Origin of the sequence: Haemophilus sp. HMSC066D02 (genome assembly GCF_001810545.1) — a bacterium.
Taxonomy (GTDB): domain Bacteria; phylum Pseudomonadota; class Gammaproteobacteria; order Enterobacterales; family Pasteurellaceae; genus Haemophilus_D.
In genome coordinates this window covers 8,165-65,835 of record NZ_KV801824.1, presented here as the reverse complement: position 1 = coordinate 65,835, position 57,671 = coordinate 8,165, and the positions used below count along the sequence as shown (strand labels likewise).

50 protein-coding genes (1 of these 50 cut by a window edge) are annotated in these 57,671 nt (G+C 39.2%); 31 read left to right on the top strand and 19 right to left on the bottom strand.

From position 1 onward, the window contains the following. The 3 genes from hrpA to dcuC all read left to right on the top strand — a co-directional run. Positions 1 to 1,503, top strand: the end of a protein-coding gene (gene hrpA / locus HMPREF2750_RS07465) for an ATP-dependent RNA helicase HrpA (RefSeq protein ID WP_070583234.1). It extends 2,409 nt beyond the left edge of the window; only the last 1,503 of its 3,912 coding nucleotides appear in the window; the start codon falls outside the window, past its left edge; the stop codon is at positions 1,501 to 1,503. Between the two features lie 18 nt (positions 1,504 to 1,521). After that, a complete protein-coding gene (locus HMPREF2750_RS07460; RefSeq protein WP_222563177.1) occupies positions 1,522 to 3,000 on the top strand; it encodes a tetratricopeptide repeat protein in 1,479 nt (492 codons plus the stop codon). 285 nt (positions 3,001 to 3,285) lie between these two features. Further along, the gene (dcuC, locus tag HMPREF2750_RS07455) at positions 3,286 to 4,644 is read left to right on the top strand and encodes an anaerobic C4-dicarboxylate transporter DcuC (RefSeq protein WP_070583232.1); all 1,359 of its coding nucleotides are present in this window, start codon (positions 3,286 to 3,288) and stop codon (positions 4,642 to 4,644) included. A 54-nt stretch (positions 4,645 to 4,698) separates the two neighbouring features. Here the strand turns inward: dcuC and folK are convergent, their stop codons facing one another. The 3 genes from folK to dksA all read right to left on the bottom strand — a co-directional run bounded on the left by folK (position 4,699) and on the right by dksA (position 7,233). Then, positions 4,699 to 5,202, bottom strand: a complete 504-nt coding sequence (gene folK, locus HMPREF2750_RS07450) for a 2-amino-4-hydroxy-6-hydroxymethyldihydropteridine diphosphokinase (RefSeq protein ID WP_070583231.1) — start codon at positions 5,200 to 5,202, stop codon at positions 4,699 to 4,701. Further along, positions 5,202 to 6,560, bottom strand: a complete 1,359-nt coding sequence (gene pcnB / locus HMPREF2750_RS07445) for a polynucleotide adenylyltransferase PcnB (protein ID WP_083304591.1) — start codon at positions 6,558 to 6,560, stop codon at positions 5,202 to 5,204. The genes folK and pcnB overlap by 1 nt, the downstream gene beginning before the upstream one ends. A 235-nt stretch (positions 6,561 to 6,795) precedes the next feature. Further along, entirely contained in the window at positions 6,796 to 7,233 is a 438-nt protein-coding gene (dksA, locus tag HMPREF2750_RS07440) for an RNA polymerase-binding protein DksA (protein ID WP_049384440.1), read from the bottom strand. 262 nt (positions 7,234 to 7,495) lie between these two features. Between dksA and HMPREF2750_RS07435 the strand changes: the two genes are divergently transcribed. The 7 genes from HMPREF2750_RS07435 (at position 7,496) to HMPREF2750_RS07405 (ending at position 16,323) form a co-directional block, all read left to right on the top strand. Further along, positions 7,496 to 9,898, top strand: coding sequence for a DNA internalization-related competence protein ComEC/Rec2 (locus HMPREF2750_RS07435; RefSeq protein WP_070583229.1), 2,403 nt, complete (start codon positions 7,496 to 7,498; stop codon positions 9,896 to 9,898). A 37-nt stretch (positions 9,899 to 9,935) separates the two neighbouring features. Further along, positions 9,936 to 11,699: a lipid A ABC transporter ATP-binding protein/permease MsbA gene (msbA, locus tag HMPREF2750_RS07430; RefSeq protein WP_070583228.1), complete on the top strand. Its 1,764-nt coding sequence runs from the start codon at positions 9,936 to 9,938 to the stop codon at positions 11,697 to 11,699. A 53-nt stretch (positions 11,700 to 11,752) separates the two neighbouring features. After that, positions 11,753 to 12,733 (top strand): tetraacyldisaccharide 4'-kinase, encoded by a 981-nt coding sequence (gene lpxK, locus HMPREF2750_RS07425; protein ID WP_070583227.1) that lies wholly within the window; start codon positions 11,753 to 11,755, stop codon positions 12,731 to 12,733. Between the two features lie 17 nt (positions 12,734 to 12,750). Further along, positions 12,751 to 12,930 (top strand): Trm112 family protein, encoded by a 180-nt coding sequence (locus HMPREF2750_RS07420; protein WP_070583226.1) that lies wholly within the window; start codon positions 12,751 to 12,753, stop codon positions 12,928 to 12,930. Positions 12,931 to 12,939: 9 nt separating this feature from the next. Further along, positions 12,940 to 13,698 (top strand): 3-deoxy-manno-octulosonate cytidylyltransferase, encoded by a 759-nt coding sequence (gene kdsB, locus HMPREF2750_RS07415; protein ID WP_070583225.1) that lies wholly within the window; start codon positions 12,940 to 12,942, stop codon positions 13,696 to 13,698. A 9-nt stretch (positions 13,699 to 13,707) separates the two neighbouring features. Further along, a complete protein-coding gene (gene uvrC, locus HMPREF2750_RS07410) occupies positions 13,708 to 15,534 on the top strand; it encodes an excinuclease ABC subunit UvrC (protein ID WP_070583224.1) in 1,827 nt (608 codons plus the stop codon). Between the two features lie 69 nt (positions 15,535 to 15,603). After that, positions 15,604 to 16,323 (top strand): TerC family protein, encoded by a 720-nt coding sequence (locus HMPREF2750_RS07405; RefSeq protein ID WP_070583223.1) that lies wholly within the window; start codon positions 15,604 to 15,606, stop codon positions 16,321 to 16,323. A gap of 38 nt (positions 16,324 to 16,361) precedes the next feature. Here the strand turns inward: HMPREF2750_RS07405 and HMPREF2750_RS07400 are convergent, their stop codons facing one another. From HMPREF2750_RS07400 to HMPREF2750_RS07390, 3 genes are all read right to left on the bottom strand, one after another. Then, positions 16,362 to 17,414 carry an ABC transporter ATP-binding protein gene (locus HMPREF2750_RS07400; protein ID WP_049370160.1) on the bottom strand — a complete coding sequence of 351 codons (1,053 nt, stop codon included), beginning with the start codon at positions 17,412 to 17,414 and terminating at the stop codon, positions 16,362 to 16,364. 13 nt (positions 17,415 to 17,427) lie between these two features. Continuing rightward, positions 17,428 to 18,948: an ABC transporter permease gene (locus HMPREF2750_RS07395; RefSeq protein ID WP_049370161.1), complete on the bottom strand. Its 1,521-nt coding sequence runs from the start codon at positions 18,946 to 18,948 to the stop codon at positions 17,428 to 17,430. An 84-nt stretch (positions 18,949 to 19,032) separates the two neighbouring features. Beyond that, positions 19,033 to 20,031: an iron ABC transporter substrate-binding protein gene (locus HMPREF2750_RS07390; protein ID WP_049355936.1), complete on the bottom strand. Its 999-nt coding sequence runs from the start codon at positions 20,029 to 20,031 to the stop codon at positions 19,033 to 19,035. Positions 20,032 to 20,237: 206 nt separating this feature from the next. Here HMPREF2750_RS07390 and gshAB point away from each other — a divergent pair, with 206 nt between their 5' ends. From gshAB to HMPREF2750_RS07370, 4 genes are all read left to right on the top strand, one after another. Beyond that, a complete protein-coding gene (gene gshAB / locus HMPREF2750_RS07385; protein WP_070583222.1) occupies positions 20,238 to 22,511 on the top strand; it encodes a bifunctional glutamate--cysteine ligase GshA/glutathione synthetase GshB in 2,274 nt (757 codons plus the stop codon). A 98-nt stretch (positions 22,512 to 22,609) separates the two neighbouring features. Beyond that, positions 22,610 to 23,698 carry a PhoH family protein gene (locus tag HMPREF2750_RS07380; protein ID WP_070583221.1) on the top strand — a complete coding sequence of 363 codons (1,089 nt, stop codon included), beginning with the start codon at positions 22,610 to 22,612 and terminating at the stop codon, positions 23,696 to 23,698. A gap of 1 nt (position 23,699) precedes the next feature. Next, the gene (gene ybeY / locus HMPREF2750_RS07375) at positions 23,700 to 24,164 is read left to right on the top strand and encodes an rRNA maturation RNase YbeY (RefSeq protein WP_049374391.1); all 465 of its coding nucleotides are present in this window, start codon (positions 23,700 to 23,702) and stop codon (positions 24,162 to 24,164) included. An 18-nt stretch (positions 24,165 to 24,182) separates the two neighbouring features. Further along, complete coding sequence (locus HMPREF2750_RS07370; protein WP_070583220.1) at positions 24,183 to 24,968, top strand: Cof-type HAD-IIB family hydrolase; 786 nt, start codon at positions 24,183 to 24,185, stop codon at positions 24,966 to 24,968. 40 nt (positions 24,969 to 25,008) lie between these two features. On the opposite strand, the gene hisC is transcribed toward HMPREF2750_RS07370, so the two are convergent. Beyond that, the gene (hisC, locus tag HMPREF2750_RS07365; RefSeq protein ID WP_049372413.1) at positions 25,009 to 26,112 is read right to left on the bottom strand and encodes a histidinol-phosphate transaminase; all 1,104 of its coding nucleotides are present in this window, start codon (positions 26,110 to 26,112) and stop codon (positions 25,009 to 25,011) included. Positions 26,113 to 26,176: 64 nt separating this feature from the next. After that, entirely contained in the window at positions 26,177 to 27,259 is a 1,083-nt protein-coding gene (gene serC, locus HMPREF2750_RS07360; RefSeq protein ID WP_070583219.1) for a 3-phosphoserine/phosphohydroxythreonine transaminase, read from the bottom strand. 178 nt (positions 27,260 to 27,437) lie between these two features. On the opposite strand from serC, the gene HMPREF2750_RS07355 reads away from it, so the two are divergent. Further along, the gene (locus HMPREF2750_RS07355) at positions 27,438 to 27,788 is read left to right on the top strand and encodes a DUF496 family protein (protein WP_049362174.1); all 351 of its coding nucleotides are present in this window, start codon (positions 27,438 to 27,440) and stop codon (positions 27,786 to 27,788) included. 76 nt (positions 27,789 to 27,864) lie between these two features. On the opposite strand, the gene HMPREF2750_RS07350 is transcribed toward HMPREF2750_RS07355, so the two are convergent. Then, the gene (locus tag HMPREF2750_RS07350) at positions 27,865 to 28,362 is read right to left on the bottom strand and encodes a YbhB/YbcL family Raf kinase inhibitor-like protein (protein ID WP_049370169.1); all 498 of its coding nucleotides are present in this window, start codon (positions 28,360 to 28,362) and stop codon (positions 27,865 to 27,867) included. 10 nt (positions 28,363 to 28,372) lie between these two features. Next, a complete protein-coding gene (gene rsmC / locus HMPREF2750_RS07345; RefSeq protein ID WP_070583218.1) occupies positions 28,373 to 29,365 on the bottom strand; it encodes a 16S rRNA (guanine(1207)-N(2))-methyltransferase RsmC in 993 nt (330 codons plus the stop codon). Between the two features lie 87 nt (positions 29,366 to 29,452). On the opposite strand from rsmC, the gene HMPREF2750_RS07340 reads away from it, so the two are divergent. From HMPREF2750_RS07340 to rimI, 3 genes are read left to right on the top strand one after another with little or no spacing between them, the layout of a single operon-like run. Beyond that, complete coding sequence (locus HMPREF2750_RS07340; protein ID WP_070583217.1) at positions 29,453 to 30,043, top strand: hypothetical protein; 591 nt, start codon at positions 29,453 to 29,455, stop codon at positions 30,041 to 30,043. Positions 30,044 to 30,046: 3 nt separating this feature from the next. Continuing rightward, positions 30,047 to 30,451, top strand: a complete 405-nt coding sequence (locus HMPREF2750_RS07335) for a DNA polymerase III subunit psi (protein WP_070583216.1) — start codon at positions 30,047 to 30,049, stop codon at positions 30,449 to 30,451. Positions 30,452 to 30,456: 5 nt separating this feature from the next. Beyond that, on the top strand, positions 30,457 to 30,897 hold the full coding sequence (gene rimI / locus HMPREF2750_RS07330) for a ribosomal protein S18-alanine N-acetyltransferase (protein ID WP_070583420.1): 441 nt from the start codon (positions 30,457 to 30,459) through the stop codon (positions 30,895 to 30,897). A gap of 54 nt (positions 30,898 to 30,951) precedes the next feature. On the opposite strand, the gene fdhE is transcribed toward rimI, so the two are convergent. From fdhE to fdnG, 4 genes are read right to left on the bottom strand one after another with little or no spacing between them, the layout of a single operon-like run. Further along, complete coding sequence (gene fdhE, locus HMPREF2750_RS07325; RefSeq protein WP_049384057.1) at positions 30,952 to 31,860, bottom strand: formate dehydrogenase accessory protein FdhE; 909 nt, start codon at positions 31,858 to 31,860, stop codon at positions 30,952 to 30,954. 60 nt (positions 31,861 to 31,920) lie between these two features. Continuing rightward, the gene (locus HMPREF2750_RS07320) at positions 31,921 to 32,637 is read right to left on the bottom strand and encodes a formate dehydrogenase subunit gamma (RefSeq protein ID WP_049365400.1); all 717 of its coding nucleotides are present in this window, start codon (positions 32,635 to 32,637) and stop codon (positions 31,921 to 31,923) included. Continuing rightward, on the bottom strand, positions 32,630 to 33,565 hold the full coding sequence (fdxH, locus tag HMPREF2750_RS07315) for a formate dehydrogenase subunit beta (protein WP_049365401.1): 936 nt from the start codon (positions 33,563 to 33,565) through the stop codon (positions 32,630 to 32,632). Before fdxH ends, HMPREF2750_RS07320 begins: the two co-directional genes overlap by 8 nt. A 1-nt stretch (position 33,566) precedes the next feature. Next, positions 33,567 to 36,650, bottom strand: coding sequence for a formate dehydrogenase-N subunit alpha (gene fdnG, locus HMPREF2750_RS07310; protein ID WP_143422667.1), 3,084 nt, complete (start codon positions 36,648 to 36,650; stop codon positions 33,567 to 33,569). 275 nt (positions 36,651 to 36,925) lie between these two features. Here fdnG and fdhD point away from each other — a divergent pair, with 275 nt between their 5' ends. Continuing rightward, entirely contained in the window at positions 36,926 to 37,735 is an 810-nt protein-coding gene (gene fdhD / locus HMPREF2750_RS07300) for a formate dehydrogenase accessory sulfurtransferase FdhD (protein WP_049384059.1), read from the top strand. Positions 37,736 to 37,801: 66 nt separating this feature from the next. On the opposite strand, the gene HMPREF2750_RS07295 is transcribed toward fdhD, so the two are convergent. Further along, complete coding sequence (locus HMPREF2750_RS07295; RefSeq protein ID WP_005699559.1) at positions 37,802 to 38,848, bottom strand: ABC transporter substrate-binding protein; 1,047 nt, start codon at positions 38,846 to 38,848, stop codon at positions 37,802 to 37,804. 146 nt (positions 38,849 to 38,994) lie between these two features. On the opposite strand from HMPREF2750_RS07295, the gene uvrD reads away from it, so the two are divergent. The 5 genes from uvrD to HMPREF2750_RS07270 all read left to right on the top strand — a co-directional run bounded on the left by uvrD (position 38,995) and on the right by HMPREF2750_RS07270 (position 45,163). Continuing rightward, a complete protein-coding gene (gene uvrD, locus HMPREF2750_RS07290) occupies positions 38,995 to 41,172 on the top strand; it encodes a DNA helicase II (protein WP_070583214.1) in 2,178 nt (725 codons plus the stop codon). A 109-nt stretch (positions 41,173 to 41,281) separates the two neighbouring features. Then, positions 41,282 to 42,286 (top strand): ABC transporter permease subunit, encoded by a 1,005-nt coding sequence (locus HMPREF2750_RS07285; RefSeq protein ID WP_070583213.1) that lies wholly within the window; start codon positions 41,282 to 41,284, stop codon positions 42,284 to 42,286. Between the two features lie 12 nt (positions 42,287 to 42,298). Next, the gene (locus HMPREF2750_RS07280; protein ID WP_049370181.1) at positions 42,299 to 43,195 is read left to right on the top strand and encodes an ABC transporter permease subunit; all 897 of its coding nucleotides are present in this window, start codon (positions 42,299 to 42,301) and stop codon (positions 43,193 to 43,195) included. An 8-nt stretch (positions 43,196 to 43,203) separates the two neighbouring features. Continuing rightward, a complete protein-coding gene (dppD, locus tag HMPREF2750_RS07275) occupies positions 43,204 to 44,187 on the top strand; it encodes a dipeptide ABC transporter ATP-binding protein (protein WP_070583212.1) in 984 nt (327 codons plus the stop codon). Continuing rightward, entirely contained in the window at positions 44,180 to 45,163 is a 984-nt protein-coding gene (locus HMPREF2750_RS07270) for a peptide ABC transporter ATP-binding protein (protein ID WP_070583211.1), read from the top strand. Before dppD ends, HMPREF2750_RS07270 begins: the two co-directional genes overlap by 8 nt. Positions 45,164 to 45,212: 49 nt before the next feature. On the opposite strand, the gene HMPREF2750_RS07265 is transcribed toward HMPREF2750_RS07270, so the two are convergent. Genes HMPREF2750_RS07265 through udk form a run of 4 tightly spaced genes read right to left on the bottom strand, consistent with a single transcriptional unit; the run spans position 45,213 to position 48,813 of the window. After that, entirely contained in the window at positions 45,213 to 46,391 is a 1,179-nt protein-coding gene (locus HMPREF2750_RS07265) for a sugar transporter (RefSeq protein WP_070583210.1), read from the bottom strand. Beyond that, the gene (locus tag HMPREF2750_RS07260) at positions 46,391 to 47,578 is read right to left on the bottom strand and encodes an AsmA-like C-terminal region-containing protein (protein WP_070583209.1); all 1,188 of its coding nucleotides are present in this window, start codon (positions 47,576 to 47,578) and stop codon (positions 46,391 to 46,393) included. The genes HMPREF2750_RS07265 and HMPREF2750_RS07260 overlap by 1 nt, the downstream gene beginning before the upstream one ends. A 3-nt stretch (positions 47,579 to 47,581) precedes the next feature. After that, entirely contained in the window at positions 47,582 to 48,163 is a 582-nt protein-coding gene (dcd, locus tag HMPREF2750_RS07255; protein ID WP_070583208.1) for a dCTP deaminase, read from the bottom strand. A gap of 8 nt (positions 48,164 to 48,171) precedes the next feature. Next, positions 48,172 to 48,813 carry a uridine kinase gene (gene udk, locus HMPREF2750_RS07250; RefSeq protein ID WP_049372428.1) on the bottom strand — a complete coding sequence of 214 codons (642 nt, stop codon included), beginning with the start codon at positions 48,811 to 48,813 and terminating at the stop codon, positions 48,172 to 48,174. 185 nt (positions 48,814 to 48,998) lie between these two features. Between udk and HMPREF2750_RS07245 the strand changes: the two genes are divergently transcribed. From HMPREF2750_RS07245 to HMPREF2750_RS07215, 7 genes are all read left to right on the top strand, one after another. Continuing rightward, a complete protein-coding gene (locus HMPREF2750_RS07245) occupies positions 48,999 to 50,039 on the top strand; it encodes an ABC transporter substrate-binding protein (protein WP_049384066.1) in 1,041 nt (346 codons plus the stop codon). 74 nt (positions 50,040 to 50,113) lie between these two features. After that, positions 50,114 to 51,151, top strand: a complete 1,038-nt coding sequence (locus HMPREF2750_RS07240; RefSeq protein WP_070583207.1) for an ABC transporter substrate-binding protein — start codon at positions 50,114 to 50,116, stop codon at positions 51,149 to 51,151. A gap of 11 nt (positions 51,152 to 51,162) precedes the next feature. Then, a complete protein-coding gene (locus tag HMPREF2750_RS07235; RefSeq protein ID WP_070583206.1) occupies positions 51,163 to 53,220 on the top strand; it encodes an ABC transporter permease in 2,058 nt (685 codons plus the stop codon). Between the two features lie 24 nt (positions 53,221 to 53,244). Beyond that, entirely contained in the window at positions 53,245 to 54,297 is a 1,053-nt protein-coding gene (gene fbpC / locus HMPREF2750_RS07230) for a ferric ABC transporter ATP-binding protein (RefSeq protein ID WP_005696376.1), read from the top strand. 146 nt (positions 54,298 to 54,443) lie between these two features. Continuing rightward, entirely contained in the window at positions 54,444 to 56,399 is a 1,956-nt protein-coding gene (locus HMPREF2750_RS07225) for a site-specific recombinase (protein ID WP_070583205.1), read from the top strand. 114 nt (positions 56,400 to 56,513) lie between these two features. Continuing rightward, the gene (locus tag HMPREF2750_RS07220; protein ID WP_005697769.1) at positions 56,514 to 57,443 is read left to right on the top strand and encodes a LysR family transcriptional regulator; all 930 of its coding nucleotides are present in this window, start codon (positions 56,514 to 56,516) and stop codon (positions 57,441 to 57,443) included. A 9-nt stretch (positions 57,444 to 57,452) separates the two neighbouring features. Next, positions 57,453 to 57,671 (top strand): AzlC family ABC transporter permease (locus HMPREF2750_RS07215; RefSeq protein ID WP_186821581.1); only part of this gene is annotated, 219 nt, incomplete at its 3' end.

Here is a 57,671-nt window from a genome sequence, read left to right as displayed (position 1 = left end):
TACGATCAGCGTATTGGTACGGAAGTGGTTTCCCAAAAACATTTTGATACTTGGTGGAAAAAGGCGCAGCAAAAAGAGCCTGAATTGCTTAATTTTGAACGTTCATTCTTGATTAATGATGATGCGGAACAAGTGAGCAAGCTCGATTTCCCTAATTTCTGGCATCAAGGCAATTTGAAACTCAAATTAACTTATCAATTTGAACCAGGTACCGATGCAGATGGCGTGACCGTGCATATCCCGTTGCCGTTGCTCAATCAAGTGGAAATGACAGGTTTTGACTGGCAAATTCCAGGTTTGCGTGAAGAATTAGTGATTGCACTGATTAAATCTCTGCCGAAATCTTATCGTCGTAATTTCGTGCCGGCACCTAATTATGCTCAAGCTTTTTTAAGTCGTGCGGTGCCGTTGGAAAAGCCATTATTAGATACGCTGATTTATGAATTGCGTCGTATGACTGGCGTCACCGTAGAAGCAGAACATTGGAATTGGGAACAAATTCCAAGCCATCTGAAAATGACTTTCCGTGTGGTGGATGAAAACGGCAAGAAAATTGCCGAATCCATGAATTTGGATGAGCTGAAATTCAACTTAAAAGATCGTGTGCAGGAAAGTATTTCTGCAGTGGCAGATTATGGTATTGAACAAAGCGGGTTGCATATTTGGAGCTTTGCAGATTTACCACAATGTTACGAACAAAAACAACGTGGTTTTAGCGTCAAAGCGTTTCCGGCCATTGTAGATGAAAAAGATGCCGTAGGTATCAAACTGTTTGAAACAGAATTTGAGCAAGCAGTAGCAATGCAACAAGGTTTGCGTCGATTGTTGTTACTCAATGTACCGTCACCGATTAAATATCTGCATGAAAAATTGCCGAATAAGGCTAAATTGGGTCTGTATTTTACCCCGTTCGGTCGTGTGTTGGATTTGATTGACGACTGTATTGCTTGTGCGGTGGATAAACTGATTACCGATTTTGGCGGGTTTGTGTGGGATGAAGCCGGCTTTGAAAAATTGCGTGATTTCGTTCGAGAAAACCTTAACGAAGTGACCGTGGATATTGCGCAGAAAGTGGAACAAATCCTCTCTCTCAATCACGCCTTAAACCAACGTTTAAAAGGTAAAATGGATTTCACCATGGCCTTTGCCTTTTCTGATATTAAGGCGCAATTAAGCGGGCTGATTTATCCAGGTTTTGTGCAAAAGAGCGGTTATGATCGCCTACCAGATTTACAGCGTTATCTGCAAGCCGTTGATAAACGCATTGATAAGTTGGCTCAAGATGTAAATCGCGATCGTGCTGCGATGCTACGCGTGGAACAAGTACAACAAGCTTACCAACAATTGCTCGCTAAACTGCCGAAATCTAAACCAATTTCTGATGAAATTGCAGAAATTCGCTATATGATTGAAGAATTGCGTGTGAGTTTATTTGCGCAGCAATTAGGCACGAAGTATCAGGTGTCGGATAAGCGGATTTTGAATTTGATTAATAATATATAAGGATATGATTTAATGTGTTTGAATGAAGAATTAGAATCTCTAAAAAGAGATAATTCAACTCCAAAAAATTTTGCTAAAGCTTGTTTTAAATTAGCTAACCAATATAGGAAAAAAGGGGAATATGAAAAGGCTAAAAGTATTTATTTAGAAATAAAAGAAGAGGATAGTGAATTGGTTTTTTCATATGCAAGTTATCACTTGGGGTGTATATCTTGGTTTGAATTAGCTAATGATGATGCAATAAGTTATTTAAAGAAAATTAATGAGAAATATAAATATATATATAGTAGGTCTATGTATTTATTAGGGGATATTTTTAAAGGGAAGAAGGATTTTGATAAAGCAATTGAGTATTTAAATAAGATTAACAAAGATAATATAAAAGATTTTTTATATTACAAAGCGCAGTACTTTTTAGGAGTGATAACTAGAGATTACTTAGAAAATAGTGAGAAAAGTTATGAATACTTTAATAGTTCTAAAAAATATTTTTACTATGAGACTAAGAAAGAGCTATTTTGTATGGAAAATTCTAATAATAAAGAAACAATAAACTCCATATACCGTTGTGTAACAGATATTTTGTCAATCCTTAAGATTGAGGATGATAAATTTGGTTATGAAAAATATGTCGCTCATTATACAAGCCCTTCTGTTGCGTTTAACTTATTGGATAAAAATGGTTCCTATCTACGATTGAATACAGTGAAAAATGTAAACGATCCGAAAGAAGGTAAGATCTTAAAAGAATATCTTGATATATCTTCAACATTGGAGAGTAAACATAGTCTCATACTCATATCTTGCTTTACATTTAACCATGACAGCTTGAATCAATTTAGATTATATGGAAAAGAGAATAATCTCGAGGCCTCAGGCGTTAGTATTGTGTTTAATAATGGTTTTTTTAATAATCAAAATAATCGTATTAATTTTATAGGAAATATAGAGGATAAATCCATAGAAGATAAAAAGTTCATAGAAAAACTTCCTTTATATCGATGTATATATATAGATCCAGATTCAAAGGATAAGTATATAAATATTGCTCATAGAGGGAACATAACATTTTATAGAGATGGTAAGTCAGGTGATATCAAAAATTATTTAGATTACATTGAAGAAAAGAATAGTAAAGTAATTGAAAATCTTAATAAAATATCAAGGTTTATAAAGGAATTGTCTTTTGATGATGCCAAGTGTAAAGATGAAGTAATAAACTTTTTATTACTTCCAATTACTTTCTTAGTGAAACATGCCGCCTTTGAAGATGAGCAAGAATGTAGAATTATATATCTCACAGATCTAAAAAATAAAAGTATAAAAACTATTGATAATAAGTTTATGTATATAGAATATGAATATAAAATAAATGATTATTTACATAAGATTTATTTATCATCAGGTGCTTATAAATATGAAGATTTTTTTATCAGATTATTGAATAATGACCAAGATGTATGTTTGTCTAAGAATCCATTTAGAAATAAATCATAATTTCATTAAGATTATTAATGCCTTTTGAACGGGTTTTTAGTTAAATTATTTATAGTTCAGAATAGCCGACGTTCTTACCAACAAAGTCGTCGGCAAGCTTATTTGAAAACTCAGTAGGTTTTGTCTCAAATATTTCTAGCTTTAAAAAACACCTCCAAAACCAACCGCACTTTCTCCCCAAAACTCTTTTTGTGATCTACCTCAAATTTTCGTATTGAACTAATTTACAACTGCCAATTCAATCGCTATCTTGCTGATATTATTATTTTAATAAAGAGGTAAATTATGGATCTGATAATAGGTTTGATTGCCATTGTTTTGGTGGCATATTATATCGTGAAAGGCTATTCAGCGACCGGCGTATTGATGTTCGGTGGCTTGGTCTTGTTATTCATTTCAGTGCTGATGGGACATTCGATTTTACCGGAAGGCGTGAAAAGCACCGGTTCCACCTATTTTGATATTTTAGAATATGTGAAATATCTACTCGGTAATCGTGGCGGCGGCTTAGGCTTGATGATTATGGTGTTATGTGGTTTCTCTGTGTACATGACCCATCTTGGCGCGAATGATGTGGTGGTGAAATTGGTGTCAAAACCACTGAAAAATATCCGTTCAGCTTATATTTTAATGGTGTTTGCTTACTTTCTCGCATGTTTGATGTCTTTTGCTGTGTCATCTGCAACAGGCTTGGGTGTGTTATTAATGGCGACATTATTCCCTGTCATGGTAAACGTGGGGATTTCTCGTGGGGCAGCAGCGGCAATTTGTGCATCGCCGATTTCCATTATCCTTTCCCCAACTTCAGGTGACGTGGTACTTTCTGCTGAAATTTCCAAAATTCCTTTAGGTGAGTTTGCATTTAGCACCGCATTGCCGGTTTCGATTTTTGCGATTTTAGGGATTGCTGTCGCACACTTCTTCTGGCAGCGTTATTTGGATAAAAAAGAAGGCGTACAAGTAGAACGTTTGAATGCAGATGAAATTAAAACCACTGCACCAAACTACTATGCGATTTTGCCATTATTACCCATTATTGGCGTGTTGATTTTTGACGGTAAATGGGGCTTACCAAATTTACACATCATTACCGTGATGGTGCTTTGCTTTATCATTACTGCTGCGGTAGATTTCTTACGTAGCTTTAACGCAAAACAAACCTTCGATAATCTCATTGTGGCATATCGCGGTATGGCAGATGCCTTTGCGGGCGTGGTAATGCTTTTAGTGGCGGCGGGTGTATTTGCGCAAAGTTTAAGTACAATCGGCTTTATCACTAATTTAATTGCTTCTGCACAATCATTCGGTGGTTCAGCGTTCTTTATGATGTTAGTGCTTGCAGTGATTACCATTTTAGCCACCATGGCGACAGGTTCAGGTAATGCGGCGTTCTATGCTTTTGCAGAATTAATTCCAAAACTAGCCACTCAAATGGGCGTCAACCCCGCGTTCTTAACCATTCCAATGTTACAAGCCTCTAACTTAGGTCGTGGTTTATCACCAGTTTCTGGTGTGGTTGTGGCGGTATCCGGTATGGGAAAAATCTCACCATTTGAGATCGTAAAACGTATGTCTGTCCCAATGTTGGTTGGTTTTATTTGTGTGATTATCGGCACAGAAATCTTTGTTTCCGTTGCCGCCTAGCTTGATAGGTAAAAAAGAAGGGCTGATAGTGAATATCAGCCCTTTTGTTTTGAGTTAAGTGCGGTCAATTTTCTCGCTGTTTTTGATTTTATGCATTTGATGATTTTCAAAGGCTTTCACCAAATCTGCGACTTTTTCGCCTTCCGGTAAAACCAAATCTTGTGCGATATCATTAAGCGGCACAATCACAAATTCGCGGTTTTTCATATCGTAATGAGGCACCGTTAAGCGTTCATTTTGAATGATTTGATCGCCGTAAAGCAGAATATCCAAATCCAGTGTACGTTCACCCCAACGACGTAAACGCACGCGACCTTGTTCATTTTCGATACGTTGCAATTCATCGAGTAAAGCTAAAGGTGGGCGAGTGGTTTCGAGCATCGCCACTGCATTTACATAATCCGGTTGATCCTGCGGGCCTAATGGTTTGCTTTGATAAAATCCACTGACCGATTTTAATTCGGTATTAGGTAGCGCAGAGATTGCCTCTAATGCCGAATTTAATTGTTCTGTCGGCGTATTTAAATTGCTGCCAAGGGCAATATACACTTGAACCATTAGTTAGCCGCCTTAGGTTTACGTCTGCGATAATATTTTTTCTTCGGTGCAGGATGCAATTTTTGTTGCTCTTGAACCAACTGTCGACGTTGTTCTTGATTGCTGAGTTGGTATTCATGCCACCATTTTGCCAATTCAACGGTTTCGCCACCTTCCACTTCAGCACGCATCGCCAATAAATCAAAGGCCGCGCGGAATTTTTGATGTTCCATCGTGCGAGCAGGGTGAGAACCTGTGCGTTTAAGTAACTGTAATTGCAACATCCAAATATCACGAATGACGGATGTATGACGACGAGGTGCGGCTAATGATCGGCATAATTGATCAAGCACTTCATTTCCCGCAAGGGCATAAGCATCATGATTGTTTAAACCACCTTCATTTTTCAGCACATCTACTTTTTCGCGTAATGGATACCAGAAGAATGTCGCGAATAAAAAGGCAGGATTAATGCGCAATTTATCGGCGATACGTTCATCAGTTGAATTTAACGAAGTTAAAATCATGCGCTCCGCAAGGCTGTCTTCTTTTTCGGTGAAATAAGGCGTTAAGCTTGGGAAAAGCTGTTCAAATAAGCCGTATTGACGCAGTAATTTATAGGTTTTTACACCATTGCCAGACTGCAATAATTTTAAGCTTTCATCAAATAAACGCGCAGGTGGTATATTTTTCAGTAATGGCGCAAGCTCACGAATCGGCTGTTCACTTGGTTTTTCCAAGAACATATCCAATTTCGCCATAAAGCGCACAGAACGTAGCATACGCACAGGATCTTCTTGATAACGGGTTACCGGGTCGCCAATCAGACGTAATTTTCCGTTTTTCAGGTCATCAATTCCGTTGAAGTAATCACGCAACGTATTATCTTGCGGATTGTAGTAAAGGGCGTTTACGGTGAAGTCGCGGCGTTCGGCATCTTGTTCAATGGTGCCGTACACGTTATCACGCAGTAACATTCCTTCATCGCTTTGTTTGGCTTGATTTTCACTGCGCGCATCCGAATGGCTAGCACGGAATGTGGCCACTTCGATTACATCGCGACCAAACATAATGTGCGCAAGACGGAAACGACGACCAACTAAACGGCATTGACGTTGAAATACCGCTTGAATTTGCTCGGGACGTGCATTTGTTGCTACATCAAAATCTTTTGGATGTTTACCTAATAATAAATCACGTAAACAGCCCCCAACGATATAAGCCTCATAACCTTGACGTTGCAATTTTTCTACCACAGTAATGGCATTACGACTAAACATCCGTGGATTAATGCCGAAATGAGAGGCTTTCACGCTATGTTTGTCATAGCGAGATGATTGTGCATTGTTTTTTTTATGGTGAGAAGAGGACGGGGCGATCTTGGGTTGTGAACGCTCTGTTTTTGAAACGTTTGATTTTTTGCTTTTGGGCTCCGTTTTGGAAACGGGCGAATTTATATTGGTTTCGGTTTCTTTTTTAGTTTTTTTACCAAATAAATTTTTTATATAAGTAAGAATAATTTACTCCATTCTCGATGTTCAATGCGCATTTGATAAAAACACGAAAAGTGCGGTTATTTTTGACCGCACTTTTTTGTTAGATGATTTAAATAAATTAACCTGCGACTTGTTTTTCACGAATTTCAGCAAGGGTTTTGCAATCGATACAAAGATCAGCAGTAGGGCGTGCTTCTAAGCGACGAATGCCAATTTCTTCCCCACAAGAATCGCAATAACCGAAATCATCGGTATCTAATTTTTTTAATGTGTATTCAATCTTCTTCATTAATTTACGCTCGCGATCGCGGTTACGTAACTCAAGACTGAATTCTTCTTCTTGCGTCGCACGGTCAGCCGGATCAGGGAAGTTTGAAGCTTCATCTTGCATATGAGCAACCGTTCTTGATGCTTCTTCCACAATTTGCTCGTGCCACGCAGTTAAAATTTTTCTGAAATGAAGAATCTGATCTTCATTCATGTATTCTTCATCTTTCTTTGGTTGATAAGGCTTAACACCGGCTAAATCCAGCAAACTTAGAGATGCCTTAGACATTGATAACTCCTAATGTAGTAAAGATTTTAACGACTTCCTGTCTTGTTGTTTTGATTGATTCTTATCGGCTAAAAAATAGCTGACATAAGAACCCTGTTTTTTAAGGGCGATATAAATAGCAGAACTTCATCTATTTAGCAAATAAATTTAGCTTAGAAATTTCAAATTTGCGATCGTGATCGCAAAAAACAGTATGTTTATTTGCTTATCTGTGAGGTTAAGGCTAGTTTGGCTTACTTTCTCGCTATAAATCACACTTAAAATGAAAATCACGCTATTTCAACTGTGCATGATGCTCATTGTCTCAGCCTTATCCTTGCTTGTCGTGCCAGATTTTTTACTGCTCACTTGGCAACAGGCTGGGCTGAGCATTTTAATGTTGGTTATGACCGCACTTTGTTTCCATTGGTTCAATTATTTTAAAGCCAGAAATTTTTGCATAAGTAGTATCTTGTTTTTACTTACTTTGGCTTATGCGCATTCATCAGCCTTATCGTTATTGGGACAAGCAGAGAGAATTTCAAGTTTACCGAATAAAATCACCTTAGATCTCCACATCTCAGAAATTCTTCATCAGCAAGATTATCAAACCTTGATTGCGACGAGCTCTTTATTTGATGGAAAAGTACAACAAATTTTTATTAATTGGAAAGCGCCGGAAAAGCCACAACTCGGCGAAGTTTGGCGGGCGGATGTAAAACTTCGTCCTATATCTGCAAGATTAAATCATGGAGGATTTGATCGACAGCAATGGTATTTTTCCAAAAGGATTATTGCCGTTGGAAATGTGAAAAGTGCGGTCAAAATGAGTGAAGATTTTTCTTACCGCACACATTTTCTACAGAATAGCCTCAAACAGACAGAAGGGCTTTCTTTACAAGGTTTACTTATTGCATTGGCATTTGGTGAGCGAGCCTGGTTGGATAATAAAACGTGGCTGATTTACCAACAAACGAATACAGCACATTTAATTGCGATTTCAGGGCTCCATATTGGTTTAGCAATGGGGATAGGCTTCTTCTTTGCTCGATTCTTGCAATTCGTACTGCCTACACGCTTTATTTCGCCTTGGTTTCCGCTTTGCTTTGGTGTGTTGATTGCTTTAGGTTATGCCTATTTAGCTGGATTTAGTTTACCGACCTTTCGTGCAATGATGGCACTGCTTTTTATTGCAATCCTTCAATTTTCTCGACGATATTACACGCCTTTGCAAATGCTGTGTTTGGTGGTGGCATTTTTGCTTTTTTGTGATCCACTTATGCCGCTTTCGGTGAGCTTTTGGCTTTCAATTGGTGCAGTTGCCTGTCTAATTGTGTGGTATCGATATGTTCCCTTATCAATAATTGAATGGCCGCATCAAAAATTATCCAGCAAAGTGCGGTGGATTTTGGGCTTGTTTCATTTGCAGTTAGGGCTGTTGATTTTATTCACGCCTATTCAGCTTTTCTTTTTTAATGGCTTGGCATTAAATGGGCTCTTAGCAAATTTAATTGCAGTACCCTTGTATAGCGTATTACTTATACCTTTGATTCTCTTTGCGGTGTTGACCCAGGGGGCATTTTCTTCTTGGCATCTTTCAAATGCGATTGCTCAAGGTATTACACAATACCTCAGTCTTTTCCAAGGTTCGTATATGCCGATTTCGATTAATTTATCCCTTATTTTGACCGCACTTTTAAGCCTTATTTTTAGCGGAATGTTAGGTGGATTGTATTTTTTGTCTCAAGCTCAAACAAAAAATACACCGTTAAAATCGAGTCGATTTTTCACGTTAAATAGTACAAAAATCTTATCGCTAGAAGAGTATAAACAAGCTCTATTGGGTGTAATTCTTGTTTTTTGTGTTTGTATTGGTTCGTTTGTATATCGATATCTCACGAAACCCAAATGGCAGTTAGATACGCTAGATGTTGGACAAGGTTTAGCAACCTTAATTGTGAAAGAGGGGAAAGGCGTGTTGTATGACACGGGGCCTGCTTGGCAGAGTGGAATAGGAGCTTCTTCCATGGCGGAATTAGAGATATTACCTTATCTTCAACGGGAAGGTATTGAACTTGAAACCTTGATTTTAAGCCATGATGATAACGATCATTCAGGTGGAGCTAAAGCAATTTTAGCCGCATATCCAGAGATTGAGCTGATTACACCTTCTCGCAAAAACTATGATGAAACGCACCGCACTTTTTGTCTTCAGGGGAAACAATGGCAGTGGCGAGGGCTTGATTTTAAAGTTCTTTCACCAACGCAAATAACAGATAGGGCGGAGAATCCCCAATCTTGCGTGATTTTATTCACGGATGGACAGTATCAGATCCTTTTAACCGGTGATGCGGATGTGGCGACAGAAAGAGCATTTGCTGAAAACATAGGCAAAATTAATGTGTTACAAGTGGGGCACCATGGCAGTAAAACTTCAACTGGCGAGTTTTTACTGGGGCAGATAAAACCGGATATCGCCTTGATTTCGAGTGGACGATGGAATGCGTGGAATTTTCCTCATCCAACAGTCATTGAACGATTAAATCGTTATCAAAGTGCGTTCGAAAATACGGCTATTTCAGGTCATATAAGGTTAAATTTTATTGAAAAAAGGATTGAAGTTGAAAAGGCGAGAGGGGATTTTTCACCTTGGTTTGCCCGTGTAATTGGATTATCCCCGAAATAACAGGTACAATGCAGCCAATTTTTATTAAGACAATGTGATGCAAGAACAAACTATGCAAGATAAAGATTTTTCAACCTCGCAAACTTTTAAGCGTTTATGGCCGATGATTTCACCTTTTAAATCAGGTTTATTTGTCGCTGCTGTCGCTCTCGTTTTTAATGCATTGGCCGATTCTGGTCTGATTTATATGCTTAAACCGTTGCTCGATGATGGTTTTGGGAAAGCAGATCATTCTTTCCTAAAACTGATGGCGTTTGTTGTGGTTGGTATGATTATGTTGCGTGGTGTGACTAACTTTATTTCCAGCTATTGCTTGGCTTGGGTGTCTGGCAAAGTGGTGATGATTATGCGCCGCCGTTTGTTTAAACATTTGATGTTTATGCCGGTAAGTTTCTTTGATCGTAATTCAACGGGGAAATTGCTTTCTCGTATTACCTACGATTCAGAAATGATTGCCAATTCTTCCTCTAATTCATTAGTGACCATTGTACGTGAGGGTGCCTATTTAATTTCATTGCTCGTGGTGATGTTCTACACCAGTTGGGAATTGACGTTGGTTCTTTTCGTCATTGGGCCAATTATTGCGGTGCTTATTCGCTTTGTATCGAAGATCTTCCGTAAGCTTAGTAAAAATATGCAAGATTCTATGGGGGAATTAACCTCTGCGACGGAACAAATGCTAAAAGGGCATAAAGTGGTGCTTTCTTTTGGCGGTCAGTTAGTGGAAGAAGAGCGTTTCGATAAAGTCAGTAATGATATGCGTCGTAAAGGTATGAAAATGGTGACAGCAGATGCCATTTCAGACCCTGTTGTGCAAGTGATTGCTTCTTTAGCGTTAGCGGCAGTGCTTTATTTGGCAACCACACCATTAATTGCGGATGATAATTTAACTGCAGGTTCTTTTACGGTGGTCTTTTCTTCCATGTTAGCCATGATGCGTCCGTTAAAATCTTTGACGAATGTGAACTCACAGTTCCAACGAGGTATGGCAGCTTGTCAGACATTATTTGCGATCTTAGATTTAGAAACAGAAAAAGATAATGGCACATATAAAGCAGAACCCGCAAAAGGTGATTTAGAATTTAAAAACGTGAGTTTTGCTTATGAGGGTAAAGAAGAGAAAGCCTTAAATAATATCTCTTTTTATGTGCCTGCAGGCAAAACTGTGGCTTTAGTGGGACGTTCAGGCTCGGGTAAATCAACGATTGCCAATTTGGTGACGCGTTTCTACGATATTGACGAAGGCGAGATTTTATTAGATGGCGTGAGAATTCAAGATTATCGTCTATCTAATTTACGTGAGAATTGTTCTGTCGTTTCTCAACAAGTGCATTTATTTAACGATACGATTGCCAATAATATTGCTTACGCAGCAGAAGATAAATACACGCGTGAAGAAATTATCGAAGCAGCAAAAGCAGCTTATGCACTTGAATTTATCGAGAAACTTCCACAAGGTTTTGATACCGTTATTGGTGAAAATGGGGCGAGTCTTTCAGGTGGTCAACGTCAGCGTTTAGCGATTGCTCGTGCGTTATTGCGTAATTCACCTGTCTTAATTTTAGATGAAGCGACTTCTGCACTCGATACCGAATCTGAACGTGCAATTCAGTCTGCATTAGAAGAACTGAAAAAAGATCGTACGGTATTGGTGATAGCGCATCGTTTATCAACCATTGAAAATGCCGATGAAATCTTAGTCATTGAACACGGTGAAATTAAAGAGCGTGGTACACATCAAGATTTATTAGCACTTGATGGTGCGTATAAACAATTACACAGTATGCAGTTTAGCGGATAAAATAATAAGGGCGAACCAATGTGTTCGCCCAAAATCAATATAGGATAAATGAAATGCCTTTTTGGTACTCTAATTCAAAGCTAGCTTGGTTGCTTCTTCCTTTTTCACTGCTATTTTGGTTGATTAGCCAAATTCGCCGAGCATTATTTTCCCTGAATATCTTATCCTCTTATAAATCTCCGAAACCGGTCATTATTGTCGGCAATCTTTCTGTCGGTGGAAATGGTAAAACCCCTGTCGTGGTGTGGTTAGTTGAAGAGTTACAAAAACAAGGATTGCATGTGGGCGTGATTTCTCGTGGCTATGGTAGCCAATCTAAAAGCTATCCTTTACTTGTCACACCTGAAACAGACCCTGTTCAAGGGGGCGATGAACCCGTTTTAATTGCTAAAAGAACAGGTGTGCCTGTGATGATTTCACCGAATCGTCAGCAAGCTATCGAATTACTTTTGAAAACACAGGATTGCGATCTGATTATTTCTGATGATGGATTACAACATTATAAGTTGCGACGTGATATTGAAATTGTTGTAATGGACGCAGAACGCGCTTTAGGGAATGGCTTTGTGCTACCTGCAGGGCCTTTGCGTGAATTACCAAGTCGTTTAAAAAATGTGGACTTTGTGATTACAAATGGTGGAAAAAATGCTTATTCAGATGCCATTATGACGCTCGTTCCTCACTATGCGATTAATTTAGTGACGGCAGAAAAACGCTTACTAGGTGAGTTTACCCAAGGTTCAGCCATCGCGGGAATTGGTAACCCACAACGTTTTTTCACGATGTTGGAAAATTTAAATATTCGTTTAGCCAATACGAAAGCTTTTCAAGATCATCAACATTTTGAGCCGCAATTATTAGAAAAACTCGCTGAAAACCAACCTCTCTTTATGACCGAAAAGGATGCCGTAAAATGTCAAGCTTTTGCTAAAGAGAATTGGTGGTATGTTCCAGTTGATGCGGAGATTGTTGAGGCTGAAAATCAAGGCCAAAAACTTCCACAATTGTGGGAAAAAATTCGTCATTTGGTTTAACCCTATTCGAGTGAAATATGCGTGAGAAACTCAATCCTCGATTATTAGACGTGATCGCTTGCCCACGGTGTTTGGCAAGATTGAAATACGATCAAGAAAATCAACGGCTCATTTGCCCTTTTGAGCAAGTGGCGTATCCTATTGAACACGGCGTGCCGGTATTGTTGGCAGAAAAAGCCGAAACATTGAAAGAATAAGGAATGATTATGTCATTTACAGTTATTATCCCTGCTCGTTTTGCATCGAGCCGCTTACCAGGTAAACCTCTAGCCGATATTGCCGGTAAGCCCATGATTCAACATGTTTTTGAAAAAGCTCAACAATCAGGTGCAAGCCGAGTGATTATCGCGACAGATAACGAACAAGTTGAAAAGGCCGCAAAAGCTTTTGGGGCAGAAGTTTGTATGACATCAGAAGCGCATAATTCTGGTACTGAGCGTTTAGCGGAAGTGGTAAGTAAGCTTGGTATTGCTGATGATGAAATCATTGTAAACATCCAAGGAGATGAACCATTAATTCCACCTGTTATTGTGAGTCAAGTAGCAGAGAATTTAGCGAAGTTTAACGTGAATATGGCGACACTGGCGGTAAAAATTCATGAAGCGGAAGAGTTATTTAACCCAAATGCTGTGAAAGTTGTTACGGATAAAGATGGCTACGTTTTATATTTCTCTCGTTCAGTGATTCCTTACGATCGTGATCAATTTATGCAATTAGCGGATACCTCAAAGGCTCAACTGGCTGATGCGTATCTTCGTCATATTGGTATTTATGCTTATCGTGCAGGCTTTATTAAACAATATGTGCAATGGGCACCAACGCAGTTAGAAAACTTAGAGAAATTAGAGCAACTCCGTGTATTGTGGTACGGTGAGCGTATCCATGTGGAATTGGTGAAAGAAGTCCCGGCTGTTGGTGTAGATACAGCTGAAGATTTAGAAAAAGTGCGGTCAATTTTGGCGTAGTTTTTATTGATGTTTGATTCTAAAAAGTTTCTCTCAGATGTTTCTCATGAACCTGGTGTTTATCGTATGTATGACGATAAAGATCAGGTTATTTATGTGGGCAAGGCGAAAGATCTAAAAAAGCGCCTTTCCAGCTACTTTCGAAAAAACTTAAGCAGCAAAAAAACAGAAGCCTTGGTGTCGTCAATTCATCATATTGATACGACGATTACTTCTTCAGAAACTGAAGCGTTGTTGCTAGAGCACAACTTCATTAAACTTTATCAACCTCGTTATAACGTATTATTGCGAGATGATAAATCCTATCCTTTTATTTTACTGACGAAAGAACGTCATCCTCGTATTGCTTCTTATCGTGGAACGAAAAAAATTGCAGGTGAGTATTTCGGGCCTTATCCTCATGCAGGCGCAGTGCGTGAAACCTTGTCGTTAATGCAAAAATTATTCCCTGTTCGTCAATGTGAAAATTCAGTTTATAACAATCGTTCCCGTCCTTGTTTGCAATATCAAATCGGGCGTTGCTCAGCACCTTGTGTGGCAGGTTATGTGAGCGATGAAGAATATAACCAACAAGTTGAATTAGCACGACTATTTTTACAAGGAAAAGATCAGCAAGTATTAGATTACCTCATTGGTAAAATGGAGCAGGCGAGCCGAGACTTAGATTTTGAAGGGGCGGCACGTTATCGTGATCAAATTCAAGCCGTTCGTGCAGTTATCGAAAAACAATTCGTATCTAATGAGCGTTTGGACGATATGGATATTATGTCTATTGCATATCAACATGGTTTAGCTTGTGTTCAGGTGATGTTTATTCGTCAAGGTAAAGTATTAGGCAATCGTAGTTATTTTCCAAAAGTGCCTGCTAATACTGATTTATCTGAATTAACGGCGACGTTTGTTGGGCAGTTTTATTTGCAAGGTCATCAGGGCAGAAGTATTCCTAATAGCATTATTGTGGATCATAAATTAGATGAAAAAGCTGAGCTTGAAGCCTTGTTAACTGAACAAGCAGGTAGAAAAGTAGTGATACAAGAATCCGCTAAAGGTGATAAAGGTAAATATCTACAACTAGCACAGATTAATGCCAAAGCGGCGTTAGCGACTCAACTTAAACAATCTTCCCGAATGCACGAACGTTATCAAGCCCTTTGTGAATTACTCGATATGCCTGAAATTAAACGTATGGAATGTTTTGATATTAGTCATACGATGGGTAATCAAACCGTGGCATCTTGCGTGGTATTTAATCAAGAAGGCCCACTGAAATCAGATTATCGCCGTTTTAATATTGAAGGCATTACGGGGGGAGATGATTATGCCGCGATGGAGCAAGCCTTAAAGAAACGTTACGATCGAGATCTTGATGAAGATAAAATCCCCGATATTATTTTTATTGATGGTGGTAAAGGGCAGCTTAATCGTGCCTTAGAGGTTTTTCATCACCTCAACGTAAAATGGGATAAAAATCGACCGCACTTAATTGGAGTGGCAAAAGGAGTGGATCGTCGAGCAGGACAAGAGGTGTTAATTATCAGCAAACAAGATCGTGAAATCCATTTGCCGGATGATAGCCTTGCACTGCATTTAATCCAACATATTCGAGATGAAAGCCATAATCATGCGATTAGCGGTCATCGTCAAAAACGCCAAAAAGCCTTTACCCAAAGTGGATTGGAAACCATTGAAGGAGTAGGTGCTAAACGACGCCAAGCCTTGTTGAAATATTTAGGGGGATTGCAAGGTGTGAAAAATGCCACGTTGGATGAAATCGCCTCTGTACCCGGTATTTCTAAAGCCTTAGCAGAAAAGATTTTTGAGACCTTAAAAAGTTAGGAAAAATCTTGATTTTCTACGCGAACTGTCTATTATTTCAACCTTTCGGATTTTATATAGGAACATATTATGTTTGAATGGCTTGTTGATCCCGAAGCATGGATTTCATTGCTCACATTGACCGCACTTGAAATCGTCTTGGGTATCGATAACATTATTTTTATTAGTATTTTAGTGGGACGTTTACCCGCTAATCAACGCCAATCTGGTCGTATTATCGGTCTTGGGTTAGCGATGATTACCCGTATTTTACTTCTTGTTTCCCTTTCTTGGATGATGAAATTAACGGAACCGCTATTCACTTTGGTTGGTCAGGAAATTTCAGGGCGCGATTTGATTTTATTCCTTGGAGGTTTATTCCTGATTGTGAAAAGTACAGGCGAAATCAAAGAAGCGATGCATCCTGAATCACATCATGAAGAAGAGAATAACAAGAAGAAAGTCAGTTACTTGGGCGTGTTAATCCAAATTGCAGTTTTAGATATTGTGTTTTCTTTAGATTCCGTGATTACGGCAGTAGGTATGGCAAACCACCTTCCTGTGATGATTTTGGCAATTATGATTGCAGTAGGTGTGATGATGTTTGCAGCGAAACCAATTGGTAATTTTGTTGATACCCATCCGACATTGAAGATTTTAGCCTTAGCATTCTTAATTTTAGTTGGAGTAAGTTTAATTGCTGAAAGTTTGGATATTCATATTCCAAAAGGCTACATTTACTTTGCAATGGGCTTCTCAACAGTAGTTGAAATGCTCAACATCAAAATGCGAAAATCACTTGGTCATTAAATCATATAAAAAGGCGGAACAATGTGTTCCGCCTTTTTTTAGTCATTATAGAATACCCCTTTCCCATACAAATACATGGTGACTTGTTCGTCAGTATGGTATTCGTTGATGAGATCTTCATTGATATTCAATTCATAACCGCAAACATCAATACAAATATTGATAGCTCGTCCTCTTGATTCAATTCGCTTAATCTCACCTTTAAAAGAAGCGGTCGGGTCTTGGATTTTTTTCGCAAGAGAGAATTGCTCAGGGCGGAATAACACTTTCCCTTGCGTATGGCCATTTCCTTTATTTTCGATGGCAATTTCACCTAATTGACAGGTCGCGATGCTATCGTTTTTTAATGTTGCAGGAAGAATAATGCTGTCCCCAATAAATTTAGCAATAGACAAATACTGAGGTGACCAATAGAGCGTTTTAGGTGTCGCAATTTGGAGAATTTTCCCTTCTTGAATCACTGCGATTTTGTCAGCATGACATAGTGCTTCATCGCGATCATGGGTCACGAATACGGCAGAGGAACCACTTTCTCTTAATACTTGTAACATATCGTAACGAATTTGATTTCTTAGATGTTCATCTAACGCACTAAATGGCTCATCAAACAGGATTAACTCAGGGCTTGGTGCAAGTGCTCGAGCAAGTGCAACACGTTGCTGTTGACCACCAGAAAGCTGATGAGGGAAACGGTCCGCTAAGCTGCTAATACCCGTGAGTTTCATCACTTCTTCGATGCGTTGTTTTTCCTCTTCCGTTTTCCCTTTGCCATCGCCTAAGCCATAAGCAATATTGCGGTAAACATTTAAATGAGGAAATAGCACGCCTTCTTGTACCACATAGCCTAATTTGCGTTGCTGGGTCGGCACATTGAGATTTTCTTTAAAAATAGGTTGATTCTTTAACCAAATCTCACCGCTTGTTGGTTGTTCAAAACCAGCAATACTACGCAATAAGGTGGTTTTTCCACAACCAGATGCGCCAAGAAGAAATAGAATTTCACCTTTCTCTAATTGCAGAGAGATATTGTGCAGAACCTGGTGTCCGTTAAAGGATTTATTCAAATTTTTAATGTCGAGTAATGTTGTCATTTTTATCTTCTCGTTATTTAAAACCGTATCGTTTCAGTAAAAATACAGGAATCCCTGAAAATAGCACTAACATAATGGCATAAGGCGTTGCAGCCGCATATTGTGCATCAGAGGTGTATTCCCACACCGCAGTTGAAAGCGTTTTAATGTCATTAGGGGTCAGTAATAAGGTTGCGGTGAGCTCTTTCATTAAGTTTAAAAATACTAAAGCAAAGGCAGCCGCAATCCCCGGTAACATAGCTGGAATGACTAAGGTACGGAAAATATAAAAGTTGCTACGGCCTAAGCTTTGCCCTACCTTTTCAATGTTACTAGACATTTGTTCAAGCGAGCTACGCAAGGTCGTTTGCGCCATTGGAAGATAAAGCATAAAGTAGGCAACGATAACCATGGCAAAGGTTTGATAAAGGGAATAGGCATAGTTGATGGTAAAGAAGACCAATGATAATGCGATAACAAGCCCTGGCACAGCGTGAAGTAGATAAGGGATTCGATCAAGCCAAATCGTCAATTTACTGCGATAGCGTACCGCAGCCCATACCAATGGTAGTGCACAAATAACGGTAAGTGTTGCACCCAGTGTTGATATAGTCAGTGAATTTGTGAAGGCGGTAAAAAATTCCCCAAAATCGACCGCACCTTCAATGGAACTTCCCACGGTTAGCCAATAAATCAGCATAGTAATCGGCACACCAATACTGAGCACAAAAATGGTCGTGAAAAAGCTTACGACTAAAATTTGTTTTCCTGCTGAGAGGGTTTTCAATGGATACGGACGTATTACGCCTTTGCCGCTTTGATAGAGTGTTTGTGTGCCTCTAAAACGAATTTCCCCCATCACAACAAAGATACAGATCACCATTAACACACCAGAAAGTAAGGCGGCGGTGTTGTTATTAAAGGCCATTTCATATTCTTGGAAAATTGCCGTAGTGAAGGTTTGGTAATTTAAAATAGACACGGCGCCAAAGTCTACCAACATATGAAGCGCAATTAATAATACGCTGCTACCGATGGCGGGTTTGAGTTGTGGAAAAATCGCATGCCAAAATGTGTAAGCATGGCTTTTAGCTAATGAAAGGCTCACTTCTTCTAAAGAGCGGTCGAGTCTTTTTAAGGTCGCCGCGACAGGGAGATAAGCAAGCGGGAAAGAACTCAGCGTCATAATGCCGATGGTTCCCCAGAAGCCTTCCACTCTGAAGGTAAGACTGATCCACGTAAAACAACTGACAAAAGCCGGAATACAAAGAGGGAGCGTCATGGCTACTTGGAAAAAGCCTTTTCCCCAAAAGCGATAACGTTCTAATAAAAACGCACATAGTGTGCCGAGAATAATGGCAAAAAGTGTGACAAATACCATTAAAAGTAGGGTATTACTGAGCAATTCCCACATTCTTGGGCGCCAAAGTAATTCAATGCTGCGAGCCAATCCGACATCTGCAGCACGCTCAATAACATATAAAAAAGGGAGTAATAATGGCAAACTAATCAGCACGATTAAGGCTATAAGCCAGCGAGGTGGGCGATTAGACACAGAAAAATCCTTTGAAAATATTAGTGTAGAGTAAATAACAGAAGGGCGTGTATTACACGCCCTATATTGCATAGCAAATTAAACTTATTTCAAACCAGCTTCTTCAATAAGTTTATTGGCGTTGTCTTTGTCTTCAGCAGTGGTTGCCGAAACAACAGGCGCTTCTAATTTTGCATAAGGTTCCATGTTAAATGGAGAAACCACATCGGTACGAAGTGGGTATTCTGCACGTACTGAAACAAACGCTTGTTGTCCTTCTTTACTTGCTAAGAAATCAACGAATTTTTTCGCTTCTTCTTTATTTTTAGAACCTTTTAATACCGCTGCACCAGAATAGGTCACTAATGCACCTGGATCTTGATGACGAATGAAGTAAAGACGTGTTTTGAGGTTATCAGCACCTTTTTCTTTTGCAAGTGTATACCAGTAATAGTTGTTGATTAACGCTGCGGGTACTTCACCATTTTCAACCGCTTGAAGAGCAACGCTGTTTTTCGCATAAAGTTTACCGTTTTCTTTTAAGCCTTTTAACCATTTAAGAGCGGCATCTTTACCCTTTAATTTGGTAATCGCAACAACTTGCTCTAAGAATGCGCCTGAAGTTGGAACGTAACCAATTTTATCTTTCCATTTTGGTGTTGCATAATCTAACACGGATTTTTCCATGTCTTTTTCAGATAATTTAGTGTGATCGTAAACCACAACACGAGAACGACCGCTTAATGCGACCCAGTCTTTTTTCGGTGCAACAGGAACGCCCTTGTGTGCAGTTTGTTTAATAGTATCTGCAGAAAGCGGTTCTAATAAGCCCGCATCAGACAGGGCAGCGAAAGGTGCAGTTTGTTCAGAAAAGAATACGTCAGCAGGGGTTTTATCGCCCTCTTCTTTTAATTGACCTGCAAGTTGATCACTTTTAGCACTGTTTAAGGTCACTTTAATGCCCGTTGCTTTGGTAAATGCATCAGCAACAGCTTGAGAACCTTCTTTGTGCTGTCCATTGTAAACAGTAATATCTGCAGAAGCGAATCCTGCAAACGCCATTAAGCCGGTTAGTGCGGCAATTTGGAAGTGCTTAATTTTCATGAAAACTCCTTTATGTTATCGGGCAAATCGCCCATTTTCTGAAAATAAAATTCGTCCCATTCTAATATATTTAAAAGAGATAATGCAAATAATTCTCAGATGTTTTTCTCTTATATCAAAATTTCATATCCCATTCTATTTTTTTACTTCGTCCTATGTTGATTTTTCTACATAATGTCTAGTAGAAATTTCTAATAAGGACGGATATGAATATTCAGCAAATCATTAAACAACATCATTTAGAGCTCTTATTCCAGCAAGGGTCGTTTGGGATTGAAAAGGAAAGTCAACGGGTATATGCAGATGGTTCAATTGTGACGTCACCGCATCCTAAAGCTTTTGGTAATCGTCGTTTTCACCCTTATATTCAAACTGATTTTGCAGAAAGTCAGTTGGAATTGGTAACCCCTCCGATGAAAAAATTAGAGGATACATTACGTTGGCTTTCAGCCATTCATGAAGTGACTTTGCGAACTTTACCGGAGGATGAATTTATTTTTCCTTTTAGTATGCCTGCAGGGTTACCACCAGAAGAGCAAATTAAGGTTGCACAATTAGATAATCAGGAAGATGTGGCTTATCGTGAGCATTTAGTCCAGTCTTACGGTAAATATAAGCAAATGATCAGTGGTATTCATTACAATTTTCAAATTGACCCTAAGTTTATTGATGCCTTATTTCATGCACAAAATGAAACACAAAGTGCGGTTGATTTTCAAAATAATTTTTACCTAAAAATAGCGAAGAACTTCTTACGCTATCAATGGATTTTACTTTACTTGTTTTCTGCAACACCGACGGTAGAGGATAAATATTTCAGAGGCAATTCCCCCCTTAAACCGCATCAATATGTGCGGAGTTTACGTTCAGGGAAATATGGTTATGTGAATGATCCGAAGATCCACGTCTCTTATGACAGTTTGCAAGAGTATGTTGAGACGTTAGAACACTGGGTGAAATCGGGTGATTTGATTGCGGAAAAAGAGTTTTACTCGAGTGTACGTTTGCGAGGTGCTAAAAAAGCGCGAGATTTACTTGAAAAAGGAATTCAATATTTAGAATTTCGTTTGTTTGATCTCAATCCGTTTGCACCTTATGGAATAGAACTTGCAGATGCGAAATTCATTCATTATTTTATTTTGTTAATGGCATGGCTTGACGATACCGCTGATCAAGAGGGCATAAAATTAGGTAAAGCACGTCTTGCTGAAGTGGCATGGGAAGATCCAAGACAGCAAAGTGTTTATGCGGTAGAAGGGGAATTAATCCTCTTTGAAATGCTCAAAATGCTTGAGCAACTCAATGTGAGTGATGAGATTAAAACGATTGTTAAAGACAAATTAGGACAATTTGCGGATCCAAGCCAAACGCTTTGTGCAAAAGTGGTTGCGGCAATTGAACAGGTCGGTAGTTACCAACAATTAGGGGCGGATATCGCACAATCCAATAAAGCAAAAGCCTTTGAACGTTTTTATGCATTAAGTGCGTTTGATAATATGGAGCTGTCCACACAGGCGTTATTATTTGATGCAATTCAAAAAGGATTAAAGATTGAGATTTTAGATGAACGCGATCAATTTATCAGTCTTCAATTTGGCGACCATTTGGAATATGTGAAAAACGGTAATATGACTTCTCACGATAGCTATATTTCTCCACTCATCATGGAAAATAAAGTAGTGACGAAGAAAGTGTTAGCGAAAGCCGGATTTAATGTACCGCAAAGCCTTGAGTTTACCGATGTGAAAAGTGCGGTCGAAAATTTCCCACTTTTTGAGAATCGAGCTGTCGTGATTAAGCCAAAATCAACGAATTTTGGTTTAGGGATCAGTATTTTCCAACAAGGTGTAACGGATAGAGATGATTTTGCAAAAGCAGTAGAGATTGCTTTCCGCGAAGATAAAGAGATCATGGTTGAAGATTATCTACTTGGCACTGAATATCGTTTCTTTGTGCTGGGGGATCAAACGTTAGCCGTCTTATTACGTGTTCCAGCAAATGTAATTGGAGATGGCGTACATACCGTTGCTGAATTAGTTGCCGCTAAAAATGATCATCCTTTACGGGGCGATGGCAGTCGTACACCATTGAAAAAAATAGCATTGGGGGATATTGAGCAGTTGCAGCTTAAGGAACAAGGATTAACCGTGAATTCTATTCCTGCAAAAGATCAACTTGTTCAATTACGTGCGAATTCTAATATTAGTACCGGCGGCGATTCTATTGACATGACGGATGAAATGCATGCCAGTTACAAAGAGATTGCGGTAGGGATTAGCAAGGCAATGGGGGCGGCAGTTTGTGGTGTAGATTTAATTATTCCTGATTTGAAACAGCCGGCAGAACCGAGTTTACGTTCGTGGGGTGTGATTGAGGCAAACTTTAATCCTATGATGATGATGCATATTTTCCCATTTAGTGGACAATCTCGACGATTGACAATGAATGTGATTAAGATGCTTTTCCCTGAATTGCCTTAATTTAGTTATCGGGCTTCATCAGTTGGTGAAGCCCGTTTTACATTCATCCTAATTAGGCTAAAATGGAGACAGTATTCACAATTCTAAAATGAAATTTAATGACAACTTTTACCTTAGAACCTCAAGAAAATGATCGTCTGCAATCCCTTTGCGGTGCATTCGATGAAAATATCAAACTGATTGAAAAAGAATTTAACCTCAATATTTTCCGCAATAATTTTACTTTCACGGTGAAATCTAACGATGAAAGTCCGAAACCACATCATGAGCAATTAATTGAGCGTGCGGCTAAATTAATCCAGGCATTATATGTAGAGACAGCACCAATTAAGGGGAAAGTGAAAGAACTTGATTTGGAAGATGTGCATATTGCCTTGCAAGAGAGCAGAATGTTATCGCAAGAAGGCAGTGAGTCACACAGTAAAAATCACGTCTATAGCACCACAATTAGAACCAAGCGAGGTTTGATTAAACCGCGTGGTGAAAATCAAATTCAGTATTTACATAATATTCTTACGCACGATATTAGTTTTGGGATTGGACCCGCTGGCACAGGGAAAACCTTTTTAGCCGTAGCAGCGGCTGTTGAGGCATTAGAACGTCAAGAAATTCGTCGCATTTTGCTGACTCGTCCTGCGGTGGAAGCGGGCGAAAAATTAGGTTTCTTGCCGGGTGATTTAGGCCAAAAAATTGAACCTTATTTACGACCACTTTATGATGCGTTATTTGAAATGCTTGGCTTTGAACGTGTACAAAAATTAATGGAGCGTAATGTGATTGAAATCGCACCATTGGCTTATATGCGTGGTCGCACACTCAATGACAGTTTTATCATTCTAGATGAAAGCCAAAATACGACGGTCGAACAAATGAAAATGTTTTTGACTCGTATTGGTTTTAATTCCAAAGCCGTGATTACAGGGGATGTGACTCAAATCGATTTACCACGTAGTACAAAATCAGGTTTACGCCACGCCATGGAAGTGTTAAGCAAAGTGTCGGAATTAAGCTTTAACTACTTTGAAAGTAAAGATATTGTGCGGCATCCTGTGGTAGCAAAAGTGGTGCAAGCTTACGAAGAATGGGAAGCCCAAGATGAAATCCGCCGTCAAGAAATTGCAGCGCAGCGTCGAGCTGAACGTGAGCAAAAAGTGCGGTCAGAAAATGAAACGAATTTAGGAGAATAACATGGGCAATATGATTATCGATTTGCAACTGGCCTGTGAAAATACAGAAGGCTTGCCATCAGAAGCGCAAATTCTGCAATGGGCAACCGCTGCAGTGCAACCAGAAAGTGATAATGTGGAAATGACGGTGCGCATTGTGGATGAAGCGGAAAGCCATGACTTGAATTTGACTTATCGTGGAAAAGATCGTCCAACCAATGTGTTGTCTTTCCCTTTTGAATGCCCTGATGAAGTGGAGTTGCCATTGTTGGGCGATTTGGTGATTTGCCGTCAAGTGGTGGAGCGTGAAGCTATCGAGCAAGAAAAGCCTTTAATGGCACATTGGGCGCATATGATTGTGCATGGCAGCTTACATTTGTTGGGGTACGATCACATTGAAGATGATGAAGCCGAAGAAATGGAAAGTTTAGAAACTGAAATTATGCAGGGTTTGGGCTTTGCCGATCCTTACCTTTCCGAAAAATAATAACTATTTGGAGCAATTATGTATAAAGCCGTATTCAGTGATTTTGATGGTACCTTATTAACGTCGGATCATCGAATTTCGCCTAAAACCTTAGATGCACTTCAACGCATTACAAAACAAGGTATTCCATTTACACCAATCTCTGCTCGTTCGCCGCTTGGTATTTGGCCTTATGCGAAACTTATTGAAAATTACAACATCATTGTGGCATTCAGTGGTGCCTTGATTTTAGATAAAAACGCTACGCCTATTTATTCGGTACAAATTGATTCTGCTGATATCCAAGCCATTAACCAAGTATTAGCAGATCATCCTGCGTTAGGTGTCAATTATTATACCTATGATGATTGCGTCGCTCGCGATTTGGATAATAAATGGGTGATTTATGAACGTAGCGTGACAGGCATTCAGATTGATCCTTATGATGAAAGTGCGGTCTATTCTCCACATAAAATTCAAATCATTGGTGAAACAGATGAAGTGATTGCTATTGAGCAAATCTTGAAAGAGAAATTCCCGCATTTAAGTATTTGCCGTTCTCATGCGAATTTCCTTGAAGTGATGCATAAATCCGCGACAAAAGGTAACGCGGTACGTTTTCTTGAAGATTATTTTCATGTGAAGATGGAAGAATGTGTCGCTTTCGGTGATAACTTTAACGATTTAGATATGTTAGAAAGCGTGGGATTAGGCGTGGCAATGGGCAATGCTCCCGATGAGATTAAAAAAGCCGCCAATCGCGTCACCGCTTCGCATAATGATGATGGGATTGCATTGATATTGAATGAGATTTTCCCTGAATAAATAAAAAGGCGCTTTCTCGTTAAAAGAAAGCGCCTTATTTTTATTTTCCTAAATTCAGCACTTTAACGAGTGCAGTAAAAAATTTGTCATTTTCTTGTGGTAAGCCAATACTGATACGTAAGTGATTTGGCATGCCATAGCCTGCAATTGGGCGAACAATGACGCCTTCACGTAATAATGCATCATAAATTGGTGCGGCTGGTTGTTTAAAATCAATGGTAATAAAGTTACCTTTAGATGGAATAAAGTCTAAACCATATTGTTGGCAGAAGGCCTCATAACGTTTCATTTCTTGGCGATTGTTCTCCGCCACTTTTTCGACAAAGGCATCATCGTTCATCACCGCAATCGCACTGGTTAAAGCAAGGCTATTACAGTTAAACGGTTGACGAACACGGTTTAATAAGTCTGCGATTTCAGGATTAGAGACTGCGTAACCAATGCGTAAACCCGCCAATCCATAAGCTTTTGATAGGGAGCGAGAAACGATAAGGTTTGGGTATTTTTCCAGTAACGCAAAAGAATTAACCCGTTCGCTTGGATGGGTAAATTCAGTATAAGCTTCATCTAATACCACAATCACATTTTCAGGTACTTTTGCCAAGAAAGCATCCAATTCTGCTTCCGTTAAGAAATTCCCCGTTGGATTGTTTGGATTGGCAATAAAAATCAGCTTGGTTTTATCTGAAAGTGCGGTCAAAAATCCGTTTAAATCGTGTCCCCAATCTTTAGCAGGAATTTCTTTTGCAACGGCGTTAATGGCTTTGGTCACTAAAGGGTAAACAATAAAGGCGTATTGTGAATAAATCACTTCATCATGCTCACCAGCAAAGGTATGAGCAAAGAGCTCTAATAAATCGTTAGAACCATTGCCAAGGGTGATTTGGTTTGGTTGCACACCAAATTTTTTTGCAATAGCCGCTTTAAGTTCAAAACCATTTGCATCAGGGTAGCGCGTTAAATGATCAAGTTGGGCTTGAATGGCTTTTTTCGCACTTTCAGGAAAACCGAAAGGGTTTTCATTTGAGGCAAGTTTAACGATATTAGTAATGCCTAATTCACGCTCAAGTTCTTCGATTGGTTTTCCAGCTTGGTAAGGTGAAAGAGATTTTACGCCTTGATTGGCGACGTTGATATATTGCATATGCTTTCCTTATAAAAACGAACGGGCCTTTCAGCCCGCACGTTGAGTTTAATGAATCAGATAATTAGCTATTTTCAGCTTCAAATTTTTTCATGAATTCAATGAGCGCTTGTACGCCTTCTAATGGCATCGCGTTATAGATAGAGGCGCGCATACCACCTAACACTTTGTGACCTTTTAAAGCTTGAAGACCGGCAGCTGTAGATTCTGCGACAAATTTAGCATCAAGCTCTGGATTACCTGTTACGAATGTCACATTCATAGTTGAACGGTTTTCTTTAGCCACGACGTTACGATAGAGTTTACTGCTATCAATGTAGTCATAAAGGGTTTGTGCTTTCACGGCATTACGTTTTGCAATTTCTTTTAAGCCACCAATTGCTTGAATGTGTTTGAAGACTAATGAACAGAGATACCAAGCAAATGTTGGTGGTGTATTGATCATGGAGTCTGCATCACGTTGTGTGGCATAGTTCCAAATTGATGGCGTTGCTTGGCGTGCATGACCAATTAAATCATCGCGAATAATGACGAGTGTAATCCCTGCAGGACCAAGATTTTTTTGTGCACCAGCGTAAATGACACCAAATTTGCTAATATCAATTTCGCGAGAGAGCACATTAGATGACATATCTGCTACAAGTACCGTATTGCCCACATTCGGTACATCAAAAATTTCAACACCGCTGATAGTTTCATTTGGGCAATAGTGAACGTAATCGTATTGTTCCGCAATGTCACTGAAATCAAGGTTGGTGATGCGTGTGTGATCACCATTTTCTACAATGGTAATTTCATCAATTTCAGCAAAGTTACGCGCTTCTTTCGCTGCAGTTGCAGACCAGTGGCCGCTATTTAAGTAAAGTGCTTTGCCTTTCTCACCAATTAGGTTCATTGGTAATGCCGCAAATTGACCACGAGCCCCACCTTGTAGGAATAACACACGATAGTTATCTGGAATGTGATAGACCTCACGTAGATCTTTTTCTGCTTGAGCAATCAATTCCATAAAATATTTGCCACGGTGGCTGACTTCCATCACAGACACACCTTGACCAAGCCAGTTAGTTAGCTCAGATTGTGCTTTGTGTAGTACCTCAGGGAAAATCATGGCTGGACCAGCACTAAAATTAAAGACTTTTGACATTGTGTTTCCTTATTTTATTTTGAATAGATTCTTCATTTTTACCACTACCGAATAGGATAATCAACTAAATCAAACAGTTTTTTGATCTAATCTATCAATTTAAATTTAAGCTTTTGACGGGAACGAAAAAAAAGGCTACATTACCTGAAGTTTATTTTTAACTTTGAGAGAGTCGATCATGGGAAATGTAAATAAGTCCTTCCAAGAAGTATTAGAGTATGTGCGTTTATATCGTTTAAAAAATAAACTTAAGCGTGACATTGAAGACAATAACCGCAAAATTCGTGATAACCAAAAACGTGTCTTATTATTAGATAACTTAAATCAATATATCCGTGACGATATGAGCATTGAAGATGTTCGTGCAATTATTGAAAATATGCGTGACGACTATGAAGGCCGTGTAGATGATTACAACATTCGCAATGCGGAACTTTCTACTCAACGCCGTGAAACGAGCAATAAGATGAAAGAACAGAAAAAAGCACACGCGAAATTAGTGCAAGACGCGAATAAAATCACGTTATAAAATCCTAAAAGAAATGACCGCACTTTGTTGAAGTGCGGTCATTTTTTATGGTGTTTTTAGGATGAACTATAAATGATTAAACATCATAAGTGCCCATCACAACAGCTTGATCTAAAATATGCCCTTGCATTGCAAAATGTAGATCATTAAAACGAAATCCCGGTTTCAGGTTAAGTTTGGTATCAAGTGCATACACAATAAGCTCGTAACGATGTAAGCAGTTTGGTGGGGCCATACCACCATAGAATGAGGCTTCTTCGATATCAAATTGACCTAATTTACTTGCCCAAGTATTTGCACCTTGTACATAATCTGTTGCAGTTTGACTTTCATTTTCGTGGATAACGGTACGTTCAAGATCCGCAATGAGCCAATGAATCCACACAAAGCCACTCGCCGTAATTGCGTCTTTATCTTCTAAGACAACCGCAAAGGATTTGGTACCTTGAGGTGCATCATGAATTTCAAACGGGATAGAGTAGATCGGCATACCATTTGGGCTAAATTGTGTGCCGCGTTTACCATATTTGTCTTCAAAGGCACCATTTTGAATGGCTGAACTGGTTACAAACATTGTTTTCTCCTTAATTTCTCACGGAATACACTTTAAATTTGGTGGTTTGAGCAAGTACGTCAAACTTACCGAAATGTTGTGTTAATAAATCGGGATAGGGTAGAAATGCATTAGCAACGATACGCAGTTCTCCGCCTGCCGTTAAATGCCATTTTGCTCGTTGAATAAGTTCTTTCACTGCACGATAAGCCGTGTCGACTCCATCGTGGAAAGGCGGGTTTGAAATAATCAGATCAAATTTTCCCTCAATGTGGGAAAACACATCACTTGCGACAACCTGACCTTCAAGCTGATTTTCAGCAAGCGTTTGACGAGCAGATTGAATTGCCATTGCATGAATATCAGTCATTGTGACATCCGCTTTAGGGTGATGTTTTTTGATCATTGAACCAATGACACCCGCACCACAACCAATGTCTAACACTTTGCCTTGAATTGGTGACGTTAAGGTAGAAAGTAGAAGTGACGTTCCATTATCAAGTTCATTGGCACTGAATACACCCGGCAAGCAGAAAATACGGAGATCGCCTAATGCATCATTTTGGTAGCATTTCCAATAAGATTGAAGATCAAAGTGCGGTTGTTTTTGTAAGGCAAAATGATATAAGCCGCAACGACGTGCAGAGTCGATTTTGCCAATTTCACCATAAGGTTCAAGTAGTTTTTCAGCTGAACGGACGCCACAACGATTTTCACCAATAATTAATACTTCTTGACCAATTTTACTTTTGGCGAGTAGTTGCATCAGCTGAAAATTCACTTCTTGTTTATTCTTCGTCCAATAATAAATGATCAGATCGGTTTGCGGTTGAAATTCAACCTCAAAATTGACCGCACTTTGGGTTTTAGCATAATCAAAATACCAGCTCCAAATTTGTACGGATTGACAATGTTTTTTTAATATTTGGGGGAAATCATCATTAATGCCACCGGCAAGAAGAATTGATTTACCGTTAAAAAGGGGAAGATGGCGTTGTAAAACTTCGCTTTCGAGAGAAATCACGCTTTAAATCCTGTAGTTTATTGGTTAAAATTACGTGTTATTCTAACAAAAGATAACGATTTAGACGTATTTATTAAGGAATTATTTATGAAAAAAATCATCACCGCAGTGGCAATGGCAAGTTTATTGTCCGGCTGTCAATTAATCGAACAAATTCAAGGTAGCAAGCAAAAACCTTCAACCTTACCAACTAGCTCAACGGTTGAATTACCTGCGGCACAAGCTCAAAGCTTAGATGCACAGTTTGAGCGCATTAAAAAAGGTAACCAAGAAGTGACATTCAACGGTGAGAAATTCTATAAACAAACGAAAGCCTTCGATAAATCAGAAGATCCGCGTTTCTTAAGTGGTGCGGCGAATGTAGATCGTAGCAATCGTAAATTCATTATGAGCGAAACCTATTATCTAAAAGATGTTTCACATGTTCCGGCATTAACGACAAAATACCTTGATGCAAACAAAAAAGTATGTGAGTTAAAAACAATTGGTAACGCTTCAGATGTTTACTATGCTTGTGATGGTAAAGATTTCCAACGTTTTATCGCCGTGGTTTATCAAGCGAAAAATATTCTTTCTTTCCGTAGCTTAAAAGCGTATCAAGAAAAACCAACCGAAGCGCAAGAACAAGCGATTGTTAAAGGTTTAAGAGATTATCCGTTAGATACTATCGCTCGTTAATCTATGGATAGACGCAATCTGCTTTTAAATGAAATGGGGGTAACCCGTTGGCAGCTACATCGCCCAGAAGTATTACAAGGGGCGGTTGGTGTGAGTGTGTCTGAACAAGTGAAATTTATTGTGGTGGCGAAAGATAACGTATCGAACTCTCCACTTTTTTCAGATGTTCGACTGGCACTCGAGTTAAACAAAGAAGATTGCCTTTGCCTGAATTTCGATCAAATTCAACATATCACATTACAACATTCTGTGCGGTATTGGTTATTAGCTGAAAATGTAGATGAAATCGACCGCACTTTGCCTTATTGCTTAAATGCCGAGCGTGTTTATCGCTCTGTTGATTGGCCACAATTCCAGCAAGATAGCCAAGCTAAGCGTGAGCTTTGGCAACAAATTCAACAAATTTAATCATGATGCCTTCTCTTTTTCCTATTGAAGAATGCGATATGGGTCGCCTATATGAAATTGAACAAGCAGCACACCTTGTGCCTTGGTCATTGGGAACATTGAAAAATAATGTCGGCGAGCGTTATCTCAATTTGAAATTAGTGGAAAAAGAGCAAGTGTTTGGTTTTGCTATTTGCCAAACGGTATTAGATGAAGCCACATTATTCAATATTGCGATAGATCCGATTCAACAAGGAAAGGGCTACGGTTCGTTTTTATTGCAAGGTTTAATGAGTGAGCTTAAAGAGAAAGGTATTCAAACCCTTTGGCTGGAAGTACGAGAGTCGAATCCGGCTCGTTTCCTTTATGAAAGGCTAGGATTTAATGAGGTTGATATTCGTAAGAATTATTATCCAAAACCAGATGGTGGACGAGAAAATGCTGTCGTGATGGCATGTTATCTCTAGAATGCAAAAGTGCGGTCAATTTTGACCGCACTTTGTTTATCTAAAAAGTAAAAATTACACTTCTTCTGCAGGGAAGACAAATGGATTTAATCCACTGCGCGCGAAGCCTTTTTCTTCCATTTCAATATCTAAGAAAATCGATGCCAAATCATCAGCCACTGCCTCAACGTTAGGATCTTTTTCTTGGAACATGATTTTTAAGTAGCTTTGGCAATCACCACAGGTTTCAGCACGAACAAGAGCAAGCTCTTCATTTAATGACCACATTTCAAGATTTTTGTGTTCATTACAATTAGTACATTGAGCTCGGACTAAATTCCATTCGCTTTCACAAAGGCTACAGTGTAAATAACGTAAACCTTGTGATGTGCCGATATGAACAACACTTGCCACTGGTGCAGAACCACAAACAGGGCAGTAATGCAGATTATCTGTACCTTCTTGACGGCTATTATGAGGAATTTGTTGAGCCAATTGTAACCAATAAAGAGAAAGTGCAGCCCAGATAAAGACAGCTTTATCAGTGCTCACTAAATTAAATTCTTGGCTTAAAAGATGAGTAGCCATTTCTTCAAGCTCTTTATCAGAGGCTTTTTCAAGATTTTCAATAGTAGCAGTAACCTGCTCATTCGCTTTTGGTTTTATGCTATGTAAAATTTCTTTGAGATATTCAATCCAAATGTCTGATCGTTTAAATGTTTTAGCATTTAACGGTTCAATTTCATTTAAATTATCGAAATGCTGTTTTTCTAATGGATTTTTTTCAAATACGCTTAATTGGGTTTCCACAACATCTGCAGCAAAGAGTAAATAATCAGCCAGTGGATGATCTTTTGCTAATTCTCTTAAACGTTTTGCACGACGTTGATAAAGATTTTTAGGGTTAGCAAACAAAACAGGTGGAATATCGTATGAATTCTTTTTTTGTTTGATTTCGTCTGCAGATAAGATTTTGATACTCATAATAGTCTCTTAAGTATTGATAAGAAAAAGTGCGGTCAATTTTAACCGCACTTTTTGATTTTAGCCATTGATACCTTTGAACAATGCTTTGGTTTTTACTTTTTTACCTTCAGCTTCATTTTCGAGGTCTTCTTCTAGCTTAGGAAGTACTTCATCTCGATACCATTTCGGGTGGTGTTTTTTCGCCCAACGAACAGTTACCCAACCTTCCACAATACCGCGAATAGATCCTTTAATCCAGAATGCCATGTACATGTGTACCAAAATACCGGTGAACAACATGAATGCACTTAAAGAGTGAAGGAAAATCGCAAAACGTAATACCGGAATAGAGAAGTAGTGCGAGAAATACTGACGCCACATAATGATACCGGTTACAAGTAAAGTGACCATCGCCAAGTTCAATGTCCAGAATAACATTTTTTGACCAAGGTTATACTTGCCGTTATCTGCAACAGCGTGCTCATTCCCTTTTAATACTTCAACGATGCCTTTTAACCAACGAATATCGTTTTTCTCTGGAATGTTGTGATCCCAGTAAAGATAGCCGAGGAAAATAAAGGCAACGAACATAATGATACCGGTGAACGGGTGAATTGCTCGAGCCAGTTGCGGAGTACCTAAAATTTCAGTTAACCACGCAAAATCTGGGAAGAAGAATGCCACACCAGTAAACATCGTCATAAAGAAGCAGATTACGAGCAACCAGTGGCTAAAACGAGCAGGCGTTCTATGACGAATGATTCGAGTATCATTGCTAATCTCAATCTTACTCATCTTTGCCTCCTTTTTTATCTTCTTCTTCAAATTCATGGTGATGATCTTCTACATCTTCTTCAACGTTTGGACCTACAGCTAAGTAGTGAGCGATTTCAGCAAGTGCTAGACCACCCATTGCTACAGCTGCTACCGGTTTCAATACATCTTTCCAAAGGGTGACGGTTAGGTCAACTTTTGGATCTTTTGGAAGACCAGAATAAAGTTCAGGTTTATCCGCATGGTGTAATACATACATTACGTGTGTACCACCTACGCCTTCAGGGTCGTAGATACCTGCGTTTTCGTAACCACGTGATTTTAAGTCAGCAACACGTTGTTCTGCGTAGAGTTTCATCTCTTCTTTAGAACCAAAACGAATTGCACCGGTTGGACATGTTTTCACGCAAGCCGGTTCTTGGCCTACAGAAACACGATCCACACAAAGGGTACATTTGTACACACGGTTGTCTTCTGGGTTCATACGTGGAATGTTGAACGGACAACCTGCGATACAGTAACCACAACCGATACATTTATCAGATTGGAAATCCACAATACCGTTTGCATATTGGATAATTGCGCCTGGTGCAGGACAAGCTTTTAAACAGCCTGGTTCTGAACAGTGCATACAACCATCTTTACGGATTAACCATTCTAAACGATCATTTTCTTCAACTTCGTTAAAGCGCATTACCGTCCATGCTTTTGCATTGAGATCTACTGGGTTATCGTAGATCCCCACACATTGAGCATTAACATCAGAACGGATGTCATTCCACTCTGAACAGCCCACCTGACAGGCTTTACAACCGATACAGGTGGATACATCGATTAATTTTGCTACTTCAACTTTATGATCACGCGCTTGAGGTGCTGGTGTTAAACCAGACGTAGCGGAGACCTTGATAATGTCTTGCGATTGAACGCCTTGACCACTTCCTGCCATATTATGCCTCCGCTTTCTCAATGTTTACCAAGAATGTTTTATATTCTGGTGTTTGAGTGACTGCTTCACCCCAAGATGGTGTTAAGGTGTTGGTGGAGAAACCACGATTACCTTTACCATTTAAGGCTTTCATGTTCCAGTGAATTGGAATACCCACGTGATGTACGGTACGTCCGTCGACTTCTAAATCTTTCAAACGTTTTGTTACCACTGCAACGGCTTTAATGTAGCCACGGCGAGAAGTAATTTTTACCATATCACCTTTTTGGATGCCTTTTTCTGCTGCTAATTTCTCACCAATTTCCACGAATTGTTGAGGTTGGGCGATGATATTTAACGCAGATTGAGCAGTCCAACTGTGGAAGTGCTCGGTCAAACGATAAGTGGTTGCCACATAAGGGAAATCTTTGTTTGAACCGATAAATTCACGGTCTTCTTTATAAATACGAACAGTCGGATCAGAGACGACACTTGGGTGTAGTGGGTTAGTGTCAATCGGACTTTCAATTGGTTCATAGTGTTCAGGCATAGGACCATTCGCAATTTTATCTACAGCGAATAGACGGCCAACACCTTCTGCAGACATAATAAACGGACCTGCATCAGAACCTGGTGGTTGTGTGCCATAGTCAGCGACATCTAACCAGTTCCAGTTTTTACCATTCCATTTGATTAATTGACGGTGTTTATCCCAAGGATTACCGTTAATATCAAGTGAAGCACGACTGTAAAGGATACGACGGTTTGCCGGCCATGCGAAGCCCCAACCTAATGTACAACCTAAACCAGATGGGTCAGAGTTGTCACGGTTTGCGGTTTGGTTACCTTTTTCAGTCCATTGACCCACATAGATCCAGTTACCTGATGAGGTTGTACCGTCATCACGTAAGTGAGCGAATCCGTTAAGTAATTGACCTTTTTTATACATGACGTTGCCATCAGCATCGAGAAGATCAGCAAGCGCGTAACCATTCAATTCTTTCGCTAATTCTACAGAACTTGGTGAATGCGGTTGAGCATAGTTCCAAGTCATCGCTTCGAAAGATTCGATACCACGACCACCTTCTTTTTGATAAAGGTGATGCATTTCTTCACGAATCATAGAAAGAATTTCAACATCTGGTAACGCTTCACCTGGTTGGTCACAGCCTTTCCAGTGCCATTGAGCCCAACGACCAGAGTTAGCAATAGAACCATCTTCTTCTGCGAAACAGGTGGTTGGTAAACGGAATACTTCAGTTTGAATATCTGCTGGATTCACATTGTTTGATTCACCAAAGTTTTTCCAGAATTCAGAAGATTCAGTTTGAAGCGGATCCATCACGATTAAGAATTTCAATTTGCTCATACCTGCAACAGTTTTGTTTTTGTTCGGTAATGAGTTTAATACGTTGAAACCTTGTAAAATCCAACCGTTCAATTTGCCATCATTCATTAACTTAACATGAGTGATAGGGTCGTATAAGCGGTCTGCTTTTGGTAAGAAATCGAAACCCCAACCATTTTCTTTGGTTGCTTTATCACCATAGAACGTTTTCATCATACTCACGAAGAATTTCGAGGTATTACGATAGTAGTTCACTTGGTTTGGTACGATATCTTTTGGCGTAATCGCATTAATGTATTGTTCGTAAGACGTATCTTTGTCATTCGGTAAACGCATATAACCAGGTAAAGACATCGGCAATAAGCCCATATCTGTTGTACCTTGTACGTTTGAGTGTCCACGTAATGCATTAATACCGCCTCCTGGCATCCCCATATTACCTAAGAGTAATTGGATCATAGCCATTGAACGAATATTTTGAGTACCGATTGTATGTTCAGTAAAGCCTAACGCATATAAGTGCGTCATGGTTTTATTCGGTGCAGAGGTTTTACCAATTTCTTCACAGATTTGTAAGAAGAGTTTTTGCTTAACACCGGTAATACGTTCAACTATTTCTGGGGTATAGCGAGAAACGTGATCTTTCAAGATATTAATCACACAACGTGGATCTTGTAAGGTCATGTCACGTTTAGCATTACCATTTTCATCAAATTGGTAATTCCATTTAGATTTATCGTAAGTACGTTTTTCTTCATCAAAGCCTACGAATAAACCATCTTCAAATTTGAAACCTTCATCAACTAAGAATGAAGCATTGGTATAGTGTTTAACGTATTCGTGTTGAATTTGGTTAGTTTCCAATAAGTAACGGATCACACCCATTAAGAATGCGATATCAGAACCGGAACGAATTGGTGCATGAAGGTCAGCTACAGAAGCTGTACGGTTAAAGCGAGGGTCAACCACGATGATTTTCGCACCGTTTTTCTTCGCTTCGATCGCCCAACGGAAGCCAACAGGGTGAGCTTCAGCAGGGTTACCACCTTGAACAATAATAAGATTGGCGTTTTTGATGTCAACCCAGTTGTTTGTCATGGCACCGCGACCAAATGATGGAGCAAGACTTGCTACCGTTGGTCCGTGTCAAGTATTCGCTTGGTTACACATCGGCACTATGCCCAACATTCGAACCCATTTATGAGTAAGAAGTGCGGCCTCGTTGCTCATGGCGGAGGCGGTCATAATACCAGTAGAGGTCCAACGGTTAACGGTTTTGCCACTTGCGTCTTTTTCAACGAAGTTCGCATCACGGTCATCTTTTAATAAACGAGAAACGCGTTTGATCGCTTCTTCCCAAGAAAGACGAACCCATTTGTCCGAACCCGGTGCTCGATATTCAGGGTATAATGCACGGCTTTCACTATTAACATAGTCTAACGCGCCCGCACCTTTAGGACATAATGCCCCACGGCTTACCGGATGGTCTGGGTCACCTTCAAGGTGGAATAATTTAGAACGGGTATTGGTGCCTGTATGGCTGCTTAAAGCATCGTAAGGTTTGCCTGTGCTATATAACAACATACCACAGCTCACTGCACAATATGTACAGGTGTTACGGGATTCAAAAGCCCGTAATAATTTGTATTCACGTGGTGCCGCTAAGACAGATGATGGTGCAAAACCCAACATTGCCGCAGACGTCCCCGCCATACCACCTGCACAGATCTTAAAGAACTTACGTCTAGAGACCTGCATAATCACTCCTTCATAACGGCGAACCGTTAAGATATTTCGATAGTATAAATTCGTATAGATAATTTATTTGATTTCGTTAAAATAACGTATCAACCATTAAATTGATTATAACAATGACCAATTTAAACGGAGTCGATTTTAACTATTTTTTAACCGAAAATCTATAATCAAAACTTGTTATAATCGCTTTAAAACTTGAGCTAGATCACAAAACAAACATTTTTTGTTAAAAAAAAGTAACATTTTTACAACAGTCATTTTATTGGGAAAAAATAATGCACTGGATAATCCAAAAAACAATTAATTTTTTAAAAAAAACATCTGAAAATCCGACCTCACTTTTAGTGGAAAAACAAGATAGTTTGGCTGCGGAAGTCCCTGTTTCACTTGTCTATAATGGTATTGCACATACCGTCATGATGTGCTCTCCCCAAGATTTAGAGGATTTTGCTTTAGGCTTTTCATTAGCGGAAGGTATTATTGAGAAAAAAGCGGATATTTATGGCATAGATGTGGTGGAAGTATGCAATGGCATTGAAGTGCAAATTGAATTATCTAGCCGTCAATTTGTAGCATTAAAAGATCATCGCCGTACATTAACAGGTAGAACAGGATGTGGCATTTGCGGCACAGAACAAATCTCACAAGTTTATAAAAAATTGCCGAAATTAGACCGCACTTTCCAATTTAATTTAAATTTATTAGATGGCTGTTTAGAACAATTACAAGCTAATCAAGAACTCGGGAAAGAAACAGGTGCAACACATGCTGCGGCTTTTTTTGATTTATCCGGCAATTTACTGGCGATTCGAGAGGATGTCGGGCGGCATGTAGCGCTAGATAAGTTAATCGGCTGGCATGCTAAACAGGATCAACCGCAAGGATTTGTACTTGTTTCAAGCCGAGCCAGTTATGAAATGGTTCAAAAATCGGTCGCTTGTGGTATCGAGTTACTTGTCGCGATTTCTGCTGCGACAGATCTTGCTGTCAATATGGCTGAACAACACAATCTTTCCCTTATCGGCTTTGCTCGCCCAGGAAAAGCCAATATTTATTCTGGGAAAGAGCGGTTGGTTTTAGCTTAAGTTTTATCTATTAAAAAGTGCGGCCAAAAACATTCTTATTTTTGACTGCACTTTTTTTTATTCCGTTTATTCTTTTGGCGATTTACCCTCTAAGAGTACTTCAGAAACCCAACGTTGAGTCAGGCGTTTGCCTTCTTGATCTGTACCAAATTTCATAAAATCAATATCCACCAGTTTTAATTTGCTAGCAGGTAGGAAACCTGGTGCAGGTTCTGCATGGATATTGGTTGGAAGTTGATAAGAATCTGATTCTTTCCATGGAATTTCTTGGGCTTCTTTGCTTAGCACAAAATCCATAAACAGTTTGGCATTATCAAGATTTCTAGCTCCTTTAATGATGCTTGCCCCGCCTAAAGAATAGCCCACGCCTTCGCATGGTAAAATGCCTTCAACTGGTGCACCATTTTTCTTCTCACGCGGATAAACCAACATAAAACCTAAATCAATCGCCACGGTACCGTTAGCCAAATAGTTGCTGGCAAGGCCTGTTTTGGTATGTTGCATGAGATTTGGTTCTAGTTTCTTCAGATAGTCAAAGGCTTTTTCTTCTCCCCATAATGTGGAAAAAGTACTGATAAGTGAGTAACCAGTACCGGAAACACGAGGGTCAGGGTATTGAATGTAACCTTTATATTCTGGTTTTATCAAGTCTGCATAGCATTTTGGGGTAGGAATATTTAATTCTTTCAATTTTTTAGTATTGACCCCAATACCTAGTTCCATTAAGTAAATCACAGAAGTGAAATTACCGCGTTGATCCATTAAAGATTTAAATTGTGGCATGATGTCTTTTTGTAATGGGGAACGATAGGATTCAAGCAAGCCTAACTCTGCGGCTTGAAGATGGGGTTCAATGGTGCCACCAAACCAGAAATCAGCTTGTGGGTTTTCTTTTTCAGCTTTAATTTTGCCTAATACGACGCCTGTACTATTACGTACAAATTGTGCATCTACATTGTATTTTTTACTAAAGGCTTGAGTGACTTTTTCGCATACAACGTTTTGTACGCTGCAATAGACAGTGAGTTTACCTTCAGCCTGTGCGTGAGATGTGAAGGCGAGAGCCGCAAGGGTAGAAAGTGCGGTTAATTTTAGTGTTGTTTTAATTGACATTGTGTCTCCTTTAACTTCGTCAATATTTAGTAATTATTTGATATTGCTAATATAAAGGGGAGGAGTAAATTTGTAAATATCAGGTTGTTTAAAAATATAATTCCCACTATAATCCCTGTAAATTTAACCAGATTAAAATAAGAGCGATGGATATTTCAGAATTACTTGATGGCTTGAATGATAAACAACGTGAAGCAGTGGCAGCACCACTTGGTAATTACCTTGTGCTTGCTGGTGCAGGAAGTGGTAAAACTCGTGTATTGACTCATCGTATTGCTTGGTTGATTGCCGTAGAAAATATTTCTGAAGGCAGCATTATGGCGGTAACCTTTACCAATAAAGCCGCTGCTGAAATGCGCCATCGTATTCAAGATACCTTATCTAAACATTCTCAATCGAATCTATTTGGTATGTGGATTGGCACATTCCATAGCATTGCCCATCGATTATTACGCGCTCACCATTTAGATGTAAACTTGCCACAAGATTTCCAGATTTTGGATTCTGAAGACCAACTTCGTTTAGTAAAACGCTTGATGAAATTGCACAATTATGATGATAAAGCATTTCCACCCAAACAAGCGTGCTGGTATATCAATAATAAAAAAGATGAAGGTTTAAGACCGCAAGATATTAATGATTTTGGTGATCGTCAGGAAAAAGAGTGGATTAAGATTTATCAAATTTATCAAGATACTTGTGATCGTGCAGGCTTGGTGGATTTTGCTGAATTGTTAATTCGTGCGTATGAATTATTTGCTAAAAAGCCTGTGATTTTGCAACGCTATCAGCAACGTTTTCAGCACATTTTGGTGGATGAGTTTCAAGATACCAATAAAATCCAATATGCCTGGATCAAAATTCTTGCCGGTAATACGGGTAAAGTGATGATTGTGGGCGATGATGACCAATCCATTTATGGATGGCGTGGTGCGCAAGTCGAAAATATTCAAAAATTCCTAAAAGATTTCAACGCTGAAACTATTCGTTTGGAGCAAAATTATCGTTCTACCGGCAATATTCTGAAAAGTGCCAACCAACTTATTTCGAATAATAGTGATCGCCTCGGTAAGAATTTATGGACCGACGGTGAAATGGGGGAGCCAGTAGGTATTTATGCAGCATTTAATGAATTAGATGAGGCAAAATTTGTGGCGTCTCAAATCCAAAATTGGGTAGATGACGGTGGGAAATTAGATGATTGTGCTGTTTTATATCGTAGTAATAGCCAATCTCGTGTTATTGAAGAAGCCTTGATTCGTTGCCAAATTCCTTATCGGATTTATGGCGGGATGCGATTTTTCGAACGCCAAGAAATTAAAGATGCATTGGCGTATTTACGCTTAATTAATAATCGTCAAGATGACGCCGCGTTTGAACGTGTGATTAATACGCCTACGCGTGGTATTGGTGATCGTACTTTAGATGTGTTACGAAATTTAACCCGTGAACGTCAAATAACCTTATGGCAAGCAGTGCAAGTGGCCACACAAGAAAATATGCTAACGGGACGCGCTTCAACCGCATTGCTTCGTTTCCAAGAGTTGATTAATTCTTTACAGGTGGATACAGCCGAAATGCCACTGTTTGCACAAACTGATTTCGTGATTAAACATTCTGGCTTATACGATATGTATAAACAGGAAAAAGGCGAGAAAGGTGAAGTACGTATTGAAAACTTAGAAGAATTGGTGACGGCAACCCGAGAATTTATCAAACCTGATGAAGCAGAGGATATGACCGATCTTACCGCCTTTTTAACTCATGCTTCTTTAGAAGCGGGAGAAGAGCAGGCTTCACCGCATCAATCTTGTGTGGAAATGATGACCTTACACTCAGCAAAAGGCTTGGAATTTCCGCGCGTATTTATGGTGGGGGTAGAAGAGGGCGTATTCCCAAGTTTCCGTTCATTTGAAGAGCCTGGTCGTTTGGAGGAAGAACGCCGTCTTGCTTATGTGGGCATTACTCGAGCGAAGCAAAAACTTACTATTTGTTATGCTGAAAGTCGTCGTGTTTACACGAAAGAAGAACGCCATTTACCTTCGCGTTTTATTGCAGAATTGCCATCAGAGTGCATTCAAGAAATCCGTTTACGCGGAACAGTCACCCGAGCATTAAACCAAGCGAAAGTAGGGAGTTTAAGCACGAGTTTGCCAGAAAATGAATGGAAAATGGGGCAAAAAGTGAAACATGAAAAGTTTGGTTTTGGCACTGTTATAAACGTTGAAGGCTCAGATAATAACACCCGTTTACAAATTGCTTTCCAAGCTCAAGGAATTAAGTGGTTGATTGCACATTTGGCAAAATTAGAAAAAGTGCGGTAGAATCGGGAGGATTTTATTGCAACGAGTATGAATATTGATGTTTATGCTCAAGGTGCCAAGTGCGAAAGCATTCGAAGAAATGACCGCACTTTTATCATGTGGGAAGTAGATGTTTAAATTTATTTTAAAACGTATTTTGATGGTGATTCCTACCTTTATCGCCATCACTTTTGTGACTTTTGCGCTCATTCATTTTATTCCGGGGGATCCCGTGGAGATCATGATGGGAGAGCGAGGTTTAACGCCAGAAGTTCATCAACAAATGATGAAACAACTTGGTCTCGATTTACCGTTGTATCAGCAATATTTCAATTATATTGGTAATGTAATACAAGGCGATTTTGGTGAATCATTCCGTACTCAACAACCTGTTCTGACTGAGTTTTTCACACTTTTCCCTGCCACGTTTGAATTGGCTTTCTTTGCACTATTTTGGTCATTAATTGCCGGCATTACGCTAGGAACGATTGCTGCCGTCAAGAAAGATAGCTGGATTTCTCATACCGTGACAGCTATGTCATTAACGGGTTATTCCATGCCAATTTTCTGGTGGGGATTAATTTTGATCTTATATGTTTCACCTTGGTTAGATTTACCACAAGGGGGACGTTTAGAAGACAGTTTCTGGATCGATACACCAACCGGTTTTATGTTAATCGATACTTGGCTTTCAGGCGTGCCAGGCGCCTTTGTAAATGCCATTAAGTCATTGATTCTACCATCTATTGTACTAGGTACCATTCCACTTGCGGTGATTACCCGAATGACACGTTCTTCGATGTTGGAAGTGTTAGGTGAAGATTATATTCGTACAGCGAAAGCCAAAGGCTTAAGTTATACCCGAATTGTGATTGTTCATGCGCTACGTAATGCACTGATCCCTGTTGTGACCGTGGTGGGATTGATTGTAGGACAGTTATTATCCGGTGCAGTTTTAACCGAAACAATTTTCTCATGGCCGGGTATTGGTAAATGGATTATTGATGCGATTTCTAATCGTGATTATCCAGTCTTACAAGGCGCTGTGTTGATTATCGCTACAATTATTATTGTGGTGAATTTGACGATCGATTTACTTTATGGCGTGGTAAACCCACGTATTCGCCATCAATAAGGAGCCTTATTAATGACGGAACAAACTTTATCTATTGAAACGATTGCGCCTCGCACACCGTTGCAGGAGTTTTGGTTTTATTTCAAACAAAATAAAGGGGCGGTGATTGGGCTCACTTTTATTCTTGTCGTAGCATTAATCAGTATTTTTGCTCCTTGGATTGCACCTTTTGATCCTATAGAACAAAATCGTTCAGCGCTATTGTTACCGCCTGCGTGGTATGAAGGCGGAAATTCAGCTTATTTACTGGGTACGGATGACATTGGTCGAGATATTCTTTCTCGCATTATTTATGGTACGCGCATTTCTGTTTTTGCAGGTTTCATTATTGTCATTTTATCTTGCATTTTAGGTACGAGTCTTGGCTTGCTTGCAGGCTATTATGGTGGAGCATTAGATACATTAATTGTTCGTTTCATTGATATCATGTTGGCTATCCCAAACTTGCTTTTAACCATTGTGGTGGTGTCAATTTTAGAGCCCTCTTTAACGAATGCGACGTTGGCGATTGCCGTGGTATCCATTCCAAGTTATGTGCGTTTAACACGTGCGGCGGTATTGAATGAGAAAAACAGAGATTATGTCACTTCTTCACGAGTGGCGGGAGCTAGCGTATTACGTTTAATGTTTATTGTGATTTTACCGAATTGTCTTGCACCGCTTATCGTGCAAATGACGATGGGAATTTCTAACGCGATTTTAGAGCTAGCAACCTTAGGTTTCTTAGGTATCGGCGCAAAACCACCAACACCGGAATTGGGCACTATGTTATCTGAATCACGTAGCTTTATGCAGGCAGCAAACTGGTTGGTTACCATTCCAGGTTTAGTAATTTTATCGCTTGTTTTAGCATTTAACTTAATGGGTGACGGGTTGCGTGATGCACTCGATCCAAAATTAAAACAATAGGGGGCAGAATGGCATTATTAGATGTAAAAGAGCTTTCTGTTCACTTTGGTGATGAAAAAGCACCTTTTAAAGCGGTGGATCGTATTAGCTACCAAGTCAATCAAGGCGAAGTATTAGGTATTGTCGGCGAGTCAGGTTCAGGGAAATCAGTAAGTTCCCTTGCTGTGATGGGCTTAATTGATTTTCCTGGGCGTGTTTCAGCGAAAGGGCTAGAATTTGAAGGAAAAGATCTCTTAAGCTTACCGCCAAAAGAAAAGCGGGAATTAGTTGGGGCAGATATTGCCATGATCTTCCAAGACCCGATGACAAGCTTAAATCCTGCTTATACAGTAGGTTTCCAAATTATGGAAGCGATTAAGGCGCATCAAGGCGGCAGCAAAAAAGAACGTCGTGAACGCACCTTAGAGCTATTACGTTTAGTCGGTATTCCTGATCCTGAATCACGTATTGATGTTTATCCGCATCAGCTTTCTGGTGGGATGAGCCAACGCGTTATGATTGCTATGGCGATTGCATGTAAACCGAGATTACTCATTGCAGATGAACCAACCACCGCACTGGATGTGACTATTCAAGCTCAAATTGTAGATTTGTTGCTTGAGTTACAGCAAAAAGAATGTATGTCGTTGATTCTGATCACGCACGATCTTGCGTTAGTTGCAGAAGCGGCACATCGTATTATTGTGATGTATGCAGGACAAGTAGTGGAAGAAGGACGAGCAGAAGATATTTTCCGTGAACCCAAACATCCTTATACTCAAGCGTTATTGCGTTCTTTACCTGAGTTCGCAGAAGGTAAATCTCGTTTGCAATCTTTACCTGGTGTGGTGCCAGGTAAATACGATCGCCCACAAGGTTGTTTGTTAAATCCACGATGTCCGTATGCGACCGATCTTTGTCGAAGTGTTGAACCTGAATTGCGTCAAATAGGAAATCGACAAGTAAAATGTCACACCCCATTAAATGCCCAAGGAGAACCTAGCAATGTCTAATGTCGCACAAGAAAATGCACCATTGCTCAATGCCATTGGGCTGAAGAAATATTATCCTGTCAAAAAAGGGATGTTTGCTAAAACACAGCAAGTGAAAGCATTAGATGGTGTGTCTTTTTCCTTAGAACGTGGTAAAACCCTTGCGGTGGTAGGCGAGTCTGGTTGTGGTAAATCCACACTAGGCCGTCTTTTGACGATGATAGAAGAACCGACAGAAGGTGAGTTGTACTACAACGGGCAAAATTTCTTAGAGAATGATCACGAAACGAAAGCATTGCGCCGTCAGAAAATCCAAATAGTGTTTCAAAACCCTTATGCATCACTAAATCCGCGTAAGAAAATCGGCACAATTTTGGAAGAACCTTTAGTCATTAATACGAATTTATCAGCTAAAGAACGTAAACAAAAAGTATTGTCCATGATGGCAAAAGTGGGATTACGTGCAGAGTTTTATGATCGCTATCCACATATGTTTTCGGGTGGACAACGCCAACGTATCGCGATTGCTCGTGGTTTAATGCTTGATCCTGACGTGGTTGTAGCGGATGAACCTGTTTCAGCGTTAGACGTATCTGTTCGTGCGCAAGTGCTGAATTTGATGATGGATTTGCAAGCTGAGCTAGGTTTATCTTATGTCTTTATTTCCCATGATCTTTCGGTGGTTGAGCATATTTCTGATGAAGTGATGGTGATGTATTTAGGTCGTTGTGTTGAAATGGGTACAAAAGAGCAGATCTTTAAAAATCCACAACATCCTTATACGCAAGCTTTGCTTTCAGCGACACCAAGATTGTCACCTGAATTACGTCGTCAACGGATTAAATTAACAGGAGAATTACCAAGTCCGATTAATCCACCAAAAGGTTGTGCATTTAATCCACGTTGTTGGAAAGCGACCGATAAATGTCGAAATGAGCAGCCTAAATTGGAAAAATATCCTGATGGTAAGTTAATTGCTTGTTTCCATCTCGATTAGAAAGAGAAAAGAAAATGACCGCACTTGTTGATTAAGTGCGGTCATTTTTTTAGAGGTTTTGAGTACGATAGCGGAAATTGAAGAAGACAAAGATGCCAAGTGCAATCATCGCTAATGCTGCCCCCGTAAAGCCAATATATTCAAGACCGACATGACGAGCGATTTGGTTACCAAACAGTGCACCTGCACCGATACCCGCATTGAAAATACCGGAATAAATAGCACTTGCTACATCCGTTGCGTCAGGAGCAAGTTGTAGTACACGCATTTGTAAGGCAAGTCCGATACAAGAGATGCCAATACCCCAAATAAAAGCAAGAGTAAACATCGTGGCGGTATAACTTGCAGAAACAAGCATAAAGGCTAAAGAGACTGCCAATAAAATCATTGCCGTACTGATAAATTGGGTTGGACCAAAACGGTATAAGCGGTTAAAGATCACACTTGCGGTAATGCCAGACACCCCAAATACCAACAAAATTATTGTCGCAAGATTTGGATCGAGTTCGCCGATTTGAACCATAAAGGGTTCAATGTAGGTATAAGCGGTAAAGTGCGCAGAAACAATGATTACCGTTGTGGCATAAAGTCCAATCAGTAATGGACGTTTCGCTAAAATTGGCAGACTAGATAACGAGCCTGCATTTTTACTTGGTAGATTTGGCAATAAACGCATAATGAATAGCATCACAACCAAAGCTAATGCGGCAATGATTGCAAAAGTAATACGCCAACCAACTAATTGACCGACTAAACGGCCTAATGGTAAGCCTAAAATAGTTGCAAGGGATGTCCCGATAGCGAGCATACCAATGGCTTGTGTTTTCTTATTCTTCGGTGCCACACGCATCACTAATGACGCAGTAATTGCCCAGAAGAGTGAATGCGCTACCGCAATACACATACGAGCAATGAGAAGAATCCAATAATTCCACGCAATGACTGAGATAATATGGCCGATGATAAAAATCACAAAAAGTTTCAGCAATAAGCCTTTACGTTCCATATCACCTGTCGCGAGCATGGCGGGTAAAGACATAATCATAACCGTCCAAGCATAAACGGTCATCATTAAACCCACATCGGAGCTTTGCATATCAAAACTTTGTCCGATGTCAGTGAGTAACGCAACTGGCACAAATTCCGTGGTGTTAAAAATAAAAGCGGCGCAAGCCATGATGACTACGCGCCAATATTGGGTTCTTTCTGCTTTCTGATAAAATGACATTATTTTAATTTCTCTTTAATTAATTCTTTCAATTGATGGCGGAAATTTTTATCAATATTTAACTTATATTGTGGAGCGTAACAGCTATCGAAAAAGCGAATTGGCAATGCGAGTTTTTTGTATTTTTCGTCAGTTAATCTTAAAGTTAAATTGATGTCACATTGTACATTATCTAAATCAATGGCTCCAGAACCTTCACCTAAAAGTGCGGTTGTTTTTAAGCTTATTTTATCTACTTTGAGTAAATGGTTTTCGAACGAAAGATGTGATTCAAAACGTTCGTAAGGTGTATTCATATTTCTGCTGGCAGTTAAATCACTGTTGTAGTTAATTGGTAAATACTGTGCCGCCATATCCAATAAATTTAATCCTAAAAGTTCCCCATTTTGAGCGTCGAAACTGAATTCTCCTTTAGTGAGTTCTGAATTGGTTAGGGCGAGTTGGATATTAAAATCTGCATTGCCTGTTAATGTATTAGGGAAGTTTAGTAAGGCGATAAGTTGCGTCATTGGGAAATTTTTACCGGAAAAATTGACCGCACTTTGTTGCTCTTTATGACTAAATTTAAAAGTGGCTAAACAATGTTGGCAATCTGGCTGTAAATAGGCATTGACGGTTTTAACCGGTTTTGAGAAATCAACGTAAGTTTCAATGTAACCCAGTGGTTGTTGATTTAAACGGGCATTGACAAATTGAATCAGATTTTTGCCTTGGTGATTTAGGTTAATATTTCCCTTGCTAAACGCAAATTGATATTGCGTGTTTGTGCCATAAAGTGGTTTATCAAGAGAAATCGTAACCGCACTTTCACCTTTAAACGCAATGTTTTGGTTAAAAATATTTTTAAGTGAAAAATCAGTAAAACGACCATGAATATTGGTATGGTTTAGGGCTTGTTCACTGAGTTTAAAATGAGTGATTTGTACATCTTCTAAAATCGGGTTACCTGAAAAAAGCGGGAAGAGTGCAAATTTAGCTTCAATGTTTTCAGCTGAAAGTTGATGGTATTTCAAACCCGATAAATTTACCGTTGGTTGAGGTAGAAGGTTTAGTGAAAAATCATTTACTTGAATATCATATTGCGCTAAATGATCGGCAATGCTGTTTTTCAGTTGATTGAGTTGAATATAGAAAAAAGCAAAGATCGCAAACAGCACGATCAACAGGCTAATTGCGATCTTTTTCATGGATTAATCCTCATTAATTCGGCTTGCCACTGCATTTTGCTGATGTTTATATTTGGCATCTTTACGACTGGTGTAAGGGCGCGCTGCCGGGCCGCTTAACACTTCGAAACTCAATGCACCAATCACCATATTAGGACGTAATGCTAAAGGTAATTTGCCGGAGTTGTAGAATTCCAACACAATTTTGCCTTCCCAACCTGGATCGATACGATGTGCGGTTACATGTACCATTAAACCTAAACGAGCAAGTGAAGAACGACCATCTAGCCAACCGATAATATTGGCAGGGAGTTTCACAGACTCTAATGTGGTTGCTAACGCCAACATACCAGGATGTAAGAAGAAGGCTTCATCATCACCGATAACAATTTCGTCACTCATCACTGATTCAAGTTGAGCAGAGACTTCTTCTTTCGGGCCACTTAAATCAATATAAGGTGCGGAATGTTCACGAAATACGCGAAATGAATTGCCTAAACGCACATCAATAGTTGCCCCATTGATTTTGTCATTTTCAGGACGAGGCGTTAAAGAAATAATGCCATCATCTAGATAGCGTTCGATATCGGTATCGCAAAGACGCATGATTTTTCCTATTTTTGGTTTAATAAATGAAGAATTTGAGCTTTTAACATATTAATCGCAATACGGTTTTTACCACCGCGAGGAATCACGATATCCGCATATTGTTTTGATGGCTCGATAAATTGTAAGAACATTGGACGAACAGTTGCACGATATTGATCAATAACAGATTGTAACGAACGGCCTCGTTCTTCCATATCACGTTGTAAACGGCGGATAAAGCAAATATCTAATGGGGTATCCACGAATACAGAAATATCGGCTAATTGGCGAACTCGCTCATCAGTAAGCAATAAAATCCCTTCTAAAATCACAATTTTTTTCGGCGTGAAGTGCTTGGTTTCGCCTGTTCGGGTGTGATCAACATAACTGTAGACTGGAATATCAACGGCAGTTCCGTTTTTTAAGTCTTTTAAGTGTTGAATGAGTAAATCTCTGTCCATTGAACTCGGGTGGTCATAGTTGGTTTTTACTCGCTCACTCATCTCTAAATGGCTTTGATCTTTATAGTAGCTGTCTTCAGCAATAATGCCGATTTCTTCACAACCTAAGTCGTTACAAAGTTCTTTATGAACGGTGGAAGCAATAGAGCTTTTTCCTGAAGCGGATGCCCCCGTGATAGCGATGATAATACAAGATGAGTCTGACATAGAACGTCCTCAAAAACGGAAGGTAAAAATTACAAGGATTATAAAGAAAAATCAGTTTAAATTCATCTTTCTTTTTTATTTAAATTTTTTAAATTTGTGAAGTAGTTCACGGAATTTTTTTTCGTTTTCGCTTACGATGTGCTCGTTTTTATTATTTCATCAGTGTTATTTATGAGGAGTGTACGATGAAAATGAATAAAATTTCTCTCTCCATTTCAACCGCACTTTTAGCTGTAGGCTTCATGACATCATCAGCTGTTAATGCTCAAGGGCGTTTAGTGGTGTATTGTAGTGCGACTAACATTCTTTGTGAAACGACAACTAAAGCCTTTGGCGAAAAATATGATGTGAAAACCTCATTTATTCGCAACGGTTCAGGCAGTACTTTTGCAAAAGTTGAAGCAGAAAAAAATAACCCGCAAGCAGACGTATGGTTTGGTGGTACATTCGACCCTCAAGCACAAGCGGCTGAATTAGGCTTAATCGAACCTTATAAATCTAAACACATTGATGAAATCGTAGAACGTTTCCGTGATCCAGCGAAAACCAAAGGACATTATGTGTCTGCGATTTACATGGGTATCTTAGGTTTTGGTGTGAATACTGAGCGTTTAGCTAAATTAGGTATTAAAGAAGTACCAAAATGCTGGAAAGATTTAACCGATCCTCGCTTAAAAGGTGAAGTGCAAATTGCTGATCCACAAAGTGCGGGTACAGCTTACACTGCATTGGCTACTTTCGTTCAACTTTGGGGCGAAGATAAAGCGTTTGATTTCTTAAAAGCATTGCATCCAAACGTATCTCAATACACCAAATCAGGTGTCACCCCATCTCGTAATGCAGCACGTGGTGAAACTGCGGTAGGTATCGGTTTCTTACACGATTATGCACTTGAAAAACGTCAAGGTGCACCGTTGGAATTAGTGGTACCTTGTGAAGGTACCGGCTACGAGTTAGGTGGCGTGAGTATCTTAAAAGGTGCACGTAACATCGATAACGCAAAATTATTCGTGGATTGGGCATTATCTAAAGAAGGTCAAGAGTTAGCGTGGAAACAAGGTGATTCTTTACAAATCTTAACCAATACCACAGCAGAACAATCGCCAACTGCGTTTGATCCAAACAAACTTAACCTCATCAATTATGACTTTGAAAAATACGGTGCAACTGAACAACGCAAAGCCTTAATTGAAAAATGGGTTCAAGACGTTAAATTAGCGAAATAGTTTATAGATGAATTAGGCGGGGATGTCCGCCTAATTTTTTAGCCTGTAGCTAAAATATAAAAGGGAGTCAATCAATGAAAAAATCAACTATATCTTTGAGCCTGTCAGCTGCTTTTTTTAGCGGGATCTTTTTTACTAGTTCAGCAATTGCTGAAGGTCGGTTAGTAGTATATTGCAGCGCACAAAACTCAGTGTGTGAAAAACAAGTGCAATCTTTTGCTAAAAAATACAATGTAGATGCTAGTTTTATTCGTAATAGTTCAGGCAGTACACTAGCTAAAATAAAGGCTGAAACAAATAATCCACAAGCTGATGTGTGGTATGGTGGAACATTTGATACACATTCTCAGGCTGCCGAGATGGATTTGCTAACTGCATATCAATCACCAATGCTGACAGAAGTTATGCCTCAATTTAAAGATCCTGGACGTCGTAAAGGAAATTACAGCTCCGTAGTTTATATGGGGGTGTTGGGTTTTGGAGTGAATACAGAAAAATTGAAAAAATTAGGAATTACTGAAACTCCAAAATGCTGGAAAGATTTACTTGATCCTAGATTTAAGAATGAAATTCAAATTTCAGATCCTCAAAGTGCTGGAACTGCATATACCGCAATAGCAACATTTGTTCAGCTTTGGGGAGAGGATGAAGCATTTAATTATTTAAAAGCATTAGATAAAAATATTTCACAGTATCCTAAAGCTGGAACTGCACCCGCTCATAATTTAGCTCGAGGGGAAACAACAATAGGTATTGGCTTTTTACAGAACTATTCTTTTGAAAAACAGAATGGTGCACCTATAGAGGTAGTTGTTCCTTGTGAAGGTACCGGCTATGAACTTGGCGGCGTAAGTGTAATTAAAAATGCCCGAAATTTAAAAAATGCCGAATTGTTTGTCGATTGGGTTATGTCTAAAGAGGCACAAGAAATTTCTTGGAAAGAAGCACAATCACATCACATTCTTACAAATATAAATGCTACGTCTTCACCTTATGCCTTGAAATCTAATGAGCTAAATTTAATTAATTATGATTTTAATAAATTTGGTGCGTCAGATGTGCGTAGTGGCTTGATCGACCGTTGGGTGAGAGAAGTTAAATTAAATAAATAAATGGAGGCTTTATGAGAAAGCAGTATTATTTTCTCAATTCCAATCTATTTTGGGTAATGCTTGCTATGGCAGGCTTTGCCCTTTTACCTTCTATGGCATTATATTATGGCATTTTTGATTCAACAGAAGATGAAATCCTAGCAGCTATGGGGTGGAGCTCAATAAATTTGAGTTGGGTTTGGTTTGGTTCTTTATTTCTTATTCCTATATTTTCTTTTTTATATAAAGGAAAAGGAGCCGTACAACAAGGTAAAATAGAGTTTTTATTAGCTTGCTTAATTTTTTCTTTTGTAATGATTTCAGCAAGTATTGAAAAATTCAGCTTGGGTTATTCTGAGTTTATTCTTACAATTGCTTTAATTGGTATTTCAACGAATGCTCTTGCCAAAATGAAAGTGATGCAAAGTGATAAATTCGTTATCGCATCACTATTGAGTATTGTATTACTTATATTTTTCTTTATTGTTTATCCTACTTTAGCCATTTTTATCTCAATGTTTTACAAAGGAGATGAATTTGTGCCTGGGCAGGTGCTCGACATAGTTAAACAGCCTTATGTTATACGTATTATTTTAAACTCATTAGCTGTCGCAGGGACAATCGGTATTCTTGCAACAGCGTTTGGTTTAGTATTTGCGCTTTATACCACTAGAATTGCAAAGCGTAGTGCAGTTATTGGTAAAATATTCTCCATTCTTCCAATTGTGACCCCTCCATTTGTCGTTGGTTTAGGGGTAACATTAATGCTAGGTCGTTCAGGATATATTACTCATTATTTAGTTGAGTATTTAGGATTCGAAAGTAATTGGTTGTACGGTTTTACTGGAATTGTTATTGCTCATACCCTAGCATTAACACCAATGTCTTTTATGATATTGGAGGGAGCTTTAAAGTCCATCCATCCATCAATTGAGGAAGCTGCATATACTTTAAGAGCAAATCGTTATCAAACTTTCTTTAATATTATTTTTCCATTACTTAAACCTGCATTAGCAAATTCTTTTTTAGTTGTCGCTATTCAATCTATAGCTGATTTTAGTACTCCGTTAGTTTTAGGCGGAAGCTTTGATGTTATTTCTTCACAGATTTACTTTTATATAGCTGGTTCTCAATTAGATTATGCATCCGCAAGTACACTAGGAACAATTCTTCTAATTTTCTCATTGGGTATTTTTATTATTCAATATTGGTGGATTGGTAATCGTTCATATACTACTGTATCAGGGAAATCTTATCGTGGCGATGTACAAGATCTTCCTGTAACAATGAAATATGCTATTACGTTTATCTTAGCATTTTGGATTATATTTAATGTTCTATTATACGGTAGTATTTTTTACGGTAGTTTTACAGTGAATTGGGGTGTTGATTATACTTTAACTCTCAAAAATTATATTACTTTATTTGGTCAAGGATTTAGTGATGGAGCATGGCCATCGTTAATTCAAACAGTCATTTTTGCTGCAACAGCTGCACCTATCACTGCATTATTTGGTTTGCTTATCGCTTATATTACAGTTAGACGGGAATTTAAAGGTAAAAAAACTTTAGAATTCCTAACTTTGTTATGTTTTGCCGTACCAGGTACAGTTGCAGGGGTATCCTACATACTTGCCTTTAATGATGCGCCAATTTATATAACTGGGACTGCATTAATTGTTATTTTATCAATGGTTATGCGTAATATGCCTGTAGGTATGCGAGCGGCTATTGCTGGATTAGGACAACTAGATAAATCTTTAGATGAGGCCTCTCTATCATTAAAAGGAAGCTCTTTTAAAACTATTTGTTTTATTGTTTTCCCTTTATTAAAACCAGCCTTGCTTTCAGCTCTTGTAACTAGCTTTGTTAGAGCAATGACTACAGTAAGTGCAATTGTATTTTTAGTTACAGCAGATACTCGTGTTGCTACATCTTATATTCTAAATCGCGTAGAAGATGGCGAATACGGAATTGCAATTGCATATGGTTCAATTCTAATAGTAGTCATGATGGCCATTATTTTATTCTTTGACTGGATTGTGGGTGATACCCGAATTTCCCGTTCTAAAGCGAAAAAAATGAATTAACTCGTTAAGTTGTAGGTAAATATTATGAGTAATAATGATTTCTTAGTATTAAAAAATATCACTAAATCTTTTGGTAAATCCACAGTCATTGATAATTTAGATTTAACCATTAAACGTGGCACCATGGTGACCTTATTAGGGCCATCTGGTTGCGGTAAAACGACTGTATTACGTTTAGTAGCCGGCTTAGAAAACCCAACTTCAGGACAAATTTTTATTGATGGTGAAGATGTAACCAAATCATCTATTCAAAATCGTGATATTTGTATCGTATTCCAATCTTATGCGTTGTTCCCGCATATGAGTATCGGTGATAACGTAGGCTATGGTTTACGTATGCAAGGTGTGGGAAAAGAAGAACGAGCTAAGCGTGTAAAAGAAGCCTTAGAGTTAGTTGATTTAGCAGGTTTTGAAGATCGTTTTGTGGATCAGATTTCAGGTGGTCAACAACAACGTGTCGCTTTAGCGCGTGCGTTAGTGTTAAAACCAAAAGTATTACTTTTTGATGAGCCATTAAGTAACTTAGATGCAAACTTACGTCGTTCTATGCGTGAGAAAATTCGTGAACTGCAACAAAGTTTAGGCATTACCTCACTTTATGTGACTCATGACCAAACTGAAGCGTTTGCGGTATCCGATGAAGTTATCGTCATGAATAAAGGTAAAATCATGCAAAAAGCGCCAGCAAAAGAGCTTTATTTGCGTCCAAATTCTTTATTCCTTGCAAACTTCATGGGCGAATCGAGCATCTTTGAAGGTAAATTGGAAAATAACACCATTGACGTGAATGGCTACAAATTACCATTAAGCAATGCGGCACAATTCAATTTACCAGATGGTGAATGCTTAGTAGGCGTACGTCCTGAAGCAATTTACTTAAAAGCAGAAGGCGAGGCAGCACAACAATGTGAAATCAAGAGTGCAGTCTATATGGGAAATCACTGGGAAGTGGTGGCAATTTGGGCAGGCAAAGAATTGCTCATTAACACCAAACCAGAAGACTTCAATGCTGATCTCAAACAAGCTTATGTGAACTTCTCTGAACAAGGTATTTTCTTGTTGAAGAAAGAGAAATAATATCAATTTAAGGGCGTATGGAAGCATACGCCTTTTCTTTTAAAATCCTTTCAAAATTGACCGCACTTTTCCGCTCATTTTTACTTTATCTAACAGAGCTGTATAATGTCTCGCTTTTGAATATAAATGATAGAAGGAGAAAGCTCATGATTAAAACCGATACCTTACCGCAATTTTTGCGTAACAAAGTGGCAGAAAATGATGCTTTTGGTCTTGTAGAGGGCTTGTGCCAATTATTACGTAGCAGCCCCACAGAAAAAATTTCGCCGACCTTGCATTTATTTAAGTTTATCTTAAAGAACGATAAAGAATTAGGCTATTCTGTTTCGAAATTATTATGCGGTTGGTTATGTGGTTTACGTCTTTATCCCTTGTTTATTAGCAGCGGAATTCTTACGCGTGGCGGTTTTGGACAAGAAATGAAAACGCGTATTTATGAGCGTTTTAACCCGTCTTTTAAAGATATTAATGATTTACGTGATATTTTTTATTTATTGTTTAGCGATAAAAATGATGCCCGCTGGATTGATGCCGTCCCATTGAAAACATGGCGAGGCGTATTTGGTGTTTTAACCCGTTATACAGAACAAAAAGATCGTGAGCGTTTAAAAAATCATATTGAAAGTGAAGGGCTATTTGCCATTGAAATGCTTTCAATTTGGATTGCCGCTGAAGATATGGATCCTGAGCTGATGCGAATGGAACCTTCTCTGTTGAATGCAGATTCGCCTTTTGTGGCTTTACACCATGAAGTGGTTGATTGGGTAGAGGCGCGTCGCCAATCAACGGTTTTTGATGATAGTCATTTACAGGTAATGTTTGATCAATGTAAGGCATTGATTATTGGCTTACAGAAACGTGGGGCGGTAGTGGGATCATCCTTAAATACGGCGTATTTATTGGAACGTCTTTCCCAGACTTTAGAACGATTAGAAACCTTGATGGCGATTTTTGTTTCAAATCGCTATTTGCCGCGTCGAATCTTATTATTAACCGGTTGTTTTGCTCGTGCAGCAGCAGAACGACATAGTATTTCGCGACTATGGAAACAAAGCTCAGGATTGATGGCTCGTAGTGTTACGCAGAATGCCGGCGATCATGGTGAGCATTACATTACTCGAGATAAAAAAGAGTATTGGGCAATGTTTTACTCCGCGGCAGGTGGTGGTGTATTAATTGCACTGATGGCGCTATTTAAAATCTATCTAGGCAGCATTATTGATGACAAAGTCTGGAAAGGGATTGCCGAAGGCTTAAATTACGGCTTAGGTTTTATGGTGATTTTTATGTTGCATTTTACGGTTGCAACGAAACAGCCAGCCATGACTGCCGCCCGTTTTGCTGAGGCTGTTGAGAAAACGCCTCAAGGTAAAACCGTCAATATGAAATTAGCCCAATTATTAGTGGATGTATTTCGTTCTCAAAGTATTGCGGTGCTAGGCAATGTGCTCATTGCGATGGGCTTAGCGGCATTGATTGCGTTTGGTTACCAATATAAAACAGGTGAGCCGTTGATGAATGCTGATCAAATCGCTTATCAGTTGCATAGCATTGATCCTTTTGCGGGAACCTTATGGTTTGCAGCCATTGCGGGTGTATGGTTATTCTGCTCGGGGATTATTTCGGGCTATTTTGATAACCGCAGCAATTATTTGAATATGCGCATGCGTTTAACCCAACATCCGTTATTGAAAAAATTGATGTCTGAGAAATCTCGCGTTAAATTTGCTAATTATATGCATGAGAATTATGGCTCACTTATCGGTAACCTTTGCTTTGGTATGTTGCTTGGTATTACGGGTGTGGTAGGGTACTTAACGCATCTTCCGTTAGATATTCGTCATGTGGCATTTTCATCTGCGAATGTAGGCTACATTGCAGTGAGCGGACAATTCACCTATTCATTACTTTTACAATGTATTGGTTTTGTATTGTTGATTGGTTTAGTGAATTTAATTGTCAGTTTTTCATTAACGCTTTGGGTTGCATTGCGTTCTTTGAATGCGGAAATTGATAGCTGGTGGCCAATTTGGCATGAAGTGTGTCAAATTGTGAAAAAACGTCCATTGAGCTTATTTCTTCCCGTTCAGTTAGATAAATAATCGTCTTAAGTGCGGTCAAAAATATCAATGTTTTTGACCGCACTTTCTTTTCGCACAATTTAATTTGCGTTATCATGTTGCTCATCTAATGCGATAACTTTATGAATTATTCTAATGAAACCTACATTTCTTGAACTTCGTCACCTAAGAACCTTGCTTGCTCTGAAGGAAACGGGCAGCGTTTCAATGGCGGCAAAACGTGTTTATTTAACACAATCGGCACTTTCTCACCAAATTAAGTTAATGGAAGAGCAATTTGGTTTACCTCTTTTTGAGCGTAAAAGTAATCCGTTGCGTTTTACCGCAGCTGGCGATCGTTTGATTCGTCTTGCCAATGAAATTCTTCCGAAAGTGGTTGATGCTGAACGTGAACTTGCTCGTGTAAAACACGGTGATGCAGGGCAGTTAAGAATTGCGGTGGAGTGTCATACTTGCTTCGACTGGTTAATGCCGGCGATGGATGAGTTTCGTCAACATTGGAGCTTGGTAGAATTGGATATTGTGTCTGGTTTCCACACAGATCCGGTTGGATTGTTATTATCTCATCGTGCAGATTGGGCGATTGTGTCTGAAGTTGAACAAAATGATGATGTTTTATTTAAGCCGTTATTTTCTTATGAAATGGTGGGAATATGTTCTAAAGATCATCCATTAGCCAATAAAGAGGTTTGGCAGGCGGAAGATTTCGCTGAAGAAACTTGGGTAACCTATCCCGTGCCTGATGATATGTTGGATTTATATCGTCAAGTATTGAAACCGAAAGGCATTAATCCTCCGCGCCGTACAACGGAGCTGACGATCGCCTTGATTCAGTTAGTAGCGAGTCGTCGTGGCATTGCTACCGTGCCTTATTGGGCGGCATTACCTTATTTAGAAAAAGGGTATGTGGTGGCGCGTAAAATTACAGAAGAAGGGTTATACAGTAACCTCTATGCCGCGATTCGTAAAGAAGATGCTAATTTAGCTTATATCGAAGATTTCCATCAAACAGTAAAAGCACAAAGTTTTTCGACCTTACCTGGTTTGTCTGTTTTAGAGTTGTAGTAGGTCAATATGTCAGAAGTAGTGACAGAAAATCCCATCAAAGCCGCGGCAAAAGCGGCATTTCCTTACAGTATGCCAATGCTTGCCGGTTTTTTATTTTTAGGCATAGCATACGGCATTTACATGAAAGCACTTGGATTCGGTGTTTGGTTCCCCGTTGCAATGGCAGCACTCATTTATGCGGGCTCAGTGGAATTTATTGCGGCCGCCGCCTTAGTTATGCCTTTT

Excerpts from the sequence above, each read along its gene's own strand:
- gshAB (WP_070583222.1), top strand. The coding sequence starts at position 20,238 with ATGAATATTCAGCAAATCATTAAACAACATCATTTAGAGCTCTTATTC.
- kdsB (WP_070583225.1), top strand. The coding sequence starts at position 12,940 with ATGTCATTTACAGTTATTATCCCTGCTCGTTTTGCATCGAGCCGCTTA.
- HMPREF2750_RS07420 (WP_070583226.1), top strand. The coding sequence starts at position 12,751 with ATGCGTGAGAAACTCAATCCTCGATTATTAGACGTGATCGCTTGCCCA.
- hisC (WP_049372413.1), bottom strand. The coding sequence starts at position 26,112 with ATGCAATATATCAACGTCGCCAATCAAGGCGTAAAATCTCTTTCACCT.
- HMPREF2750_RS07380 (WP_070583221.1), top strand. The coding sequence starts at position 22,610 with ATGACAACTTTTACCTTAGAACCTCAAGAAAATGATCGTCTGCAATCC.
- lpxK (WP_070583227.1), top strand. The coding sequence starts at position 11,753 with ATGCCTTTTTGGTACTCTAATTCAAAGCTAGCTTGGTTGCTTCTTCCT.
- fdxH (WP_049365401.1), bottom strand. The coding sequence starts at position 33,565 with ATGGCAGGAAGTGGTCAAGGCGTTCAATCGCAAGACATTATCAAGGTC.
- uvrC (WP_070583224.1), top strand. The coding sequence starts at position 13,708 with ATGTTTGATTCTAAAAAGTTTCTCTCAGATGTTTCTCATGAACCTGGT.
- dksA (WP_049384440.1), bottom strand. The coding sequence starts at position 7,233 with ATGTCTAAGGCATCTCTAAGTTTGCTGGATTTAGCCGGTGTTAAGCCT.
- HMPREF2750_RS07270 (WP_070583211.1), top strand. The coding sequence starts at position 44,180 with ATGTCTAATGTCGCACAAGAAAATGCACCATTGCTCAATGCCATTGGG.
- HMPREF2750_RS07435 (WP_070583229.1), top strand. The coding sequence starts at position 7,496 with ATGAAAATCACGCTATTTCAACTGTGCATGATGCTCATTGTCTCAGCC.
- HMPREF2750_RS07260 (WP_070583209.1), bottom strand. The coding sequence starts at position 47,578 with ATGAAAAAGATCGCAATTAGCCTGTTGATCGTGCTGTTTGCGATCTTT.
- dppD (WP_070583212.1), top strand. The coding sequence starts at position 43,204 with ATGGCATTATTAGATGTAAAAGAGCTTTCTGTTCACTTTGGTGATGAA.
- HMPREF2750_RS07370 (WP_070583220.1), top strand. The coding sequence starts at position 24,183 with ATGTATAAAGCCGTATTCAGTGATTTTGATGGTACCTTATTAACGTCG.
- serC (WP_070583219.1), bottom strand. The coding sequence starts at position 27,259 with ATGTCAAAAGTCTTTAATTTTAGTGCTGGTCCAGCCATGATTTTCCCT.
- fdhE (WP_049384057.1), bottom strand. The coding sequence starts at position 31,860 with ATGAGTATCAAAATCTTATCTGCAGACGAAATCAAACAAAAAAAGAAT.
- HMPREF2750_RS07340 (WP_070583217.1), top strand. The coding sequence starts at position 29,453 with ATGAAAAAAATCATCACCGCAGTGGCAATGGCAAGTTTATTGTCCGGC.
- HMPREF2750_RS07355 (WP_049362174.1), top strand. The coding sequence starts at position 27,438 with ATGGGAAATGTAAATAAGTCCTTCCAAGAAGTATTAGAGTATGTGCGT.
- HMPREF2750_RS07390 (WP_049355936.1), bottom strand. The coding sequence starts at position 20,031 with ATGAAAATTAAGCACTTCCAAATTGCCGCACTAACCGGCTTAATGGCG.
- fbpC (WP_005696376.1), top strand. The coding sequence starts at position 53,245 with ATGAGTAATAATGATTTCTTAGTATTAAAAAATATCACTAAATCTTTT.
- HMPREF2750_RS07265 (WP_070583210.1), bottom strand. The coding sequence starts at position 46,391 with ATGTCATTTTATCAGAAAGCAGAAAGAACCCAATATTGGCGCGTAGTC.
- udk (WP_049372428.1), bottom strand. The coding sequence starts at position 48,813 with ATGTCAGACTCATCTTGTATTATCATCGCTATCACGGGGGCATCCGCT.
- HMPREF2750_RS07280 (WP_049370181.1), top strand. The coding sequence starts at position 42,299 with ATGACGGAACAAACTTTATCTATTGAAACGATTGCGCCTCGCACACCG.
- dcuC (WP_070583232.1), top strand. The coding sequence starts at position 3,286 with ATGGATCTGATAATAGGTTTGATTGCCATTGTTTTGGTGGCATATTAT.
- HMPREF2750_RS07350 (WP_049370169.1), bottom strand. The coding sequence starts at position 28,362 with ATGTTTGTAACCAGTTCAGCCATTCAAAATGGTGCCTTTGAAGACAAA.
- folK (WP_070583231.1), bottom strand. The coding sequence starts at position 5,202 with ATGGTTCAAGTGTATATTGCCCTTGGCAGCAATTTAAATACGCCGACA.
- fdhD (WP_049384059.1), top strand. The coding sequence starts at position 36,926 with ATGCACTGGATAATCCAAAAAACAATTAATTTTTTAAAAAAAACATCT.
- HMPREF2750_RS07335 (WP_070583216.1), top strand. The coding sequence starts at position 30,047 with ATGGATAGACGCAATCTGCTTTTAAATGAAATGGGGGTAACCCGTTGG.
- uvrD (WP_070583214.1), top strand. The coding sequence starts at position 38,995 with ATGGATATTTCAGAATTACTTGATGGCTTGAATGATAAACAACGTGAA.
- rimI (WP_070583420.1), top strand. The coding sequence starts at position 30,457 with ATGCCTTCTCTTTTTCCTATTGAAGAATGCGATATGGGTCGCCTATAT.
- ybeY (WP_049374391.1), top strand. The coding sequence starts at position 23,700 with ATGGGCAATATGATTATCGATTTGCAACTGGCCTGTGAAAATACAGAA.
- HMPREF2750_RS07245 (WP_049384066.1), top strand. The coding sequence starts at position 48,999 with ATGAAAATGAATAAAATTTCTCTCTCCATTTCAACCGCACTTTTAGCT.
- HMPREF2750_RS07235 (WP_070583206.1), top strand. The coding sequence starts at position 51,163 with ATGAGAAAGCAGTATTATTTTCTCAATTCCAATCTATTTTGGGTAATG.
- HMPREF2750_RS07240 (WP_070583207.1), top strand. The coding sequence starts at position 50,114 with ATGAAAAAATCAACTATATCTTTGAGCCTGTCAGCTGCTTTTTTTAGC.
- HMPREF2750_RS07285 (WP_070583213.1), top strand. The coding sequence starts at position 41,282 with ATGTTTAAATTTATTTTAAAACGTATTTTGATGGTGATTCCTACCTTT.
- HMPREF2750_RS07320 (WP_049365400.1), bottom strand. The coding sequence starts at position 32,637 with ATGAGTAAGATTGAGATTAGCAATGATACTCGAATCATTCGTCATAGA.
- msbA (WP_070583228.1), top strand. The coding sequence starts at position 9,936 with ATGCAAGAACAAACTATGCAAGATAAAGATTTTTCAACCTCGCAAACT.
- HMPREF2750_RS07225 (WP_070583205.1), top strand. The coding sequence starts at position 54,444 with ATGATTAAAACCGATACCTTACCGCAATTTTTGCGTAACAAAGTGGCA.
- HMPREF2750_RS07220 (WP_005697769.1), top strand. The coding sequence starts at position 56,514 with ATGAAACCTACATTTCTTGAACTTCGTCACCTAAGAACCTTGCTTGCT.
- dcd (WP_070583208.1), bottom strand. The coding sequence starts at position 48,163 with ATGCGTCTTTGCGATACCGATATCGAACGCTATCTAGATGATGGCATT.
- HMPREF2750_RS07295 (WP_005699559.1), bottom strand. The coding sequence starts at position 38,848 with ATGTCAATTAAAACAACACTAAAATTAACCGCACTTTCTACCCTTGCG.
- HMPREF2750_RS07400 (WP_049370160.1), bottom strand. The coding sequence starts at position 17,414 with ATGACAACATTACTCGACATTAAAAATTTGAATAAATCCTTTAACGGA.
- HMPREF2750_RS07405 (WP_070583223.1), top strand. The coding sequence starts at position 15,604 with ATGTTTGAATGGCTTGTTGATCCCGAAGCATGGATTTCATTGCTCACA.